This is a genomic window from Nonomuraea sp. NPDC050680 (assembly GCF_040654555.1).
Taxonomy (GTDB): domain Bacteria; phylum Actinomycetota; class Actinomycetes; order Streptosporangiales; family Streptosporangiaceae; genus Nonomuraea.
On sequence record NZ_JBFAIF010000004.1, the window covers coordinates 279870 to 336672 of the forward strand.

At 71.4% G+C, this 56803-nt stretch carries 54 protein-coding genes (2 of these 54 only partly in view); 28 read left to right on the plus strand and 26 right to left on the minus strand.

Features of this window, described 5'->3' with window-relative positions:
- A protein-coding gene (locus AB0H88_RS17035) for a phosphotransferase family protein (protein ID WP_357645306.1) crosses the window boundary here: on the plus strand, positions 1–742 show its 3' portion. The gene continues 221 nt to the left of window position 1, outside the view; the window shows 742 of its 963 coding nt (coding positions 222–963); the start codon falls outside the window, past its left edge; it ends in the stop codon at positions 740–742.
- A 100-nt stretch (positions 743–842) separates the two neighbouring features.
- On the opposite strand, the gene AB0H88_RS17040 is transcribed toward AB0H88_RS17035, so the two are convergent.
- Positions 843–1532: a TetR/AcrR family transcriptional regulator gene (locus AB0H88_RS17040; protein ID WP_357645307.1), complete on the minus strand. Its 690-nt coding sequence runs from the start codon at positions 1530–1532 to the stop codon at positions 843–845.
- Complete coding sequence (locus AB0H88_RS17045; protein ID WP_357645308.1) at positions 1529–1981, minus strand: hypothetical protein; 453 nt, start codon at positions 1979–1981, stop codon at positions 1529–1531. The genes AB0H88_RS17040 and AB0H88_RS17045 overlap by 4 nt, the downstream gene beginning before the upstream one ends.
- A gap of 297 nt (positions 1982–2278) precedes the next feature.
- On the opposite strand from AB0H88_RS17045, the gene AB0H88_RS17050 reads away from it, so the two are divergent.
- Genes AB0H88_RS17050 through aroQ form a run of 6 tightly spaced genes read left to right on the plus strand, consistent with a single transcriptional unit; the run spans position 2279 to position 7575 of the window.
- Positions 2279–3094: a hypothetical protein gene (locus AB0H88_RS17050; protein ID WP_357645309.1), complete on the plus strand. Its 816-nt coding sequence runs from the start codon at positions 2279–2281 to the stop codon at positions 3092–3094.
- Positions 3091–3219: a hypothetical protein gene (locus AB0H88_RS17055; RefSeq protein WP_357645310.1), complete on the plus strand. Its 129-nt coding sequence runs from the start codon at positions 3091–3093 to the stop codon at positions 3217–3219. The genes AB0H88_RS17050 and AB0H88_RS17055 overlap by 4 nt, the downstream gene beginning before the upstream one ends.
- Positions 3216–4316, plus strand: a complete 1101-nt coding sequence (locus AB0H88_RS17060) for a hypothetical protein (protein ID WP_357645312.1) — start codon at positions 3216–3218, stop codon at positions 4314–4316. The genes AB0H88_RS17055 and AB0H88_RS17060 overlap by 4 nt, the downstream gene beginning before the upstream one ends.
- Positions 4313–5740 carry a hypothetical protein gene (locus AB0H88_RS17065; protein WP_357645314.1) on the plus strand — a complete coding sequence of 476 codons (1428 nt, stop codon included), beginning with the start codon at positions 4313–4315 and terminating at the stop codon, positions 5738–5740. The genes AB0H88_RS17060 and AB0H88_RS17065 overlap by 4 nt, the downstream gene beginning before the upstream one ends.
- Positions 5737–7095, plus strand: coding sequence for an AAA family ATPase (locus AB0H88_RS17070; protein WP_357645316.1), 1359 nt, complete (start codon positions 5737–5739; stop codon positions 7093–7095). The genes AB0H88_RS17065 and AB0H88_RS17070 overlap by 4 nt, the downstream gene beginning before the upstream one ends.
- Before the next feature lie 27 nt (positions 7096–7122).
- A complete protein-coding gene (gene aroQ / locus AB0H88_RS17075) occupies positions 7123–7575 on the plus strand; it encodes a type II 3-dehydroquinate dehydratase (protein ID WP_357645318.1) in 453 nt (150 codons plus the stop codon).
- Positions 7576–7639: 64 nt separating this feature from the next.
- On the opposite strand, the gene AB0H88_RS17080 is transcribed toward aroQ, so the two are convergent.
- The gene (locus AB0H88_RS17080; protein WP_357645321.1) at positions 7640–8536 is read right to left on the minus strand and encodes a ThuA domain-containing protein; all 897 of its coding nucleotides are present in this window, start codon (positions 8534–8536) and stop codon (positions 7640–7642) included.
- Positions 8537–8690: 154 nt separating this feature from the next.
- On the opposite strand from AB0H88_RS17080, the gene AB0H88_RS17085 reads away from it, so the two are divergent.
- Entirely contained in the window at positions 8691–10838 is a 2148-nt protein-coding gene (locus AB0H88_RS17085; protein WP_357645322.1) for a PQQ-binding-like beta-propeller repeat protein, read from the plus strand.
- A 66-nt stretch (positions 10839–10904) separates the two neighbouring features.
- Here AB0H88_RS17085 and AB0H88_RS17090 read toward each other — a convergent pair whose 3' ends face one another.
- From AB0H88_RS17090 to AB0H88_RS17100, 3 genes are read right to left on the minus strand one after another with little or no spacing between them, the layout of a single operon-like run.
- Positions 10905–11678: a citryl-CoA lyase gene (locus AB0H88_RS17090; protein ID WP_357645324.1), complete on the minus strand. Its 774-nt coding sequence runs from the start codon at positions 11676–11678 to the stop codon at positions 10905–10907.
- Positions 11671–12825 carry a CoA transferase gene (locus tag AB0H88_RS17095; protein ID WP_357645327.1) on the minus strand — a complete coding sequence of 385 codons (1155 nt, stop codon included), beginning with the start codon at positions 12823–12825 and terminating at the stop codon, positions 11671–11673. Before AB0H88_RS17095 ends, AB0H88_RS17090 begins: the two co-directional genes overlap by 8 nt.
- Positions 12826–12858: 33 nt before the next feature.
- Positions 12859–13632, minus strand: coding sequence for an IclR family transcriptional regulator (locus tag AB0H88_RS17100; protein ID WP_357645329.1), 774 nt, complete (start codon positions 13630–13632; stop codon positions 12859–12861).
- Between the two features lie 185 nt (positions 13633–13817).
- Here AB0H88_RS17100 and AB0H88_RS17105 point away from each other — a divergent pair, with 185 nt between their 5' ends.
- From AB0H88_RS17105 to AB0H88_RS17130, 6 genes are all read left to right on the plus strand, one after another.
- The gene (locus tag AB0H88_RS17105) at positions 13818–15266 is read left to right on the plus strand and encodes an aldehyde dehydrogenase family protein (RefSeq protein ID WP_357645331.1); all 1449 of its coding nucleotides are present in this window, start codon (positions 13818–13820) and stop codon (positions 15264–15266) included.
- On the plus strand, positions 15263–16981 hold the full coding sequence (locus AB0H88_RS17110; RefSeq protein ID WP_357645333.1) for a thiamine pyrophosphate-binding protein: 1719 nt from the start codon (positions 15263–15265) through the stop codon (positions 16979–16981). The genes AB0H88_RS17105 and AB0H88_RS17110 overlap by 4 nt, the downstream gene beginning before the upstream one ends.
- Before the next feature lie 106 nt (positions 16982–17087).
- Positions 17088–18233, plus strand: coding sequence for an ABC transporter substrate-binding protein (locus AB0H88_RS17115; RefSeq protein ID WP_357645335.1), 1146 nt, complete (start codon positions 17088–17090; stop codon positions 18231–18233).
- A gap of 7 nt (positions 18234–18240) precedes the next feature.
- The gene (locus AB0H88_RS17120) at positions 18241–19110 is read left to right on the plus strand and encodes a branched-chain amino acid ABC transporter permease (RefSeq protein ID WP_225292901.1); all 870 of its coding nucleotides are present in this window, start codon (positions 18241–18243) and stop codon (positions 19108–19110) included.
- Positions 19107–20927 carry a branched-chain amino acid ABC transporter ATP-binding protein/permease gene (locus AB0H88_RS17125; protein WP_357645337.1) on the plus strand — a complete coding sequence of 607 codons (1821 nt, stop codon included), beginning with the start codon at positions 19107–19109 and terminating at the stop codon, positions 20925–20927. Before AB0H88_RS17120 ends, AB0H88_RS17125 begins: the two co-directional genes overlap by 4 nt.
- The gene (locus tag AB0H88_RS17130) at positions 20924–21625 is read left to right on the plus strand and encodes an ABC transporter ATP-binding protein (protein WP_357645339.1); all 702 of its coding nucleotides are present in this window, start codon (positions 20924–20926) and stop codon (positions 21623–21625) included. Before AB0H88_RS17125 ends, AB0H88_RS17130 begins: the two co-directional genes overlap by 4 nt.
- Before the next feature lie 70 nt (positions 21626–21695).
- Here AB0H88_RS17130 and AB0H88_RS17135 read toward each other — a convergent pair whose 3' ends face one another.
- The 6 genes from AB0H88_RS17135 to AB0H88_RS17160 all read right to left on the minus strand — a co-directional run bounded on the left by AB0H88_RS17135 (position 21696) and on the right by AB0H88_RS17160 (position 28710).
- Positions 21696–22544: an N-acyl homoserine lactonase family protein gene (locus AB0H88_RS17135; RefSeq protein WP_357645341.1), complete on the minus strand. Its 849-nt coding sequence runs from the start codon at positions 22542–22544 to the stop codon at positions 21696–21698.
- A 50-nt stretch (positions 22545–22594) separates the two neighbouring features.
- Positions 22595–23932 (minus strand): MFS transporter, encoded by a 1338-nt coding sequence (locus AB0H88_RS17140; protein ID WP_357645343.1) that lies wholly within the window; start codon positions 23930–23932, stop codon positions 22595–22597.
- 126 nt (positions 23933–24058) lie between these two features.
- Positions 24059–24724: a TetR/AcrR family transcriptional regulator gene (locus AB0H88_RS17145; protein WP_357645345.1), complete on the minus strand. Its 666-nt coding sequence runs from the start codon at positions 24722–24724 to the stop codon at positions 24059–24061.
- Complete coding sequence (locus AB0H88_RS17150) at positions 24690–26681, minus strand: TIM barrel protein (protein WP_357645347.1); 1992 nt, start codon at positions 26679–26681, stop codon at positions 24690–24692. Before AB0H88_RS17150 ends, AB0H88_RS17145 begins: the two co-directional genes overlap by 35 nt.
- A gap of 15 nt (positions 26682–26696) precedes the next feature.
- A complete protein-coding gene (locus AB0H88_RS17155) occupies positions 26697–27551 on the minus strand; it encodes a shikimate dehydrogenase (protein ID WP_357645349.1) in 855 nt (284 codons plus the stop codon).
- A gap of 196 nt (positions 27552–27747) precedes the next feature.
- Positions 27748–28710, minus strand: a complete 963-nt coding sequence (locus tag AB0H88_RS17160) for a GNAT family N-acetyltransferase (RefSeq protein ID WP_357645351.1) — start codon at positions 28708–28710, stop codon at positions 27748–27750.
- Between the two features lie 68 nt (positions 28711–28778).
- Between AB0H88_RS17160 and AB0H88_RS17165 the strand changes: the two genes are divergently transcribed.
- Complete coding sequence (locus tag AB0H88_RS17165) at positions 28779–29099, plus strand: STAS domain-containing protein (RefSeq protein WP_225292910.1); 321 nt, start codon at positions 28779–28781, stop codon at positions 29097–29099.
- Here AB0H88_RS17165 and AB0H88_RS17170 read toward each other — a convergent pair.
- Positions 29080–30651, minus strand: a complete 1572-nt coding sequence (locus AB0H88_RS17170; RefSeq protein ID WP_357645353.1) for an MDR family MFS transporter — start codon at positions 30649–30651, stop codon at positions 29080–29082. The two genes, AB0H88_RS17165 and AB0H88_RS17170, sit on opposite strands and share 20 nt — an antisense overlap.
- A gap of 110 nt (positions 30652–30761) precedes the next feature.
- Here AB0H88_RS17170 and AB0H88_RS17175 point away from each other — a divergent pair, with 110 nt between their 5' ends.
- Positions 30762–31307, plus strand: coding sequence for a helix-turn-helix domain-containing protein (locus AB0H88_RS17175; RefSeq protein WP_357645355.1), 546 nt, complete (start codon positions 30762–30764; stop codon positions 31305–31307).
- A 68-nt stretch (positions 31308–31375) separates the two neighbouring features.
- A complete protein-coding gene (locus tag AB0H88_RS17180; protein ID WP_357645356.1) occupies positions 31376–31810 on the plus strand; it encodes an ATP-binding protein in 435 nt (144 codons plus the stop codon).
- 29 nt (positions 31811–31839) lie between these two features.
- Here AB0H88_RS17180 and AB0H88_RS17185 read toward each other — a convergent pair whose 3' ends face one another.
- Both AB0H88_RS17185 and AB0H88_RS17190 read right to left on the minus strand, forming a co-directional pair.
- Entirely contained in the window at positions 31840–32073 is a 234-nt protein-coding gene (locus AB0H88_RS17185) for a hypothetical protein (RefSeq protein ID WP_357645360.1), read from the minus strand.
- A gap of 56 nt (positions 32074–32129) precedes the next feature.
- The gene (locus AB0H88_RS17190) at positions 32130–33080 is read right to left on the minus strand and encodes a Ppx/GppA phosphatase family protein (RefSeq protein ID WP_357645362.1); all 951 of its coding nucleotides are present in this window, start codon (positions 33078–33080) and stop codon (positions 32130–32132) included.
- Positions 33081–33178: 98 nt separating this feature from the next.
- Between AB0H88_RS17190 and AB0H88_RS17195 the strand changes: the two genes are divergently transcribed.
- A complete protein-coding gene (locus AB0H88_RS17195; protein ID WP_357645365.1) occupies positions 33179–34309 on the plus strand; it encodes a UDP-N-acetylglucosamine--N-acetylmuramyl-(pentapeptide) pyrophosphoryl-undecaprenol N-acetylglucosamine transferase in 1131 nt (376 codons plus the stop codon).
- An 88-nt stretch (positions 34310–34397) separates the two neighbouring features.
- Here AB0H88_RS17195 and AB0H88_RS17200 read toward each other — a convergent pair whose 3' ends face one another.
- The 4 genes from AB0H88_RS17200 to AB0H88_RS17215 form a co-directional block, all read right to left on the minus strand.
- Positions 34398–35285 carry a hypothetical protein gene (locus AB0H88_RS17200; RefSeq protein ID WP_357645367.1) on the minus strand — a complete coding sequence of 296 codons (888 nt, stop codon included), beginning with the start codon at positions 35283–35285 and terminating at the stop codon, positions 34398–34400.
- Positions 35286–35398: 113 nt separating this feature from the next.
- On the minus strand, positions 35399–36283 hold the full coding sequence (locus AB0H88_RS17205; RefSeq protein ID WP_357645369.1) for a hypothetical protein: 885 nt from the start codon (positions 36281–36283) through the stop codon (positions 35399–35401).
- Between the two features lie 206 nt (positions 36284–36489).
- A complete protein-coding gene (locus tag AB0H88_RS17210) occupies positions 36490–37323 on the minus strand; it encodes an NAD(P)H-binding protein (RefSeq protein ID WP_357645371.1) in 834 nt (277 codons plus the stop codon).
- A 29-nt stretch (positions 37324–37352) separates the two neighbouring features.
- Complete coding sequence (locus tag AB0H88_RS17215) at positions 37353–38768, minus strand: hypothetical protein (RefSeq protein ID WP_357645373.1); 1416 nt, start codon at positions 38766–38768, stop codon at positions 37353–37355.
- A gap of 155 nt (positions 38769–38923) precedes the next feature.
- Between AB0H88_RS17215 and AB0H88_RS17220 the strand changes: the two genes are divergently transcribed.
- Positions 38924–39580: a response regulator transcription factor gene (locus tag AB0H88_RS17220; RefSeq protein WP_357645375.1), complete on the plus strand. Its 657-nt coding sequence runs from the start codon at positions 38924–38926 to the stop codon at positions 39578–39580.
- Complete coding sequence (locus AB0H88_RS17225) at positions 39577–40734, plus strand: HAMP domain-containing sensor histidine kinase (protein WP_357645377.1); 1158 nt, start codon at positions 39577–39579, stop codon at positions 40732–40734. The genes AB0H88_RS17220 and AB0H88_RS17225 overlap by 4 nt, the downstream gene beginning before the upstream one ends.
- A gap of 69 nt (positions 40735–40803) precedes the next feature.
- Here AB0H88_RS17225 and AB0H88_RS17230 read toward each other — a convergent pair whose 3' ends face one another.
- The 3 genes from AB0H88_RS17230 to AB0H88_RS17240 all read right to left on the minus strand — a co-directional run bounded on the left by AB0H88_RS17230 (position 40804) and on the right by AB0H88_RS17240 (position 47910).
- Entirely contained in the window at positions 40804–43869 is a 3066-nt protein-coding gene (locus tag AB0H88_RS17230) for an AAA family ATPase (protein ID WP_357645379.1), read from the minus strand.
- Between the two features lie 123 nt (positions 43870–43992).
- On the minus strand, positions 43993–45849 hold the full coding sequence (locus tag AB0H88_RS17235; RefSeq protein ID WP_357645381.1) for a propionyl-CoA synthetase: 1857 nt from the start codon (positions 45847–45849) through the stop codon (positions 43993–43995).
- A 186-nt stretch (positions 45850–46035) separates the two neighbouring features.
- Positions 46036–47910, minus strand: coding sequence for an amino acid transporter (locus tag AB0H88_RS17240; RefSeq protein ID WP_357646390.1), 1875 nt, complete (start codon positions 47908–47910; stop codon positions 46036–46038).
- A 301-nt stretch (positions 47911–48211) separates the two neighbouring features.
- On the opposite strand from AB0H88_RS17240, the gene AB0H88_RS17245 reads away from it, so the two are divergent.
- Genes AB0H88_RS17245 through AB0H88_RS17255 form a run of 3 tightly spaced genes read left to right on the plus strand, consistent with a single transcriptional unit; the run spans position 48212 to position 49961 of the window.
- Positions 48212–48571, plus strand: coding sequence for a hypothetical protein (locus AB0H88_RS17245; protein WP_357645383.1), 360 nt, complete (start codon positions 48212–48214; stop codon positions 48569–48571).
- Positions 48568–49221: a nucleotidyltransferase domain-containing protein gene (locus tag AB0H88_RS17250; RefSeq protein WP_357645385.1), complete on the plus strand. Its 654-nt coding sequence runs from the start codon at positions 48568–48570 to the stop codon at positions 49219–49221. Before AB0H88_RS17245 ends, AB0H88_RS17250 begins: the two co-directional genes overlap by 4 nt.
- On the plus strand, positions 49218–49961 hold the full coding sequence (locus AB0H88_RS17255) for a nucleotidyltransferase domain-containing protein (RefSeq protein WP_357645388.1): 744 nt from the start codon (positions 49218–49220) through the stop codon (positions 49959–49961). The genes AB0H88_RS17250 and AB0H88_RS17255 overlap by 4 nt, the downstream gene beginning before the upstream one ends.
- Before the next feature lie 33 nt (positions 49962–49994).
- On the opposite strand, the gene AB0H88_RS17260 is transcribed toward AB0H88_RS17255, so the two are convergent.
- A complete protein-coding gene (locus AB0H88_RS17260) occupies positions 49995–50939 on the minus strand; it encodes a GNAT family N-acetyltransferase (protein ID WP_357645390.1) in 945 nt (314 codons plus the stop codon).
- Between the two features lie 142 nt (positions 50940–51081).
- Between AB0H88_RS17260 and AB0H88_RS17265 the strand changes: the two genes are divergently transcribed.
- Both AB0H88_RS17265 and AB0H88_RS17270 read left to right on the plus strand, forming a co-directional pair.
- Entirely contained in the window at positions 51082–52056 is a 975-nt protein-coding gene (locus AB0H88_RS17265; RefSeq protein ID WP_357645392.1) for a hypothetical protein, read from the plus strand.
- Between the two features lie 11 nt (positions 52057–52067).
- Positions 52068–52613, plus strand: a complete 546-nt coding sequence (locus tag AB0H88_RS17270) for a hypothetical protein (protein WP_357645394.1) — start codon at positions 52068–52070, stop codon at positions 52611–52613.
- A gap of 53 nt (positions 52614–52666) precedes the next feature.
- Here AB0H88_RS17270 and AB0H88_RS17275 read toward each other — a convergent pair whose 3' ends face one another.
- Positions 52667–53461, minus strand: a complete 795-nt coding sequence (locus AB0H88_RS17275; RefSeq protein ID WP_357645396.1) for a class I SAM-dependent methyltransferase — start codon at positions 53459–53461, stop codon at positions 52667–52669.
- A 153-nt stretch (positions 53462–53614) separates the two neighbouring features.
- Here AB0H88_RS17275 and def point away from each other — a divergent pair, with 153 nt between their 5' ends.
- Both def and AB0H88_RS17285 read left to right on the plus strand, forming a co-directional pair.
- The gene (gene def / locus AB0H88_RS17280; protein WP_357646392.1) at positions 53615–54136 is read left to right on the plus strand and encodes a peptide deformylase; all 522 of its coding nucleotides are present in this window, start codon (positions 53615–53617) and stop codon (positions 54134–54136) included.
- 136 nt (positions 54137–54272) lie between these two features.
- Complete coding sequence (locus tag AB0H88_RS17285) at positions 54273–54635, plus strand: MmcQ/YjbR family DNA-binding protein (RefSeq protein WP_357645398.1); 363 nt, start codon at positions 54273–54275, stop codon at positions 54633–54635.
- On the opposite strand, the gene AB0H88_RS17290 is transcribed toward AB0H88_RS17285, so the two are convergent.
- Together AB0H88_RS17290 and AB0H88_RS17295 are read right to left on the minus strand one after the other, a co-directional pair.
- Positions 54604–55470, minus strand: coding sequence for a hypothetical protein (locus AB0H88_RS17290; RefSeq protein WP_357645400.1), 867 nt, complete (start codon positions 55468–55470; stop codon positions 54604–54606). The genes AB0H88_RS17285 and AB0H88_RS17290 overlap by 32 nt on opposite strands.
- Before the next feature lie 71 nt (positions 55471–55541).
- Positions 55542–56342, minus strand: coding sequence for a hypothetical protein (locus AB0H88_RS17295; protein ID WP_357645402.1), 801 nt, complete (start codon positions 56340–56342; stop codon positions 55542–55544).
- A 196-nt stretch (positions 56343–56538) separates the two neighbouring features.
- On the opposite strand from AB0H88_RS17295, the gene AB0H88_RS17300 reads away from it, so the two are divergent.
- Positions 56539–56803 carry the 5' portion of a DeoR/GlpR family DNA-binding transcription regulator gene (locus tag AB0H88_RS17300; RefSeq protein ID WP_357645404.1) on the plus strand. 497 nt of this gene lie beyond the right edge of the window, so only the first 265 of its 762 coding nucleotides appear in the window; its start codon is at positions 56539–56541; the stop codon falls past the right edge of the window.

The following is a 56803-nucleotide window of genomic DNA, read 5'->3' on the forward strand; positions in this document are numbered from 1 at the left end:
GATGCGGGCCGCCGCCGAGGCGGGGGTGCCGGTGCCGCGGATCGTGGCGGCCGGTGAGGCCTACATCCTCATGACGCGTGTGGCGGGCGAGACGATCCCGCGCAGGATCCTGCGCGAGGAGGCCTACGCGGGGGCGCGGCCGCGACTGGCCGCCCAGTGCGGCGCGGCGCTCGCGGCGATCCACCGGATGCCGCTGTCCGCGCTCCCCCCTGTTCCCGTGCCTGTTGTCGTGGCCGAGGATCCGCTGCGGCAGTGGCGGGACGTGCTCGATCAGATCGGTGAGCCGCATCCGGTGTTCGAGCTGGCCTTCCGGCGGCTGGCGGCGACCCGGCCGGCGGCGGCGCGGCGGACCGTGGTGCACGGCGACTTCCGCAACGGCAACCTGATCGTCGGGCCCGAGGGGATCCGGGCGGTGCTCGACTGGGAGCTGGCCCACGCGGGTGACCCGGTCGAGGACCTCGGCTGGCTGTGCGTGAAGGCCTGGCGGTTCGGCTCGCCGCTGCCGGTCGGCGGCTTCGGCGACTACGACGACCTGGTGAGCGCGTACGAAAAGGCCGGCGGGCAGCCCGTCGACCGGGACGCGCTGCGCTGGTGGGAGACGTTCGGCGTGCTCAAGTGGGGCGTCATCTGCGTGATGCAGACGATGCGCCACCTGCGCGGCGGCGCGCGTTCGGTCGAGCTGGCCGCGATCGGGCGCCGGGTGTGCGAGAACGAGTGGGACCTGCTGCGGATGCTCGGCTGAGAACCCGTTCCGCGGTCGCCCGGCTGAGAACCCGTTGCCGTTGATCGTGTACGGACCGCGCTCTGGTCGGCCGGCGCGCTGGGGGTGCTCGGGTGGGCGCTCAACCACGCCCGGCGGTATGGGAGGCTCTGCCGCTTCGGTGAGCGACGGCCGCGACAATCACGTCCACCAGGCCCTCGACGACCTCCGCCCGATCCACCTCCGGATGCTCCAGCCACCAGTCGCCGGTGCTCTGCACCATGCCGACGAACGCGTGACCGAGCACCTGGGCGCGTACGGGCTCCGGCACCACCCGCTCGGCGGCCAGCACCCCGCCCAGCTCCTCGCCGAGGCTGCGGACGAGCGCGGTCATGTGGGAGCGCATCCGGGTGTCCTCGGCGCTGGCCCGGTGGAACAGGAACCGGTAGAGGTTGCGGTTGGCCGAGATCAGGTCCAGGTAGACGGTGATCGTCGTCCTGGCCCGGCCGCGCAGATCGGTCGCGGGCTCGGCCGACCCCGGCCGCAGATCGGAGGCGGCGAACCCCGGCCGCGGACCGGAGGCGGCGAACCCCGGCCGCGGACCGGAGGCGGCGAACCCTGGCCGCAGCTGGGCGATGACCGTGCGCACGTGGCGGTCGGCCAGCGCCTCGTAGAGGCCGCTCTTGTCGCCGAAGTGGCGGTAGAGGATCGGCTTGGTGATCCCGGCCTCGGCGGCGATCGCGGCCATGGACGCCTCGGGGCCCTCGCGCAGGATGACCCGGTCCGCCGCGTCCAGCAGCGCCCTGCGCCGATCCGGGTCCCGTCCGCTCATCCGCCCAGGATAGATCGCCGCCTGCGCCGCAGCAGCGCCGACAGGACCAGCAGGACGCCGATGACGGCGTACAGGCCCGTCACCCCGGCCAGGGCGCCCGGCGGCTCACCGGCCAGGGTGCCCACCGGCTGACCGGTGGGCACCGCGAAGCTCGGCAGCCGGCCCGCCAGGTCCAGCGCGACGTCGAGGTCCAACGCGAACAGCGCCGCGGCGGCGGTCAGCGGCAGCCCGCAGGCCAGCGCGGCCAGCGGCGACAGCCACGACCAGGCGGCGAGCAGCACCACGATGGCCGCCACCGCCGTCAGGTAGCCGAGCCCGGCGGGCGCGGGCCGGAAGGCGGCGTACGCCGCTCGCAGGGCCCTGGCGCCCGCCTCGGTCAGGTAGTAGACGAGAGGCAGCGCGGCCGACCCGGCCACAGCGCCGATCAGATGACGCACCTGAGGGGACACAGCAAGCTTCGTCCCCGCAGGAAGGGGATCCCATGTGCGCTCGCCCGGAGTTAGATTCGAAGGCATGGCGATCATCCCCCGCTCCGTGCCGGCCTCGAAGAGGATCTGGCCGAGATCGCCTGCGGGCGCCCTTCGTGCTGGGCCTGCGCCATCGCCGGTACGCCGTGAGGTGAGCCGGATGTCCCGCCGGGCCTCCCACCCGGCGGAGGACCGGGCCGCGCCCTTTACAACGTAGATCAAGAGCTGACATATCATGAAAATACTGGGAAATACTGGAACTCTTGCTACGCTCGCGCCATGAGTGACCGGCTGGACGATCTCGAGAGGCGGATCGACGAGCTCCGAGCCGGTGTGCGCAGGGCCATGCGGGTCAAGGACACGGCCACGGCCAGGACCCTGCGCGCCGAGCTGCGCGGCGCCGAGCGCACGTGGGACGCCCTGGTGAGCACGGCCCCGGCAGGCGATCCGAAGGACACCGACCCGAAAGACAGCGAACCCGAACCCGCGGCGCCGCGGCTGGTGACCGTGCGCGAGCAGGTACATCAGGGTCTCCTCCTGCTGGGCGCCTGCGCCCAGCCACGGCTGATCGTCGCCGTGGGCGCGGCGTTCCGTGGCGGCACGCTGCGGAGCAATCAGCTCACCAGCCTGCGCCGCGACGAGGAACGCTCGTTCAAGTCCTCCCCGTACGGCCGCCCGTACTACCTGTGCGCGGCCCTGACGGACCGCCTCTCCCCCGCCCGGGGCCTGCTGGCGGCCAGTACGTGGCCGCAGGCGCGCCGGATGGTGGGCCCGCTCAGCCCCCGCGTCGACTTCCTGACCTGCGCCATAGCGGTGGCCGAGCAGCTGGACGACGTCCTCGTCGAGCCCGCGGGGGCGCGGCTGCTGGCCAGGATGGCGCGTAACATCCCCGGCGCCACCGACGGCGATCTGGGGCCGTCGGACCCCGGCCGGGTCATCGAGGCGGCGCGGGCGGAGCTCGCGGTGCACGTGGAGCGCGACACGCAGGACCGCGCTGAGCTGGCCGAACGCGCGGCGACGCAGCTCGGTGACACGGCGCGGCTGTTCGGCGCCGCTACGCTGAGCACTGTCGCGAGGAAAAGGATCACTGGGTGAGAGCGATGGGGCACCAGGCCGGCACCGGCCTCACGTGCGACAGCGAGCGCATCGTCAGCGAGCGCACCGGCAACGGCGAGCGCGTCAGCGGCGAGCGCGACAGCGAGACGAGAGGTGGCCGATGAACCGGCTTGACGCGCTGCGAGGCACGACGCCACCGAAGCCGCACGACGCCCGCGCCATCGCCGCGCTCGCGGCGAACCCCGGCTGCTCGCGCCGGGCGCTCATGGACGGCGCCGGGATCGACAAGGACGCCGCCGCCCGGCATCTGGGCTTCCCCGCGCCGTTCGGCCAGTCGCCGTTCGCGATCACCCGCGGGAACGTGTTCGAGGCGCTGGTGAAGGCCGACGGCTGCGCGGAGCTGCTGCGCATGCTGCGGGAGCAGCTCGGCCTGCCGATCGCCGAGGTGGCCTACCACGACGTGGAGAACGTCGGCGCACACCTGCGCCACGCCCACACCCGGGCGCTGTTCGACCGGGCGGTGGCCGAAGGGCACGACGCCGGGACGGTCTACGACCATCCGCTGCTCGCCCTGGAGATCGCCGGGCACGCCGCCTACCTGGAGCCGGACGTGGTGGCCTTCCAGCTCGGCGGGCGCTTCCACATCGTGGAGATCAAGTCGTTCGCGGTGATCGACGGGCAGGCGGATCCCGCCGCGGTGGCCGCGGCGGCCCGGCAGGCGGCGGTGTACGTGCTGGCGCTGCGCAGGCTGCTCGGCGAGCTGGGACACGACCCGCTGCGGGTCTCGCACGAGGTCGTGCTGGTCTGCCCGGAGAACTTCGCCAACCGGCCGGTCGCGACGCTGGTGGACGTGCGCAAGCAGCTGGCCGTGCTGGAACGCCAGCTCGACCGGATGACGGGGCTCGACCGGCTGCTCGACGTACTGCCCGACGAGGTCACCTTCGATCTGCTGCCCGGCGAGGACGGGCTGCCGACCCGGTCCGCCGCCGAGCTGGCCGACGCGCTGCGCCGGGCCGACGCCCGCTACGCGCCCGACTGCCTGTCGACCTGCGACCTGTGCTTCTTCTGCCGTGACGAGGCCCGGCAGGAGGGCGCCTCCGACCTGCTCGGCCGTAACGTACGCGACGAGCTGGGCGGTGTGGCCTCCGTCGGCGAGGCGCTCGGGCTGGCCGACGGCACCCGCGACCCGGAACCGGGCCAGGAGGAGATCGCCCGGCTCCTGCGCAACGCCGAACGCCTGCGCAGAGAGTGCCTGACGTGAGCCTGCTCACCTCGCTCGCCCGGCTGCGGGCCCTCGACGAGGGCATCGCGCAGCCGATCGCGACCGTCCGGCACTGCCATCTGTCGGCGCGGCCGATGGTGTTCATCCCGCTCAAGCTCTCCGGCGAGGCCGCCGCGCCGCTGGCCGCCATGCTCGGCACCGACCGGGCCGAGCCCCGCCTGCTGGTGGTCACCCAGCCGCGTAACCGCGATCTGCGCTTCGCCTGGGCCGCCGAGCTGGCCGGGCTGCTCCTGCCGTACATCCAGGGCTTTCTGCGCGAGACGGAGACGGTGGAGCGCAAGAACGCCGACCCCTACGAGCGGGCGCTCGACGCGCCGCAGCTGATCGTGCCGAACCAGGCGGGGGTGGCGTTCACCCGGCTGCTCGGCCGGTCCACCCGCTTCCGCCGGGCCGACGGGCCCTACCCGGTGCCCACGGGGGTTCCGCTGCTCGGCAGGTGGCTGACCTGGTTCGCCGAGCGGGCCGGATATCCGGGGTCGTCGCTGACGATCGCCGCGACCGACGAGCTGGGCAGGCACTGGGCGAGCGGGCAGAGCGGCCTGGAGGACGCGAATCTGGCCGCGCTGCTCGCCTGGATCACCGACGGGCCGAGCGACGACGCGGAGGATCCGCTGATCTGGCCGCCCGCGGGCCCGGTCACCGATCCAGGGTTCGACGCCGAGGTGCTGGCGCCGGCGATCGAGAAGGGCTCGGCCGAACGCGTCACCGAGGCCCTGCGTTCCCAGCTCGAACCCACCTGGCGGCTCATGTGGCAGGCGATCGACCTGCTCTCCGGCCTGCCCGAGGGCAACAGTGTGGCGCAGCGGTGGGAGCAGGACCGCGCCTCCTTCAGCGGCCTGGCCGCGCAGATCGAGGACGGCGGGCCGCCGCAGGCCAGGCATGACGGCGCGATAGCCGCCGCCGCGCGCCTGGCGCGCATGGAGCGTGCCCAGGCCGCCTACGAGGTGCAGCGCGCCTACGACGACCCGCTCGTCATGGCCGAATACCGGCTGACCGGCGAGGCGTTCGCGGGCGAGGTCGTGGAGACCGAACCGGAGAACTTCGAGGGCGAGGGCCGCTCGCGCAAGCTGCGCCCGCTCGTGGTGGTCAAGACCGACGATCCCGTACGGATGGCACCCGGCGCCACGCTCGGCACCCCGCAGCGGCGCGGCCAGGGCGCCCAGCTGGTGGAGGCGAGCGACGGCCTGGTCACTCTGAAGATCACCAAGGGCATGGGCCGGGGCAAGACGCCCACGCCGGGCGCGGTGCCCGAGGTGGGCGAGCGGGTCTGCTACACCTCGCTCACCGACGACTTCCAGGGCGCGCCGAGCCTGCCCGACGCGGAGGCGACGCCGTGGACCCACGGCGGCCCGCCGCGCGAATACCGCCCCACCGACGAGGACGCCCGCGAGGAGTGGTCGTGACCGGCGAGGACGCCAGCCCGGCGCAGGCCGTTAGCCCGGCGCAGGCCATCAGCCCGGCGCAGGCCATCAGCCCCGAGCAGGACATCAGCCCGGAGCAGGTCATCAGGAACGTGCTCGCCGACCTGCCGAGGAACCGCGGCGTGGTGGTCGACTCACCGCCGGGCGCGGGCAAGTCCACGCTGGTCGTCCGGGCCGCCGCCCACCTGGCCGAGACCGGCGACCCGCTGATGATCGTCGCCCAGACCAACGAGCAGGTCGACGACCTGGTGACGCGGATCTCGGAGCGGCACCCGCGGCTGACGGTCGGGCGGCTGTCGGCGAGCGGCTACGTGCCGCCGCTGCGCCTGCTGGAGCTGCCCGGGGTCACGGTCGGCACGCGGATCCAGGATCTCGGTGACCCCGACATCACGATCGCCACCTCGGACAAGTGGGCGTGGATCTCCGGCCGCACCTGGCCGTGGGCGATCGTGGACGAGGCGTACCAGATGCGCTCGGACAAGCTGCTGCGCATCGCCGGGCTGTTCGAGCGGGCGCTGTTCGTGGGCGATCCCGGCCAGCTCGACCCGTTCTCGATCGTGGACGGCGACCGCTGGTCCGGCCTGTCGTGGGACCCGCTGCAGAGCGCCGTCTCGGTGCTGCTGCGGCACAACCCCGACCTGCCGGTGCACCGGCTGCCGGTGTCGTGGCGGCTGCCCGCCTCGGCCGCGCCGGTGGTGTCGCGGGCGTTCTACCCGTTCACCGGGTTCCGTTCGGGCACCGGGGCCGGCGAGCGGCGGCTGGAGCTGGCCACCGGCGGCATGGGCACCGTGCACGACCGGGCGCTGGAGGAGGCGGCCCGCTCCGGCTGGGCGCTGCTGGAGCTGCCCAACCGCCACACCGTGCGCACCGACGGCGAGGCCGTGCAGGCGGTGGCGCTGCTGGCGGAGCGGCTGCTGCAGCGCGGCGCGGTGGCGGGCTCCGAGCAGGGCGAACGGCCGGTGACCGCCGACCGGATCGCGGTCGGCGCGGCGCACCGCGACCAGGTGGCGGCGATCAGGGCCGCGGGGCTGCCGCCGGAGATCACGGTCGACACCGCCAACCGGCTGCAGGGCCGCGAGTACGACGTGACGATCGTGCTGCACCCGCTGTCGGGACGCCGGGACGCCACGGCGTTCCACCTGGAGTCGGGGCGGCTGTGCGTGCTGGCCTCGCGGCACCGGCACGCGTGCGTGGTGGTGGCCAGGGCGGGCATCGCCGAGCTGCTCGACGCCCATCCGTCGGCGGAGCCGGTACGGCTGGGCGTGCCGGTGAAGTTCCCCGACGGCTGGGAGGCCAACCAGTCGGTCCTGGAGCACCTGGCCCGCCACCGGGTGTAGCGACGACGACCACGAAGTGAGGCATGTGTGACATCCGTGTACGTTCTCAACGGCCCGAACCTCAACCTGCTCGGCACCCGCAAGCCGGAGGTGTACGGCACGACGACGCTGGCCGACGTCGAGGAGATGTGCCGCCAGGAGGCCGCCGGGCTCGGCCTCGACCTCCGCTTCCGGCAGTCGAACCACGAGGGGCAGCTGATCGACTGGATCCACGAGGCCGGGTCCGAGGTCAAGGCCGGGCGGTGCGTCGGCGCGGTGTTCAATCCCGGCGCCTACACGCACACCTCGGTGGCCTTGCACGACGCCATCGAGGGCGTGGAGCTGCCGGTGGTGGAGCTGCACATCTCCAACGTGCACGCGCGCGAGCCGTTCCGGCACCACTCCTACATCTCGCCGGTCGCGCGGAGCATCGTGGTCGGGTTCGGCGTGCACGGCTACGTGCTGGCGCTGCGCGGCCTGCACCACACTGCCCAGAAGTGATCAGCGTGAGAAGCGGTCAGCGGCAGAAGCGGTCAGCGGCAGAAGTGATCAGCGGGAGAAGTGATCAGCGGCAGAAGGGCGCCATGCCCATCGCCGAGCGGAGGCCGCCGGTCAGGTGGCCGAGGAAGCGCTGGTCGCCGGTCCACGCTTGCACCTCGTGGCCGAGCGTGGTGACCCACGACCTGCCGCCGTCGTAGTACTGGCACCAGGAGACCGGGTGGTCCCTGCCGTGCCCGGGATGGCCGAGGTTGCCGCGGGTGCCCTTCAGCATGGTGCTCTCGTCGACCTGGGCCAGGACGCGGACGCGGGTGGGGGCCGGGACCAGGTTGTACCACTCGTCGCTGAACGTCCAGGTCTGCGGCAGTCCCGCGGTGGAGGCGTCGCGCCGATCGAGTGTGCGTACGGTGGCGGGCTGGACGGGGCCGTGGTCGTAGAAGTTGGCCTCGCCGAGCAACCCTTCGTACCAGGGCCAGTTGTACTCGGTGCCGAAGGCGTTGTGCACGCCGACGAAGCCGCCGCCCGCCCTGACGTACTGGCGCAGCGCGGTCTGCGCCGCGTCGTCGAGCGCGTCCCTGGTCGTGCTCAGGAACATCACCGCGTTGTACTTCAGCAGGCTCTGCGCCGAGGCGAGCTGGGTGACGTCCTCGGTGTAGTCGACCGCGAAGCCGTTGTCCTGACCCAGCTTGAGCACGGCCTTCACGGCCACGTTGTCGTCGTTGAGCGGCGGGTTGAGCCCCGGCCCGAGCACGGTGCCCAGGTGGGCGTGGCGCGGGCCGGCCGTGCGCGTGTAGACGAGCAGGCGGTAGCCCTTGGCCGGGTCGAAGTTGCCCCAGTCGTGGTAGCAGCGGGCGTCGGTGCCCCGGCACACGCCGCCGGCCGGCGCGGGATCGTTGGAGGCGGCTGAGGCGGGCAGGGCGACCGCCAGCAGCAGGGCGGCGGTCACGAGCGTAGAGGGTCTCACGGGCACCTCCGGAGTCCACCAGGTGGATCGATCGTTCCACAGCGTAGCCAGCGCACGAGAGCCCGGCAAGGTCTTGTCTTCACCGCGGCACCGGCTTATTGTGCGTCCGTTAAGCGGATCTATAGGTCCATCTAGTGGACCAGAAGAAGGCGTGGTGCCAGTGGAACGACGCAACTTCCTCCTCGGCGCGGCCGCGACGCTGGCCGCCGTACCCGCCCGTCCGGACGCCTCCGTTCCCGAGCAGGACGTACCGGAGCAGGACGTACCGGAGCAGTCCGCCGCCTTGGGCGCGGCCGGCAAGGACTTCCCCAAGGTCTGCGGCAACCTCGGCAACCACAACCACTCGCCGCTCAAGAAGATCACCGCGCGTAACCTGGACCGCCTCGGCGGCGCCTGGCACCTGAACCTGGAAGGCGGCAGCACCACCGCGCCCCAGCAGAGCACCTGCGTCGCGGAGAACGGCATCCTGTACGTCCAGACGACCCAGCAGAACGTCTTCGCCGTGGACGGCAGGACCGGGGCGCTGAAGTGGAAGACGAACCTCGGCACCAAGCAGACGAACATGCGCGGAGTCGCGCTCGGCGAGGGCCTGGTCTTCTCCACCTCCGGCGCCAACATCGTGTACGCCCTGGCCAAGGAGACCGGCCAGGTGGTGTGGCAGCGCCGGCTCATCACCGAGGACGAGGGCGGCGGCGACACCGGCGGCTGCGATCCCCAGAACGGGCAGTGCGGCGGCCTGACCGGCACCCTGGCCGGCGCGGTCGTCTACTGGGACGGCCTGATCTACGTCGGCATGCAGGGCAGCACCGGCGGCGCCCGGGGCCGCGCCTACGCCCTGAAGGCGGCCACCGGTGAGGTGGCGTGGACGTTCTGGGCGTGCCCCGGCGAAGGCCAGTTCGGCAACGACACCTGGGAGGGCGAGTCCTGGAAGAGCGGCGGCGCGGTGCCGTGGATCCATCCCGCGATCGACCCGGACCTCGGGCTGGTCTACTGGACGTTCGGCGGCTCCTACCCCCGGCTGGACGGTTCGGGCAGGGGCGGCGACAACCTGTTCGCCAACTCGATCGTGGCCATCGACGCCAAGGCGGGCAAGCGGAAGTGGCACTTCCAGTCGGTGCACCACGACATCTGGGACCTGGACAACGTCATGGCTCCGGTGCTGGTGGACCTGCGGATCGGCCGCGGCGTGCGCAAGGTCGTCGTCTACGGCAGCAAGGCCGGCATGTTCTACTTCCTCGACCGGGCCACGGGTGAGCCGGTCCACGGGGTCACGGAGCGGCCCGTGCCTCAGGACGCACGCCAGAAGACCGCGCCGACGCAGCCGTTCCCCGGCGGCGCGCCGTTCATCACCCAGGCGCCGGAGTTCGGCAAGGCGACCAGGCCGGTGCCGTTCTACGCCTGGGGCGGGCTCTACACGCCGCACTGGGACCGGGCGACCATCATCTTCCCCGGCGCGGGTGGCGGGGCCGACTGGGCGCACCTGTCGTTCAACCCCCACACGGGCTGGATCTACGTCGGTTACGGGCTGATCAACTCCGGCTTCTCCAACAGCCGGGACGGCCGGGTCAACACCTCACGCCCGCTGGGCGAGTACTTCGCGGGGGGCATCGCGGCCGTCGATCCCCGTACCAACAAGCCGGTGTGGACGCTCGACCGGGAGTGGTCGCTCGCGCACGGCAACGGCATCCTCACCACGGCGGGGCGGGTCATGTTCCAGGGCGGCCCCGACGGGGTGCTGCACGCGATGGACGACACCGACGGGAAGATCCTGTGGAGCTTCCAGTGCGGCGCCGGGGTGCACACCAGCCCGATCAGCTACGAGATCGACGGCGAGCAGTACATCGCGGTCCTGGCGGGCGGGAACGGACTGCCGTACCCGGACATCCCGCGTGGTGACCACCTGTGGGCGTTCAAGCTCGGCGGCAAGGTGGCGCCCGCGGCGGCCCCGGTCCCGCCCAAGAAGCGCAACGACATCAGGGCCGCCGCCGTCGCCGGCACGACGGTCACGCTGGGCCGCGTCTGGGACGCGGCGAACCAGCGGCCGGGCCCGGCCGAGAACACCGTCGCCCAGAACGCCATGTCGCCGCAGCACCTGCGGGTGCCCAAGGGGACGGCCATCACGTTCGTCAATCCGGCGGACAACGCCTTCGCGCACGCGGCAGTGTCGTTCTTCGAGTGCGAGTTCGACAGCGGCGTGCTGATGCCGGGGCAGTCGTTCACTCACACCTTCGCCACGCCCGGCGAGCACTTCTACAACGACGCGATCTTCCCGCAGAACACCGGGAAGATCGTCGTCTACTGACCGGGAGTCTGCCGACCTGTCGTGTTGGCCCGGAGTCTGCGGACCGAGGGCCTGCGGGCCTGTCGGCTATCGGCCCGGAGTCTGCGGACCGAGGGCCTGCGGGCCGAGATACGTCGGCCGGATCGAGGGGGGCAGCGGGCCCTTGTTGCGCCGCCCCTGCCCCGACTCCTCCCAGGCGTGCGCCAGGATGCCGACGCTGCGGCCGAGCACGAACAGCCCTCTGGCCAGGGGCGCGGGGAAGCCGAGCTCGGCGTAGACGACGGCGGTCGCGCCGTCGATGTTCATCGGGACCGGGCTGATCAGCGCCTCGACCTCCTTGGCCACCCGCAGGTGCCCGCCCGGCACCACACCATCGGCCACGGCCTGCTCCACCAGGCCGAGCAGCGGGTCTCGGCGCGGGTCGCGGGAGTGGAAGCGGTGCCCGAACCCGGGCAGGTACTTGTCGCGGGCCCGCCACCGGGCCACCGTGGCCGCGGTGTCGCCGCAGGTGAGCGCCTCCTGCAGTAGTTCCACGCACTGCTCCCCCGCCCCGCCGTGGACGTCCCCCAGCAGGTTGACGCCGGTGGCGACGGCGTTGTTCAGCCCGACGCCACAGGTGATCGCCATCCGCGCGACCGCGATGGACGGCGCGTGCGGGCCGTGGTCGACCGAGGAGACCAGCGCGGCCTCCAGCAGCGCCGCCCGCCGCGGGTCGGGCAGGTCCCCGCGGAGCATGAGCCAGACCATTTCCGCGAACCCCACCCGGCCGATCAGCTCCTGGACCGGCCTGCCGCGCAGCTCGATGACGTCCGGCTCGATCCTGGAGACGGCGGTGCCCCACCAGTCGGCCGCCTCACTCATGGGCGTACTCCTCGTTGTGCGAGCCGAGCCGCGGCGGGGAAACCGGGGGACGCAGCGGTTCGTCGTCCACGAGCACGCCGTTACCGGTCACGGTCAGGCGGCGATCGGTCCCGTCAGGGAAGCTCAGCTCGGTGAGGAAGCCGCGATGCCGTAGCTGGTCGAGTGCCAGCGCCTGCGGAACGGTGAGGACGCGGGCGGCGGGCACGCCATGACCGGACAGCAGTTCTTCCCACTCCAGCGCGGTCCTGGCCCGCAGCGCGCCGTTGAGCTCGGCGTTCAGTGCCTTCCTCTGGGCCTTGCGCCCCTCGGGGAGGACGAAGCGCGGGTCGGCCGGCAACTCGGGGCGGCCGATCAGGCGGCAGAGCGTCTCGAACTGCGTCTGCTGGTTGGCGGCGATGTTGAGCGGCCCGTCGGCGGTCTCGAACGTGCCCGACGGCGCGGCGGTGGCGTTCTGGTCACCCATCGGCTCCGGCTCGACGCCGCTGACCAGGTAGTTCGACACGGTCCAGCCCATGGCCGAGATCGAGGCCTCCAGCATGGACAGGTCGAGGAAGCTGCCGCGGCCGGTGCGGTGCCGCCCGGCGAGCGCGGCGCAGATCGCCATGGCGGCCATCAGCCCGCCGATCGTGTCGCATACCGGGAAGCCGACGCGCATCGGCACCGTGTCGGGGGTGCCGGTGACGCTCATCATGCCCGACAGGCCCTGGATGATCTGGTCGTAGGCGGGGGCCCCGCTCATCGGGCCGCTCTGCCCGAAGCCGGAGATCGCGCAGTAGATCAGCCTCGGGTTGAGCTCGCGCAGCCGGTCGCGGTCGTAGCCGAGCCTGGCCAGCACTCCGGCCCGGAAGTTCTCCAGCAGGACGTCGGCGCCGGTGACCATCGCCTCGAAGGCAACCCGCCCCGCCGGGCTCTTCAGGTCGAGCTCCACCGACTTCTTGCCCGCGTTCTGAGCCAGGAAGGAGGCGCCGATCCGGTCCCGGTTGAGCTCGTCGTCAGGGCCGAGGCGCCTGGCCAGGTCCCCGCTGCCGGGCAGCTCGACCTTGACGACCTCGGCGCCGAACAGCATCAGCTGGTAGCTGCAGTAGGGTCCGGCGAGCACGCTGGTCAGATCGACGACCTTGACCCCGTCCAGTGGCAACTGCTGCATTCACGCTCTCCCATCGCTAAGGCTCCCCATCGGTCAAGTCAGTGGATGGTCGAACCCGCGCTCCGACATACGCCCCGCCACCTCGCCCAGGTCCGCGACGAACTCCGCCACGCGCTCGTCCGTGAAGCGCACGGTCGGTCCGCTGAGGGTGAGCGCCGCCACGATCGCCTTGGTGCCGCCGGTCACGGGCACGGCGACGGCGGACAGGCCGGGCTCGCGCTCGCCGTGGCTGACCGCGTGGCCGTCGTCCGCCGCCTGGGCGATCCACCGCCGCAGCGTCTCCAGGTGCGCCTCGCCGTACGGGGAGGAGCGGGCGATCCGCGACAGGAGCCGCGCCGGCGCGTCCCTGAGCAGGACCTTCGAGGAGGCGCCCGCCCACATGGGCAGTTCGTCGCCGACCCGCACCACGTGGCGCAGCGGCTGCGGGCTCTCCTGCTGGGCGATGCAGATCCGGTGGACGTCCCTGGCGACGTAGAGGTTGACGGTCTCCCGCTGCCGGGCCGCCAGGTCGCGCATGAGCTTGACGGTCTCCGGCGGCAGCTCCCACGCGCTACGGGCCAGGTGCGCCCACCGCCACAGGGCGGGCCCGGCGGTGTAGCCCTTGGGCGCGGCCCACAGCAGGCCCATGTGCTCCAGGGTCTGCAGCAGGCGCAGCGCCGTCGTCTTCGCCAGGCCGGTCTCGTCGACGACCTCGCGGATCGTCAGGATCCGCCGGTCCTCGCCGAGCAGGGACAGGATGTCGAACGCTCGCTGAACGCTGCGCACGCCACCGGCCTCGCCGGATTCTGCCGGGAAGTTCGCGGGCACGGGTCCTCACTTGTCGGTCGAAGGTGAACTCCTGCTCACCCTCTCATGCGGTCCGTACGCTAACACTCGGTCCATTATACGGTCCAGACGTTCCACCACGCGGTTCCTCTTGCGCGGACTGGGATGTGCTCATACTTTGAGCAAGTCCACAGTGCGGTTCTGATGCACCACCTAGTGGAGTCGAGATGGATGCGATCTACCAAGCGGGCTGCCTCGTCGCCGGAACGTGGCTGACAGACGGCCCGGCGGCCGAGCGGACCGGCCCCTACCTGCGCCGGACGGTCAGCCGGGCCCGTACGGCGACCCCGGACGACATCACCCGGGCCCTGGCCTACGCCGGGCCGGCCGCCGGGGCGGTGGCGCGGCTGGCCCCGGCGACCAGGGCCGCGATCCTCGAGCGCGGCGCGGCCGAGGTCACGGCCCGCGGTGAGGAGCTGGCCCGGCTGCTGGCCGTCGAACTCGGCAAGCCGGTCAAGGACGGGCGTGGGGAGGTGCTGCGGGTGGCCGACACGCTGTCGGTCTCGGCGGCCGAGGCCAGGGCGCTGGGCGGCGAGGTGCTGCCGGTGGCCGGCTGGGCGCGCGGCGTGGGCAACACAGCGCTGACCTGCCGCGCCCCCGCCGGTCCCGTGCTGGCGATCACTCCCTTCAACGCCCCGGCGAACCTGCTGGCGCACAAGCTCGGCGCCTCCTTCGCCGCGGGCAACACCACGATCGTCAAGCCGCCGCCGCAGGCGCCCGCGGCCTCGACGGAGCTGGTGCGGATCCTGCTCGACGCGGGGATGCCGGTCGAGGCCGTACAGGTGCTGCACGGCGGCGCCGACGTGGGCGCCCGGCTGTGCGCCGCGCCCGAGATCGCCGTGGTCAGCTTCACCGGCGGCGTGAGCGCCGGCGCCGCCGTCGCGCGCGCCGCCGGGCCCAAGCGGGTGCTGCTGGAGCTCGGCGGCAACGCCGCCACGATCGTGTGCGAGGACGCCGACGTGGCCGAGGCGGCGCGGATCTGCGCGCGCACCGGCTACAGCAACTCGGGCCAGAGCTGCATCTCGGTGCAGCGGGTCTACGTCCAGCGCGGCAGGTTCGAGGAGTTCGTGGCCGCGCTGACCGCCGAGGTGAAGTCCCTGGTCGTGGGCGACCCGCTGGACCCGGCCACCGACGTCGGCTCGATGGTGGACGACGACGCCGCCGAGCGGGTGGTCCGCTGGGCCGGCGAGGCGGCCGGCCAGGGCGCCGCGATCACGACCGGTGGCGCCCGGTCGGGGGCGGTCATGGAGCCGACTGTGGTTTCCGCGCCGCCCGCCGATGCCCGGCTGGTGCGCGAGGAGGTGTTCGGCGCGCTCGTCGCCGTGCTGCCCTACGACGGCTTCGATGAGGTCATCGAGGCGTGCAACAGCAGCCGGTACGGCCTGCAGGCCGGCCTATTTACGCATGATGTGCGGCGGATCGTCCAGGCCTGGCGGGAGCTGGAGGTCGGCGGGCTGGTGGTCAACGGGTCGTCGAACTTCCGCCTCGACCACGTCCCCTTCGGTGGCGTCAAAGACTCCGGCATCGGCCGCGAGTCGCCGCGCTGGATGATCGAGGACTTCACCGTGACCAAGACCCTCCTGCTGCGGGGCCTGAGCATCTGGGGAGAACAATGACCACCACTTCCGCGCACGCGCTTGTCAGACAGTTAGAGGACCTGGGCGTCACGCACGTCTTCGGCACCTGCGGCCACACCAACATCGCCGTGCTGGACGCGCTCGCCGACAGCCGGATCCGGTTCGTCATCGCCCGGCACGAGCAGGCCGCCGCGCACGCCGCCGACGGCTACGCCCGCGTGTCGGGCAAGCCCGGCGTGCTGCTCGTCCACGTCGGCCCCGGCCTGACCAACGCCACCACCGGAGTCCTGACCGCGGCGCTCGACTCGGTGCCGATGGTGGTGATCTCCGGCGACGTCCCCTCCTACTACCACGGGCGGCACCCGCACCAGGAGATCAACCTGCACGCCGACGCCGACCAGGCGGCCGTCTTCAGGCCGTTCGTCAAGCGGGCGTGGAACGTGCACCGCGCCCAGGATCTCGGCCGGGCCGTGGAGCGCGCCTTCTGGACGGCGACGACGGGCCGGCCGGGCGCTGTGCTGGTCAACGTACCCATGGACGTCTTCTCCAGGCCCGCCGAGCCGTACCCGCCCCTCAGCGGCGCCGAGCCGCCCGGCCTGCCGGCGGACGTCGCCGAGCGGATCGCGGCCGCGCTCGCCGGGGCCGAGCGACCGCTGATCTACGCGGGTGGCGGCCTGCGCGAGGCCGCCGAGGCGCTGCTCCGCCTGGCCGAGCGGTTCGACATCCCGATCGCCCACTCGCTGATGGCCAAGGGGGCCGTGCCCGACGCGCACCCCCTGGTGCTCGGCATGACCGGGTTCTGGGGGCTGGAGCTCACCAACGACTACGCCCGGGAGGCCGACGTGGTGCTGGCGCTGGGCACCCGCTTCGCCGAGACCGACTCGAGCTCCTGGGACCCCCGCTTCACCTGGACGCTCGGGGACAAGGGCCGGCTGCTCCAGATCGATCTCGACCCGGCCGAGATCGGCCGCAACTACCCGGCGGAGATCGGCGCGGTCGCCGACGCCGCTCTGGCGATCAGGGCGATCGCCGCGGCGGCCGCCTCGCACCCGGAGGTGAGCCGTCCCGCGCTGCGGGAACGGATCCGCGCGGCCAGGTCGGAGCTGTTCGGCGCGAGCAGGGAACGCGGAGCCAGCGACGACTTCCCCCTGCGGCCCGAGCGTATCCTGGCCGACCTGCGCGACTCGGTGCCACCGGACACGATCCTGGTCACCGACGTGGGCTGGAACAAGAACGGCGTGGCGCAGTGCTACGAGCTGCCGCCCGAGGGCCGCTTCATCACCCCCGGCGGCGCGTCCACCATGGGCTTCGGCCCCGCCGCGGCCGTCGGCGCGCAGCTCGCCGAGCCGGGCCGGACCGTGGTGGCGCTGATCGGCGACGGCGGCATGGGCGCCCAGCTCCCCGCCGTGCCACTGGCCGTGGAGCTGGGCGCTCCGGTGATCTTCGTGGTGATGAACAACCGGTCGCACGGCACGATCTCCGACCTGCAGTCCGCCCACTTCGGCCGCAGCCACGGCTGCGACTTCACCGATCCCGCCGGTCGGCCCTACAGCCCGGACTTCGCCGCCCTCGCGCGGGCCTGCGGTGCCGACGGGCACACGGTCGCCGCGCCCGGCGACCTCCGTACGGCACTGCGCACGGCGGTGGCCGACCGGCGACCTGCGGTGATCGACGTGCCCATGGTCAACGAGCCCGTCCCGACCCCCGGCCACTGGAACATCAAGGACATCTACCAGGGCCTCTTCCCCGCCTGAAACCGTTGCCCGTTCGATATTTCCTCTGGTCACACCCGGCCGTATAACTAACGTACTAGTTCGTGCATTACACGGCCATGTCGACTCCCCCCAAACGAGGTGAACCGTGTTTCCCGCGAGATTCCCCATCGCCGCCGTATCGCTCATCGTCACGCTGACCGCCTGCTCCGCGCCGGGACAGCAGTCCGGCAAGCAGGCCGACGCCACCGGACCCATCAAGGTCGCCAACATCAACGCGCAGAGCGGCCAGCTCAGTTCGCTCGGCAAATGGGAGAGCAAGGGCGTCAAACTGGCCGTCGACGAGGCCAACAAGGCCGGCGGCGTGGGCGGGCGGCAGATCCAGCTCGACCTGTTCGACGACCAGGGCGACCCCACGGTCGGCACGAACCTGGCCAGGAAGATCGCCGGTGCGGGCTACGTCGCCATGCTCGGCACCGCCGAGAGCGCCGTCACCCTGGCCATGGCGCCCATTCTCAAGGACGCCGGGATCCCGAACATCACCTCGGGACAGTCGCCCAAGCTCGCCGCGCTCAAGAGCCCGTTCCTGTTCCTCAACGCGCCGACCAGCGTGACCTACGACGAGACCCTGGCCAAGTACCTGGTCGATGACAAGGGGCACAAGAAGATCGCACTGATCAGCAACAACGGCACGTACGGCGCGGGCGAGCACGACGCGTTCCTGTCCGCGCTCAAGTCCAGGAACCTCACCCCCATCGCCGACGAGGCCGTCACCCCCGACCAGAAGGACTTCAGCGCCGCCCTCACCGCCATCCGGCAGAAAAATCCGGACGTACTGTTCGTCGGCGCCGAGGAGGTCGAGTCCGGGCTGATCGCCAAGCAGGCCCGCGAGCTGGGGCTGAAGGCGGTCCTGGCGGGTGGCGCCCCCATGGGCACCGACGTGTACGTGACCACCGCGGGCGCGGACAACGCCGAGGGCTCGATCATCAGCTCGCCCTACCTCAGCAACGACGCGAGCCAGGCGAGCAAGACCTTCTCGGCCGCCTATCAGGCCGCGTTCGGCGAGGCCGCCGAACTGCACGGCGCCAAGGCCTACGACGGGGCCAAGATCCTCATCGAGGCACTCAAGCAGACCAAGGGCGCCGGCGGCCGGCCGCTGGCCGACGCGATCCGCGCGGTCAAGTACGACGGCCTGCTCGGCGACTTCGCCTACGACGACTCCGGGGTGGGCATCCACGCGACCCAGATCGGCCTCATCAAGGCCGGGAAGATCGTCGCCGAGTCGGCCGGCTAGGAGCACCGTGCAGGTCTTTCTGCAGACCCTCATCGGCGGCGTCACGTTCGGCGCGGTGTACGCGCTGGTCGCCATGGGCTTCTCGATCGTCTACCGCACCATGGGCCTGGTGAACTTCGCCCACGGCAACGTGGTGATGATCGGCGCCTACGCCGCCTCCAACCTGTACATGTTCGCCAAGCTGCCCTTCCCCGTCGCGGTCGCGGTGGCGATCGCGGTGACCGCGCTGATCGGCCTGGTCATCGAGCGGGTGCTGCGCCCGCTGGAGAACAAGGACTTCGACCTGATGCTGATCGGCACGATCGGCTTCGGCACCGTGCTGGAGGCCGGGGCGATCCGCGTGTTCGGCGCCACCGGCCACGCCGTGCCGTCGCCGGTGGCGACCGCGCCGCTGGACGTCGCCGGGATCAAGATCCCGACCTACAGCCTGCTGGTCATCGCCGTGGCGGCCGCGGCCACGGTCCTGCTGGGGCTGTTCCTGCAGCGCACCAAGCGCGGCGCGGCCATGCAGGCGGTCGCGATGGACCACGAGGCGGCCACCGCCGTCGGCATCCACGTCGGCCGCAGCAACGCCATGGCCTTCGCCATCGGCGCGGGCCTGGCGGCGCTGGCCGGCGGGCTCATCGGGCCGATGCTCTACGTCAACCCCACGATGGGCGGCTCCCTGGGCATCAAGGGCTTCGCCGCCGCGATCTTCGGCGGCTTCGGCAGCATGCGGGGCGCGATCGCCGGCGGCATGGCGTTCGGGCTGCTCGACTCCTTCGCGGCCGGCCATTTCCAGGAGTACTCGGAGCTGGTGACGTTCCTGGTCTTCGCCGCCATCGTGATGGTCCGCCCCACCGGCATCTTCGGAGAGACGACGGTGAACCGAGCGTGAAACGGCTGATCCCTCTCATCGCCGCCGCCGTGGCGGCCTGGCTGCTGCCGTACGGGCTGGGCGGCTACGCCATCCACGTCGTCGACGTGGCGATCATCTTCGCGGTCCTCGGCATCGGCCTCGGGCTGGCCATGGGCGTGGCCGGGCAGATCAACCTGGCGCAGATCGCCTTCTTCGGCGTCGGCGCCTACGCCGTCGCCATCCTCACCACCCGGGCCGGGCTCGGCTTCTGGACCGCCGCCGCGCTGGCCCTGGTGGCCGCCGTCCTGGTCGGGCTGCTGGTGGGCCTGCCCGCGCTGCGGATGCAGTCGCACTATCTGGGCATCGTCACACTCGGGCTGGCGCTGGCCTTCGTCAACTGGATCACCAACGCGACCGTCGCCGGGCGGGCCGAGGGCATCAGCGACATCCCGGTGCCGCCGCTGTTCGGGGTGGACCTGGCCAGCGAGTACCTCTTCTACTACGTAGAGCTGGTGGTGTTCGCGCTCGCGCTGGCGTTCGCGCTGTTCGTGACCCACTCGCCGCTCGGCCGCCGACTGCGCGCCATGCGCGACGACGACCTGGCCGCCGGCGCGCTCGGCGCGGAGATCCCGCTGCTGCGCATGACCGCCTTCGTGCTGTCCGGCCTGTACGGCGGCATCGCCGGTGTCCTGTACGCCGGGCTCATCCGCTTCGTGGCGCCGGAGACGTTCAGCATCGCCAACATGTTCCTCCTGCTGGCCATGGTGATCATCGGCGGCAGGCGGAGCATCCTCGGTTGCGTCGTCGGGGCGGTGGCGCTGTCGCTGGTCAGGGAGGCGCTGCTGGACGTGTCGGCCTACGCCCAGCTCGGGTACGGCAGCGTGGTCGTCCTCGTGGTGGTCTTCGCCCCCACCGGGCTGGCCGGGCTGCCCGCCCGGCTCCGGCGCCGCCGGGCCGCCGGGGCGAGAGCCGCACTGGGCCCCTTCCAGCCGTACGACCGGGCCGACGAGCAGGTGGGCGCGGACCTGCTGGAGGTCGACGGGGTGAGCATGCGGTTCAAGGGTCTGACCGCGCTCGACCAGGTGTCGCTCACGATCTCGGCCGGCGAGATCCGCGGCGTCGTGGGGCCCAACGGGTCGGGCAAGACGACGCTGTTCAACGTCGTGAGCGGCTTCTACACGCCGACGTCCGGGCGGGTCCTGTTCCGGGGGCGGGAGGTCACCGGCGCGGCTCCGTACCGGCTGTCGCTGCTGGGGGTGGCCCGCACGTTCCAGAACCTGCGGCTGTTCGGCGACCTCACCGTCCGGGAGAACATCCTGGTCGGCCTGGATCGCACGCGGACGCGCCGGGTCTGGCGATACCTCGTGCTTCCCTGGAGCGTGCTCGGATTCGAACGGGCGCTTCGGGTGCGGGCCGATGCGCTGATCGACCGGTTCGGGCTGCGGGACTTCGCCGACGCCGCGCCGCGCGCCCTGCCGTACGGGATCCAGCGGCGGATCGAGATGGCCCGCGCGATGGCGATGGCGCCCGCGCTGCTGCTGCTCGACGAGCCGGCGGCCGGGCTCAACGGCGAGGAGGTGCGGCAGCTCGCCGAGATCGTCCGCTCGATCAGGGACTCCGGCGTGACGGTCGTGGTGATCGAGCACAACATGGGCCTGGTCATGTCGCTGTGCGACCGGGTCACCGTGCTGTCCGGCGGGAAGGTCATCGCCGACGGCGCGCCCGCGGACGTCGCCGTCCAGCCCGACGTGGTCGCGGCCTACCTGGGCGACTCGATGTCCGCACCGTCCCGGACCGCCGCCGAGACCGCCGCCGGGTCCGACCCGGAATCCGCCGCTGAGGAGGCCACCAGATGAGCACGCTGATCGTCGAAGGACTGTCGGTGAGCTACGGCGGGGTGCGGGCCGCCCGCGACGTGAGCTTCACGGTGGAGCCCGGACAGTCGCTGGGCATCATCGGCGCCAACGGGGCGGGCAAGACCTCCACGCTCAAGGCCGTCATGGGCCTGGCGCCCCGGCAGGCCAGGCGCATCGCCTTCGGCGCGCACGACCTGCTGCGCGCGCCCGCGCACACCCTGGTCCGCCACGGCATCGGTTACGTCCCCGAGGGACGGCACGTGTTCGCGGGGCTCTCCGTGGAGAAGAACCTGCTGCTGGGCGCCTACACCGGCGACTGGAAGCGGACGCCGATCGGCGAGGTCTACGACCTGTTCCCGGTCCTGGGCGAGATGCGGCAGCGCCTGGCCGGGGCGCTGTCCGGGGGTCAGCAGCAGATGCTGGCGATCGGCCGCGCGCTCATGTGCCGGCCCCGGGTGATGTTGCTCGACGAGCCGTCGATGGGACTGTCGCCGATCCTGGTCGAGGAGATCGTGACCGGGCTGAAAAGGCTGAACGCCGACGGGCTGAGCATCCTGCTGGTCGAGCAGAACGCCAAGCTCACCTTCGATGTCACCTCCGCCTGCCTGGTCATGGAGAACGGGGAGATCGCGGCCACCGGCACCTCGGCCGCCCTGCGGGTCGATCCCCAGGTCCGGCGCATCTACCTCGGCCTGTGAGCCCCGCAGGGGCTCCCGCCGATGCTCCCGCAGGCCCGCCGCCGATGCTCCCCTGGGGCTCTCTCGGGTGCTACGGGGCGATCACGGCGACCCGGCCGCTCAGGGCGCCGGTGAGTGGCGGGAAGCGGGTGAGCACCTCGGGGTCGTGACCGGCCACCACCAGGTGCGGGCCGTCGGCGAGCTCGTTGATCCGGTCGAAGGCCCCGTACATGCCGGTCATGCTGTGCAGGATCGGGAACGGCCGGTCGTCCTCGATGTTCTCGAAGAAGTGGCTCGCGTCCGATGCGATCACCACATGGCCGCGCGCGGTCCGGATCCGTACCACCTGCATGCCCGCCGTGTGCCCGCCGACCAGGTGGACACTCAGCCCGGGGACCACCTCGGCGTCGCCGTCGAGCAGATCCATCCGCCCCTCCTTCTCCGCCGCCCGCAGTCGCGCCACGTCGTCCTCGTCCATCAGCCAGCGCTCCCTGGCGACGCGCCGGGCCCAGGGGCCGGTCCAGTAGTCGAGCTCGGCCCGCTGCAGGACGTACCGGGCGGCGCCGAAGTCGCTGGCCGTGCCGGTGTGGTCGTAGTGCAGGTGGGTGAGCACCACGTGGCCGACCGCGTCGGCGCGTACGCCCAGCTCGGCCATCGTCTCGGCGGGCGCGGCCAGGTAGTCGAGGCCGTCGATCCGCGCGGCGCGGGCGCGGCTGATGCCGGTGTCGACGACGACGGTATGCCGGTCGGAGACGGCCAGCCAGGTGTAGTACGCCGTCGGGTGCGGTTCTTCCGCCCGCCCGTCGTGGCCGTGGAAGTGCTCACCGCGCAGGGCGTCGCGCCGCGCGTACTGGATGGCGTAGACGCGGAACTCGCCGCTACCCGCGCGGTGCTCGTCGCTCGCATCGTGCCCGCCACCCACGTCGCGCGCACCGCTCACGCCACGCCCACCGCTCACGCCACGCCCACCGCTCACGCCACGCTCGCCGCTCACGTCGCCCTGGCCGTCGCGGCCGGTGCGGGGGTGGCGGACTTGAGGCCGAGCTGGTCGGTGGGGATCCGGTAGGTCTCTCGCGCGGTGGCCACGGCCGCCACGTTGATCAGGCACAGCGCCGCGGTGAGCAGTGAGACGCCCAGCCAGCTGTCCCGGCCGGTACCGGCCACCGCCGTGGCGAGCGTGGGCGCGAACCCGGCGATGGCGAACCCGATCTGCGTGCCGATCGCCATCCCGGACAGCCGTACCCGGGTGCTGAACATCTCGCCGTAGAACGACGGCCAGACCCCGCTGGTCGCGCTGTGCACGACACCGAACATCAGGATCCCCACCACGAAGATCAGCGGATAGCCGCCGGCCGAGATCGCCCAGAGGTAGGCGAAGATCAGCGCCGCGCACCCCAGCGAGCCGCCGATGAACACCGGCTTGCGCCCCACCCGGTCCGACAGCTTCCCCCACAGCGGGATCGTGATCACCGCCGCGACATTGGCCAGCACGCCGACCCACAGTATCGGCGCGCGGTCCAGCCCCACCGTGTTGACCGCGTACGACAGCGCGTGCACGGTGAAGATCGTGCTCACCGACGCGATCACCGCGGCCACGATCACCCGCAGGACGTCGGCCCCGTGCTCGCGGAACAGCACGACCAGCGGCAGCTTGGCGACGCCGTTCTCGGCGACCTCCCGCTCGAAGGCGGGCGTCTCCTCCAGCGTGCGCCGGATCACGAACCCGACGGCCGCCACCACGATGCTCAGCCAGAACGGCACCCGCCAGCCCCAGCTCAGCAACTGCTCCTCGGGCAGCGCCGCGATCGGCAGGAAGATCGCGGTCGCGATGATCTGCCCGGCCTGGGTGCCGTTGAGGGTGAAGCTGGTGTAGTAGGCGCGGCGGCCCTCCGGGGCGTGTTCGAGCGTCATGGAGTTCGCGCCCGCCTGCTCACCCGAGACGGAGAACCCCTGCATCAGCCGCAGCACCACCAGCAGCACCGGGGCCAGCACCCCGACCTGGTCGTAGGTGGGCAGGCAGCCGACCAGGAACGTCGACAGCCCCATCAGCACCAGCGTGGAGACCAGCACCTTCTTGCGCCCGAACTTGTCCCCCACGTGCCCGAGCACGAACGCGCCGACGGGCCTGGCCAGGTAGCCGACGCCGAACGTGGCCAGGGCGAGCAGCGTCCCGGTGCCCGGGGCGGACGAAGGGAAGAAGACCTTGCCGAAGACCAGGGCGGCGGCGGTGCCGTAGATGAAGAAGTCGTAGTACTCCAGGGCGCTGCCGATCCAGGCGGCGATCGCGGCCTTGCGCGGCTTTCCCTGGGGAGTGGGGATGTCGGTCACGGGGCTCCTCCCGGGTGAGAATAGCCCCGAAACTAACTCACTGGTTCGTACATTACAAGGGTGTGAACAAACCCTCGCCCGAGCGGCCGAGATCGGGTGCGGCCGTCCGGCCGCAGGTGGGCGGCACTACGCGGGGGCGCCGGCGCCCCGCAGGTAGGCGACGGTCAGCTCACCCACCATCGTGCGCAGCCTGGCACGGTGCTCCGGCGCGGTCATGTCGCGGCCGAACAGCGCCCCGAACGTGTGCTGGTTGGCGACCCGGAAAAAACAGAACGCGCTGATCATCATGTGCACGTCGATGGCATCGGCCTCGGTGACGAAGTCGCCTGACTCCTGCCCCGCGTCGAGGATGCGGGAGATGATGTCGAGCACGGGCGCGCCCAGATTGGCCAGCAGCTCGGACTTGCGGATGTGCTCGGCCTCGTGGATGTTCTCGATGCCGACCAGTTTGATGAAGTCGCGGTGCGCGTCGTGGTGGTCGAACGTCAGCTCCGCCAGTGTACGGATGGCCTCCACCGGCGCCAGATGCGCCACGTCGACGGTCTGCTCGGCGGCCCGCACCTCGGTGTACGCCTTCTCCAGGACCGCGATGTAGAGCTGCTCCTTGCCGCCGAAATAGTAGTAGATCATGCGCTTGGTGGTGCGCGTCCGCTCGGCGATCTCGTCCACCCTGGCCCCGGCGTATCCGTGGCGCGCGAACTCCCGCTGCGCCACCTGGAGGATCTCCGCCCTGGTCCGGTCGGCGTCACGCTGACGTTCACCGGCGGCGCGAGCGAGTGGCTGCGAGGTCATGGGGCTCCACGGTCGGGCCGGCAGGGGTCGCGTTAATCCTAGATGACCGTTGTCCCCACCGCTGGGCCCCGGCGTGCTGGGCGGCCAGGCGGACGGGCGCGTTGGCGGCGCCGTACCCCTGGTAGCCGCCGACGCGCTGGACGAGCTCGAAGAACACCCGCCCGGCCGTGATCGTGTACAGGTGGAGGAACTCCCCGTGCTCGTCCCTGTCGTACAGCAGGCCGAGCTCCCGCAGCTCGGGTGGCACGTCGTGGCGGGCGGCCAGATCGTCGTAGTAGTTGGCGGGGACGGCGAGCAGCAGGCCGGGGTGTAGGGCGCGCAGCCTGCGGGCGGTGGCCACGATGTCGTCGCAGGCCAGGGCGATGTGCTGCCAGGGGATGTGCTGGGCGCCGACCTGGTTGATGTTGAGCACCATCCGTACGGCGCCGTCCCCGGTGGACATCGCCTTGCTGCGCAGCAGGCCGTAGGGGTCGGGGACCTCCAGACTCTCCTGGGGGCGCAGACCGAGGACGGTGCGGTAGAACAGCGCGGCCTCGTCGAAGTGGTGCCTGGGCTGGGTGAGCGCCACGTGGTCGATGTGGGTGATGCCCCCGGCCGCCGGTTCACCCTCCGCGCGGGGCTCGAAGTCGTCGGTCCAGCTGGAATGGTCAGGATGCCCGGTGCGGCAGAAGAAGAGCTCGGTCCCGTCCGGTGCGGCGATCGCGTCCAGCCTGGCGTCCCGAGGGGCGCGGTGGCGGGGCAGGACCGGCGCCAGCAGCGACTCGGCGCGCCGCACGGAACCAGCGGGGTCCGGGCTCTCCAGCCCGATCGCCGCGAGCGCGGGTCCCTCGCCGGTGGCGTTGAGCAGGATCCGGGCCTCTCCCTGCTCCCACAGTTCGACCGGCTTGTGGGCATGCGTCCCGGTGCGGACGAACCCGAGCGCCGCCAGCAGCCCGCTCAGCTCGTACGCGTGGCCGGACGGCCCACCCGACTCCCCCGGTCCGGGCAAGTCGGGTGGAGGGACGGACAGCTCGGCGAACGCGAAGCCGGACGGGATGACCGGAGGCGGGATGACCGGAGGCGGGATGACCGGAGCCAGGCTGACCGGAGCCAGGCTGACCGGAGCCAGGCTGACCGAGGGCGGGATCGGCGGGGTCGCGCCGCGCCGCAAAGCGGTGGCCTCCTCCAGGGCGATGAGCGACCGCATGGCGTCCAGGGCCGTCCGGCCGGCGTCGGCCTGCCGGAAGCCGTCGTTGAACACCTCCAGCGACAGCGGCCCGGCGTACCCGGCGTCCAGCACGTGATTCACCAGTCCCGCCAGGTCGAAGGTCCCCTGGCCGGGGAAGCACCGGTAGTGCCTGCTCCACTGCAGCACGTCCATCGCCAGCAGCGGCGCGTCGGCCAGCTGGAGGAAGAACACCCGCTCGCCCGGGATCGCCTCGATGCCGATCGGGTCGGAGCCGCGCGACAGGATGTGGAAGCTGTCGAGGCAGGTGCCGAGGTTCGGGTGGCCGGCCATGCGTACGATCCGCCAGGCGTGCAGGTATTCGTTGACGTGCCGGCCCCAGGCCAGCGCCTCGTAGGCGATCCTGATGCCGTGCCCGGCGGCGCGTTCGGCGAGCAGGCGCAGCTGCTCGGCGGCCAGCTCGTCGTCGTCGACCGCGTCGGGCGACACGCTGGAGCAGACCAGCAGCAGGGTGGCGCCGAGGCGTTCCATCAGCTCGAACTTGCGCTCGGCCCGGCGCAGGTTGCGGGCCAGTACGTCGCCGGGCACCGCCTCGAAGTCGCGGAACGGCTGGTACAGGTCGATGCCGAGGCCCAGATCCCCGGCCCGGCCCCGCACCTCCTCCGGGCTCAGCGGAGAGACGAGGAGGTCGTTCTCGAAGATCTCCACGCCGTCGAAGCCCGCGGCGGAGATGGCGGTCAGCTTCTCCGCCAGCGTCCCGCTGACCGAGACGGTGGCGATGGACTTACGCATGGGGAGACCTCCCGGTCAGGCGTCGATCAGGTCGGTGAGGTGCGTGAGCATCCGTTCGGCGTCGGGCTCGCGGCCCGTGAACAGGCGGAAGGCATGCGCGGCCTGGAAGACCACCATGCCGCCGCCGTGCATGGTCCGGCAGCCGAGCGCCCCGGCCCTGCGCAGCAGCTCGGTCTCCAGGGGCCGGTAGACGATGTCGGCCACCCACAGCTCCGGCCGCAGCAGCTCGGCGGGGAGCGGCAGCCCGGGGTGCTGCGCCATCCCGGTGGGGGTCGCGTGCACCAGCCCGTCCGCCGTCGCGAGCAGCCCGCCCAGCTCGGCCTGGGCCGCGGTGCGGATCCGGGCCGGCCCGAAGCGGCCGGCCAGGTCGGCGGCGAGCGCGGCCGCCCGGCTTTCGGCGGCGTCGACCAGCACGACCTGATCGGCGCCGAGGGTCAGCAGGGCGTGCGCCACCGCGGCGCCCGCCCCGCCCGCGCCCAGCTGCACCACCTGCCGGGTCGGCGCGTCGGGCAGCCCCCGGGCGAAGGACTCCGCGAATCCGGTCCAGTCGGTGTTGTGCCCCACGGCCCGCCGCCCCTCGAACACGACGGTGTTGACCGCGCCGAGCATCGCCGCGTCCGCCGACAGCTCGTCCAGGAAGGGGATCACGGTCTGCTTGCACGGGTGGGTGATGTTGAGGCCGTCGTACCCGAGCCGACGCGCCGTACGGACCAGCTCTCCCACGGCGTCGGCCCTCAGGCCCAGCTCGCCGAGGTCGAGCAGCCGGTAGACATAGCGCACGCCGTGCGCGTCGGCTTCGCGCTCGTGCAGCGCGGGGCTGAACGACGGGCCGATCCCCGCGCCGATCAGGCCGATCAGATAGGAGCTCATCCGCTCTCACTCTCCTCCAGTCCCATCAAATGTACGAACTAGTACGTTCGTACGCTAGACCGGAAGGAGCACCACCCGAGAGCCGACCGTCATACGGCCCCCACGGGCGGGCTCGCGCGTGGGCCGGATCAGCCGGCTGGGGCGGGCCGGATCAGGCTGTTTAAGTGGGCCGGACCAGGCGCTCGGGTGGACCGGATCACGAGGTGCGGGTGGGCCGGATCAGGCGGCGCCAGACGTCGATCACCAGGACCGGTCGCATGCCCGCCGACAGGTAGAGGTCGAGCGCGGGCGAGGTGTTGTTGGAGTCGACGTGCAGCAGCGTCCCCCGCCGCCCGCGCGCCGCGTCGGCGGCGAAGGCGTGCCGCAGCAGAAAGCGGCCCAGCCCCTTCCCCCGATGCTCGGGCAGGACGGCCAGCGTGGCGACATAGCCGCAGTCCTCGTCCGGCACGAACTGGTTGTTGCCGATCACCACCGCCGCCGGCCGCCCATCGATCCTGGCGACGGCGAGCTGGGTCCAGTCGGTGACGCTCTGCGCCTGCCTGCGCTCGAGCCAGTGCTCGTAGTCGACCTTGATGAAGCCGAAGTGGTCGGCGAAGGCCTCCTGGTAGATCTGGTGCGCCTGCCTGCGGACGGCGTCCGTCTCCCCGCTGTGGAGGGTCAGCCCGGGGATCGGGGCGGGCGGCTCGACCGGGCCCTCGTGGTCGACGCGCATCCGGTGGAAGCTGGTGCCGGGCTCGAAGCCGTGCTCCTTGGCCAGCGCCTGCCTGGCGGTGTCGGCCCGGTAGATGCCGATGTCGACCGTGGCGACGTCGTGGCCCCGCTCCAGCGCCAGCTCTGCGGCGCGGTCGAGGACGAGACGCCAGAGCTGGTCCGTGAGCCCCTCGACGCCGGGGCGTATGAGGACCTCCATGTCGATCATGTCACTGTCGCCCTTGGCGAATGCCCAGGCCCAGCCGACCAGCGTGCCGTCGGCGTCGTGGACGAGCCAGCCGTCGGTGTCGAGGTCGAAGTCCGGCTCCGCCAGCTCGTCGGCGATGTCGGCCGGTGTGGCGTCGGGAACGCCGATGACGGCGAGGTCGCAGGCCGCGACGAGCTCGTGGATGGCGGGGGCGTCCGCCGCCCGCGGGCGACTGAACTGATGGGCACCGGAGGGCTTCATAGCGGCGATTTTCCCGAACTCGGGCGCCCCACGCCTCTCATTATCCGCGCTGTGGATAAGCTGAGACGGTGCTCGACAAGACGCCGCTGCGCATCGATGTCGCCACGCTGGACGGAATGACGATCCGGCTGGCGCTGAGCGGCGACCTTGATTTCGACACCGCCGCCGATCTGACAGGACTGACGTTCGACGCCGGTTATCGCCGGCTTGACGTTGATCTGTCGGAGCTGGCCTTCATCGACTCCTCCGGCCTGGCCGCTCTCGTACGCCTCCAGCGGCAGGTCGAGGGCGCCGACGCCGAGTTGCGCGTGGTGGCGTTGACGCCCTATCTGCGGAACCTGATGCGGATGACCGGGCTCGACAAGCTGTTCAGCCTGCCGCCGGGCTGACCGCCTCCTGCTGGGCGGCATCGGCCGGCGGGCCCCCGCGCAGCGGGATCTCCTTGATGAAGACCGCCAGCACCGGCACGGCCACGGCGAACAGGATGGCCCACCAGAAGACGCCGGAGATCGACGCGGCGAGTGACTCCAGCAGGCCGGTGCGCAGCTGCGGCGGCATCTGGCCGAGCGCCGCCGGGTCCAGCCGGCCGCCGCCCTTGGCGATCTTGTCCGCCGCCTGCGGGCCGAACCGGCCGGTCAGCTCGGACAGGAGGTGGTTGTTGAAGATGGCGCCGAACATCGAGACGCCGAACGAGCCGCCGATCGAGCGGAAGAACGTGGCGGCGCTGCTGGAGACGCCGAGGTCCTTCTGCTCGACGCTGTTCTGCGCGATGAGCATCGTGGTCTGCATGAGGAAGCCCATGCCGAGGCCGAGTACGGCGATGTAGAGGCCCGTCCGCCAGCTGGGCGTGGCGACGTCCATGGTCGACAGCAGCCACATGGCCACGGCCATGCCGACGCCGCCGATCACCGGGTAGATCTTGTACCTGCCCGTGGCGGTGATGGCCCGGCCGACGAACAGCGAGACCACCATGGCCGAGCCCATCATCGGCAGCAACAGCAGGCCCGAGTTGGTGGCCGAGGCGCCCTGAACGGTCTGCTGGAACAGCGGCAGGAAGTTGATGGCACCGAACATGGCGAAGCCGAGCAGGAACCCGATGCCCGAGATCAGGGCGAAGTTGCGGTTGCGGAACAGCTGGAGCGGCATGATCGGCTCGGCCGCCCTGCCTTCGGCGAAGATGAACAGCGCCAGCGAGACCCCGGCGATCGCGACCAGGGTGAGGATCTGCCAGGAGCCCCAGCCGTACTGGTTGCCGCCCCAGGTGGTGATGAGGACCATCGCGGTGATGCTGACCGACAGCAGGATCGCGCCCAGCCAGTCGATCCGTACCCGGTTGTGCAGCTTGGGCAGCTTCAGCCGCAGCGCCAGCACGACCAGGGCGATGGCGCCGACCGGCAGGTTCACGTAGAAGGCCCAGCGCCAGTCGAGGTTGTCGGTGATGAAACCGCCCACCAGCGGGCCCGCGATCATGGCCAGCGACATGACGCCCGCCATGATGCCCTGGTACTGGCCGCGCTCGCGGGGCGGCACCAGGTCGCCGATGATGGCCATCACGTTGACCATGAGGCCGCCCGCGCCCAGACCCTGCAGCGCGCGGAAGCCGATCAGCTCGGCCATGCCGCCGTCGGGGCCGCCGAGCAGGGAGGAGCCCGCCATTCCGCAGAGCATGGAACCGACCATGAAGATCACGATCGAGATCATGAAGATGGACTTACGGCCGTACAGGTCGCCGATCTTCCCCCAGATGGGCGTGGAGACCGTCGTACCGAGAATGTAGGCTGTGACGACCCACGACAGATGGGTCAGTCCCCCGAGTTCGCCGACGATGCGCGGCATCGCCGTACCCACGATCATGTTGTCGAGCATGGCCAGGGCCATCGCGAGCATCAGCCCGGGCAGGACCACCATGACTTCACGCCGCCGTGCGACCGCTTCCGCCATACACACCCCCACTGGACGTCCTTGCTTACCGGCCGACCGGCAAGCATAGAATAAGCTAGAAACCTTACTTGCCGACGGTCAAGTCGAATCAAGTCGAAATAAGGTGCACATTGCGGGAAGACACGCGGAGCCGGATCCAGGAGATCGCGCTCAAGCTCTTCATCGAGCAGGGTTACGAGGCGACCTCGCTGCGAGAGATCGCGGAGGAGCTCGGCGTGACGAAGGCGGCGCTCTACTACCACTTCAAGACCAAGGAAGACATCGTCGCCAGCCTGGCCGACCTGCGGGTGGCGGACATGGAGGAGCTCCTGGCCTGGTTCAGGAGCCGGTCGAACACGCCGGAGACACGCCGCGAGCTGCTCCTGCGCTACGCCGACAAGCTGACGAACCGGCGCTACCTCGAGATCGCCCGCTTCATGGAGCGCAACCAGACGGCGCTGCGCGATCACCCGAAGATCCATCGGATGCGCGAGGTGATGCTGGAGCTGACCTCAGAGATCAACGATCCCGGCGACCCGCTGGCCGTGCGCATCAGCCGCTCGATGGCGCTGTTCACGCTGCACGCGGGCAAGTGGATGGCGCAGGACGAGAAGCTGACCGAAGAGGAGATCAGCGAGGCCGCGCTGGAGGTCGCGCTCCGGCTCATGGAACCGTAGGGACGATTGGGGCGGGGCTGAATGGGCAGAGGCCACTGACGCGTCCGATGGACTACGGAGGAGGTGCGGTGGAGGCCACGATAGCGCTCCGGCTGCCCAGAGATGCGGCCAGCGTCCCCCTGATCAGGCAGATGTTCGACGGCACACTGAGGTCATTGGGGGTGGAGCCGCAGATCCGCGACGACATCGAGCTCATGCTCACCGAGGCGTGCTCCAACGTCGTCAGGCACGCGGGCCCCAGCGACGAGTACGTGGTGAGCGCGGGGATCTACGACAAGCTCTGCGTCATCAGAGTGATCGACACGGGCGGGGGCTTCGAACCACCGCCCAACAACGGCGAGGCGGCGCCCAACGCCGAGTCCGGCCGGGGGATCCAGATCATGCGGGCGCTGGCCGACGACATCCGCTTCACCAACCGGCACGAGGACGGGTCGGTGGTGTGCCTGGAGAAGCGCCTGCGCTTCGCGCCGGGCGCGGCCGGGCCGCACTTCATCGCCAACTGAAGCGGGCTTCCGAAGCACGGCCCCCACGCTCAGGCGGACGGTCCTACCTGCTCACCCCTTGTCCCCAATCGTGTTCTCCCCAACGTCCCCCGGAACGGTGCCTGGAGCCCTCCCATGACCGGCCGTACCTCGGGCTTGCGGGCCGTCGATCGCGCCATCAGCGCGAGCGCGAGCAGGACGGCCACGGAGATGAGGAAGACGGCCAGGAACGCCAGAATGAGGACGATCACCAGCGAGGCGATCGTGCTGAGCACTGCCAACATCAGCCGGAGATGCCCCGAGAACCGGCACTTATGCGCGAGATTGGGGTAGATCGCGGTTACCTCGACGTCACATCCGGCCGACTGGGCAGCATGTCGAGGCGACGCAGGATGACCCCTTCGCGCAGCGCCCAGGGGCAGACATCCAGCCGGTCGACCTCGAAGAGGTCCATGGTCGCGTGGGCCACGATGGCCCCCGCGGCAAGCTGTGCGGCCCGTCCGTCGGACACGCCGGACAGCGCGGCCCGCTCGGCCGAGCTCATAGTGGTCAGCTTGACGGCCCACTCGGCCATGTCCTGCCGCGACAGCGAGCGGGAGACGTAGAGGCCGTCGTTGGTGGGCGCGGCCCCGGCGATCCTGGCCAGCTGCTTGAAGGTCTTGGAGGTGGCCACGGCCCGGGTGGGCTCGCCGTATCGGACGACGTCACCGACCGTGCGGGCGATCTGGGCGCGAACGTGCCGGCGCAGGTTGCGGACCTCCTCGGCCGACGGGGGGTCGGAGGCGAACCAGCCGCGGGTGAGCCGCCCCGCGCCGAGCGGCAGCGACACGGCGACGTCGGGCTCCTCGTCGACTCCGGCTGCGATCTCCAGCGAGCCGCCCCCGATGTCGAAGGCGAGCAGCCGCCCCGACGACCAGCCGAACCAGCGCCGCACGGCCAGGAACGTCAGCCTGGCCTCGTCGCTGCCGGACAGGACCTCGATGTGCACGCCGCAGCGGTCGTTGATCTGGGCGAGCACGTGCTCGCCGTTGGCGGCCTCGCGCACGGCCGAGGTGGCGAAGGCCAGGAAGTTTTCCACGCCTTTGTCCTCGGCGATGCTCAGCGCCTCCTCGACGAACTCGCCGAGCCGCTCGATGCCCTCGGCGGACAGCTCGTTGCGCTCGTCGAGGTGCTCGGTCAGCCGCAGCTCCTCCTTGTGCGAGTAGGCGGGCAGTGGCCGCGCGCCGCGGTGGGCATCCACGACGAGTAGGTGGACGGTGTTCGAGCCGATGTCCAGCACGCCGAGTCGCATGGGGAAACGCTACCGGTCAACAGCCTGTCCGGCGAAGCCGAGCCCCAAGTGACCGAGCGGCGCGACGACCTTTCCCGCCGGGGCCCTAGTCTGATCGCATGTCACGAACCCTGCGACTGTTGATCACCGGCGGCGGCACCGGCGGTCACACCTATCCGGCCCTGACGACCCTGTCGGCCGTCCAGCGACGTCAGGTGCCGCACGACGTGCTCTGGGTGGGCACCGCCAACGGCCTCGAGGCCAGGATCACCACCGAGCACGGCATCCCGTTCAAGGCCATCACCACCGGAAAGCTGCGGCGCCGGCCCAACCTCAAGGAGCTCGGCACCAACGTCGCCGACGTGTTCCGCATCCCGGTGGGCGTGGTCCAGGCGATCGGGCACGCCGCCCGCTACCTGCCCGACGTGGTGCTGTCGACCGGGGGTTACGTGGCGGTGCCGATCGGTGTGGCGGCCAAGCTGATCCGCCGCCCGCTGGTGATGCACGAGCAGACCACGGTGGTGGGGCTGGCCAACCGGATCCTGGCCAGGCTGGCCACGCGGATCGCCCTGTCCCACGAGTCGTCCCTCGAATACCTGCCGCCGTCGGCCCGCGCGAAGGCCGTGGTGACCGGCAATCCGATCAGGCCGGAGCTGCTGCAGGGCAACCGGGCCGCGGCCTACGACCTGTTCGGGCTGACGTTCGAGGTGCCGCTGATCTACGTGACGGGCGGCGCGCAGGGCAGCAAGCAGATCAACACGCTGATCGCGGAGATCCTGCCGCGGCTGCTGCCGCACGCCCAGATCGTGCACCAGTGCGGGCCCGCGTGGATCGACCAGATGCGCGCCATCGCGCTGCCGCCGGACCTGGCCGACCGCTACCACCCGGTGCCGTACGTGGGCTCGGAGTTGCCCGATCTGTTCGCCGCGGCCGACGTGGTGATCGCGCGCAGCGGCGCCGGCACGGTGTCGGAGCTGACCGCCATCGGCCGGCCGTCGGTGCTGATCCCGCTGATCCCGACCGGCGGCGACGAGCAGCGCAAGAACGCCGGCTACGTGGCCTCCGCGGGCGCGGGCCGCGCGCTGCTGGAGCCGCATCCGACGGGCGAGCAGCTGCTGGCCGAGCTGATGCCGCTGCTGGCCGATCCGGGCCTGCGCGCGACGATGGCCGAGGCGGCGCGCAAGCTGGGCCGCATCGACGCGGCCGAGGCTCTGTGCGACGTGCTGCTGGAGGCCGCGAACGTCCGGTAGTCCCGAACAGTTGCACGTCCGGTAGCCCCGGACAGCTGCACGTCCGGTAGCCCCGGACAGCTGCACGTCCGGTAGCCCCGGGCGGCTCTCAGGGATCCAGGTAGCGGAACGCCTCGTGGGCGGAGCGCACGCTCCGCCGCAGCGCCCGCTCCAGCTGGTCGGCGTCCTCCGCGAGCCGGGTGATCTCCGGTACGGCGAAGCCGTCCGCGCCCGACTCCGAGACCAGCTCCTCATACTGGTGGATCCTGCCCCGCAGCTCCTCGATCTGCTGGTGGGCCCGGTAGGCGCGCTCGGCGTCGGCCACGTTGGCGGCGTACCGTTCCAGCGCCTCCACCCGGGCCACGACGGCCTCCTCGCTGCTGTCGAGCGCCCGGGCGAGCGGCTCGGCCACGGCGGCGACCTCCGGCGAGTTCACCTCCGACATGGTCTCGCGGTGCTTGGTCCGCAGCGCCGACAACTTGGCCAGCAGCCGGGCGATCTCCCACTCCTGGGCGGGCAGCATCACGGCGTTGCGCACGTCGTCCAGCAGTCCTTCGACGTTGACCGCCGAGTGCGTCACCGTGGCGACGGCCCGCCTGGCACGGGCGAGCAGCCTGCGGGAGGACTCGTCGAGGTCGGTGGCGAGCACGTACCGGCCCTCGTACCAGCGCAGCTGCTCGTAGGTCTCCCGGTCGACAGCCATCTCCTCGTCCTCGTCGAGGTCCTTGCGGAGGAAGATCACCAGCAGGACCGGGATGGCGATGAGGGCGAGCAGCACCAGGCCGCCCGAGCGGTAGGTGTTCGTCCCGGACAGCAGCAGGGACATCACCATCAGCGTGATCGCCGCGAGGGCCACGCGCCCGGCCTTACCGGATGCCCTGGACGGCAGGGGGTCGGGCGCCCAGCCGCGCCGCATGCGGATCAGGAGATGCTCGCTCTCCGTGATCAGCTGGGCGTCATTCTCCGGGACATCTGGATCGACCACCACATCCGCCACAAAAACGGATTTTATGGGATTGTCACCCGGATAAGTGCTGGAACGTGTCATACGGCAAGGTGGGACTGCCGCGACGCGGGCCCGCGCACCTGCTCACGGGGGATGTCTCAGCGTCAGCCTTCCAGATGGCGGAACGCCTCGTGCGCCGAGCTCACGCTCCTGCGCAGCAGCCGCTCCAGGTCGTCGGCGTCCTCGGCGAGCTTCTCGATCTCGGGTACGGCCAGCGCGTCGGCGCCCGACTCGGCCAGGAGCTCCTCGTAGCGCGGCAGCCGGGCCCGCAGCTCCTCGATCTGGCCGCGGGCGTGGTAGGCGCGCTCGGCCTCGGCGACGTGCCCGGCGTAACGTTCCAGTGCCTCCACGCGCGCCACGACCGCGGCCTCGCTGGTGACCAGGGCGCGGTCCAGCGGCTCGATCACCGCCGCGACCTCCGGCGCGATGCCGCGGGCCAGCAGCTCCTTGTGCTCGCCGCGCAGGGCCGAGAGCTTGGCCAGCAGCCGGGCGATCTCCCACTCCTGCTCCGGCAGCATCACGGCGTTGCGCGCGTCGTCCAGCAGCCCTTCGGCGTTGACGTGGGAACGCAGCACGGCGCCGATCGCCCGTTGCGCCCTGGTCAGCACCACCTTGGCCTCCGCGTCGAAGTCGTCGGCCAGCAGGTAGCGACCGTCGTACCAGCGGGCCCTCTCGTAGACGCCGCGCTCGTAGGGGCGGTCGTGTAACGGCACCTCGTTGATGGAGGCGATCTTGACGAGCACGACGAAGACGAAACCGCCCAGCAGCACGAAGCCGATCGGCGCCACCGGGGAGGCCAGCAGCGCGGACATCAGCGCGACGACCAGGGGCGTGGCGGCCAGCAGCGCCAGGCTCGACGGCCAGCGCCGCTCGACCGGCTGCCCGGCAGGGGGCACCCAGCCTGCTCTGATCCTGGACAGGAGCGGGGCGTTCGCACGCAGCATTCCGGCGACCTCCGGGGGTACTCCCGGATCGACTACCACACCCACGCTCTGTCCTGGCACCCTGGCGCCCCCAACGCTCGTGATGCCCGGATACTACGTAACATTTCGCCAGAGCGGCAGCCTCGCCGAGGACAGTCGAGGAAACCGCCGGCCGCGCTCACCGATCGCTTCCATGATCGACGGCACCGGACGAGGCGGACCACTGTGGCGTCGACCAGCACCGCGACGACCGGCCCCCGGGGTGGGCGAGGTCAGTGGAAGGCGTCGGTGTGTGCCCGCGCCCACTGCTCGAAGGTGCGGGGCGGGTGTCCCGTCACCTCCTGAACGGTCGGCAGGACCTGGGACTCGTCGAGCGTGCCGTCGGCGTAGAAGCTGAAGAAGGCGTCGACGTACTCGACCGGCATGGTCGCCTCCATCTGCGCCCGCGCCTCCTCATCCGGCAGTCCCTCGCAGCGCAGGTCCCTGTCCAGCACCTTGGCCAGCACGGCGACCTGGTCGGCGGGCAGCAGCGAGTCCGGGCCGGTCAGCTCGTAGATGCGGCCCTCGTGCCCGTCGCTCGTCAGCGCCAGGGCCGCGACCGCCGCGATGTCGGCGGGGTCGATGGCGGCGGCCGCCACCCCGGCGAACGGTACGCGCACCAGGTCGCCGGCCTGAAGCTGCGGCAGCCAGCGCAGCGCGTTGGACATGAACGCCGTGGGCCGCAGGAAGGTCCAGGGCACATCCGCCTCCCGCGCGGCCTGCTCGGAAAGCGCCATGTAGCGGGAGACCGCGTTGCTCATGTCCGCCTGCGCGGCCGAACCGCCCGACAGCAGCACGACCCGTTCTACTTCCGACCGGCGTATTTGGGCCAGCAGTCCGGTCATGTCCGCATATCCCGGCAGCAGGAACACCCCGCGCACGCCGTTCAGGGCATCGGCCAGGCTGCCGGGCTCGTTCAGGTCGCCGGTGACCGGCTGGACACCGGGCGGCAGCGTGACGGCCCGCGGATCGCGTACGAGCGCACGCACCCCCTGCCCGGCCTGGGCCAGAGCGGCCACCAGTGCCGACCCGACATTGCCGGTGGCGCCGGTCACTAAGATCATCATGTCTCCCATCAGGTTGTGCGGCGGGCGGTTCACACCGGTACGGTAATCCGCTCGCTCCCCGCCGCGCGACGCCGCCGCGGTAGCCCGCGTGCGGCCAGCCCGGCGGCCACGCAGGCGACCGGAATGGCGGGCAGCACGTAGCGGTGGTCGAAGTCCAGCACCGCCACCGGCGCGACGAGCAGGAACATCGCGAACGCCCACGGCAGCAGGGCCGGACGGCGCCGGCCTATCGCCCCGGCCGTCCCCGCCAGGAGGATCACGCCGAACAACGTACCGTGCAGGAACCACGGGTAGGGGTAGGCGGCGAGGATCGACCCGAACGGCTCGACCGAGCTCATGCCGCGGATGGCCGGGTCATACTCCTTGCGTACCTGGCCGATGAGGGCCTGCTCCTCCGGCAGCCCCCACGAGCCGTGCGGGAAGGTCGACAGGGCGGTCACCCGCCGGGGGTGCCGCACCGGCTCCCAGGTGAAGGCCAGCGAGGTGTCCTTGACGATCTCGCGCAGATAGTCGAGCGGCTGCGCGGCGATGGCCTTCAGGGCGAACGACCTGGCCAGGTCGTTGTAGGCGAACCGGTCGCCGGGCAGCCGGTTGAGCGCGGCGCCGGGCGCCCAGACGTACTCGGAGGCGGCGTCGACGACGGTGCCGTTCGGGCAGAGCCTGGCCTCCGCCGCGGGCGGCTTGATGATCGAGCAGTCGGCGAACGTCATCGTGCGGGCCCAGAGGGCGACGCCGTCGGAGCCGCTCAGCGCGAACCTGCCGTGATACTGGGCGTACCAGCCCGCGTAGGCGAGCAGCGGCAGCGCCCCGGCGACCACCAGGACGACGACCTTCCGCCACGGCGTGCGGCGCAGCAGCAGGTAGAGCGCGGCCAGGGCGATCAGCGGCACCGCGGCGGTACGGGTCAGTCCGGCCAGCGCGAGCAGCGCCCCCGCCAGCGCGGCGGCCCGCCACGACACCTCCTGGCGCCACATCAGCACCGTGAGCGCGGACATCACGAGGAAGATCACCTGTAGGTCCGAGAGCACGGCGTGCTCCAGCCGCAGGAAGGCCGGATCGAACAGCACCGGCGCCGCGGCCAGCGCCGCCCCCCAGCCGGGCAGCGACCAGCGGCGCAGCAGCACGTAGATCAGCACGCCGACGCCCAGGCCCATCGCGTGCTGCACGCCGACGACCAGCTCGACACTGTGGAAGGGGCGCAGCAGCCACAGGAACCACGAGTAGCCCGCCGGATGGAAGGCGCCCTGCGGCTTCATGTGCACGGCCGTGTTCAGGTAGGTGAACGAGTCGTACCAGTAGACCTGCGCGGTGTCGTACCCGAGCATGACCAGCACGCGCAGCGCCGCGGCCAGCGCCAGGACGACCCCGAACAGGCGGTGGCCCGTCCTCCCCGAGGCGGGATCGGCCGGGCGGGGCCGCGCGGGCGCCACAAGAGCGGCAACCATGACATCTCTCCCCCGTAAGAGGCCGGGCGAGTCCCGGCCATAGGGAGGGCAGTCCACCGAGTCGGCGCTAACCTGAGCGTCACCAAAAGTGGTTATGTCCGCGTTATGCAGGCTGGAGCAGACTGTCGGGACTTTCGATCTTCATGGGGGCGACATTGCGTGTTCTGGTCGCGGAGGACGAGCGGATGCTCGCCGATTCGATCGCCGAGGGGCTGCGGGGGGAGGCGCTGGCCGTCGATGTGGCCTACGACGGTGACGGGGCGCTGGAGCGGCTCGGCGTGCACGACTACGACGTGCTGATCCTGGACCGCGACCTGCCGCTGGTGCACGGCGACGAGGTGTGCCGGGCGGTGGTCGAGCGGGGATGGCCGGTCAGGGTGCTGATGCTGACCGCCGCCGGGGACGTACGGGCGAGGGTGGCGGGGCTGTCGCTGGGGGCCGACGACTACCTGCCCAAGCCGTTCGCGTTCGAGGAGCTGGTGGCGCGGGTGCACGCGCTCGGCCGCCGGGCCAGGCGGGCCGACCCGCCGATGCTGGCCCGCGCCGGGGTGCGGCTGGACTGGGCGCACCGGCAGGTGTTCCGCGAGGGGCGCTATGTGCCGCTGGCGCGCAAGGAGTTCGGGGTGCTGGCCGAGTTGCTGCGGGCGCAGGGCGCGGTGGTCTCGGCCGAGGAACTGCTGGAGAAGGTGTGGGATGAGCACATCGACCCGTTCACGAACACGGTGCGGACCACGATGATGAAGTTACGCAAGAAGCTGGGCGAGCCGCAGGTCATCGAGACCGTGCCGGGATCGGGGTATCGCATTCCATGAGCGTCCGTCTGCGTTTCGCCCTGGCCTGCGCGGTGGTGTTCCTCGTCGGCGGCGGCCTGCTGCTGACGGCCGTCTACTTCCTAGTACGGTCGAACCTCACATACCGCGCCGATCTCATCACCCCCAAATCCATCACCCTGCCCAATGGCAGGGGCTTCTACAGATACGACGACTACTACGAGGTGGCACGAGCCCGGGTCCTCCAGGTCCAGGCGGCCTACCAGCTCGACACATTGACCAGCGTGCGCAACATCGGCGCGCTGGCGGTGCTGGCCGTCACGGGCGGCGCGTTCGGTCTGGGCTGGCGGGCGGCCGGGTGGGTGCTGCGGCCGGTCACGTCGGTCACCGAGACCGCGCGCCGGGTCGCCCAGAGCCACGACTTTGCCGAGCGGATCGGGTACGAGGGGCCGAACGACGAGCTGAAGGAGCTGACCGGCATCTTCGACACCATGCTCAGCCGCCTCGCCCGCTCCTTCGATGGTCAGCGGCGCTTCGTCGCCAACGCCTCCCACGAGCTGCGCACCCCGTTGACGATCAACAGGACGCTGGTCGACGTGGCGGTGCGGCGGCCCGACGCCACCGATGATGTCAAGCGGCTCGGCGAGTCGCTGCTGCTGGTCAACGCCCGGCACGAGCGGCTCATCGACGGGCTGCTGGCGCTGACCGAGGGCGAGCAGGCGGTGCTGGACCGGCGCCCGTTCGACCTGACGGACGTGGCCGAGCACGTGCTGGACCAGGCGGCGGAGGAGGCGGCCGAACGCGAGGTGACGATCCACCGGCTGCTGGACGTCGCGCCGACGACCGGCGAGGCGGTGCTGGTGGAGCGGCTGGTCCAGAACCTGGTGGAGAACGCGATCCGGCACAACCAGCCCAAGGGCGAGGTGTGGGTGACGACCCGGCGGCGCACCGAGCAGGTGGAGCTGGTCGTGGCCAACACCGGCCTGCACGTGCCGGCGTACGAGATCGAGACGATCTTCGAGCCGTTCCGGCGGCTGCACGGCGACCGGCTGCGCTCCGACCGGGGCAGCGGCCTCGGCCTGTCGATCGTGCGCGTCATCACCGAGGCCCACGGCGGCACGGTCGTCGCCCGGCCGCGCGAGGAGGGCGGCCTGACGATCACGGTCGAGCTGCCCCTGGACCGGTCGGCCGCCTAGGCCACCTGCCCGCTTGGACCGATTGGACCGGCTCGGACCGGCTTGGACCGCTTTGGGCGCTTAGGGCGCTTAGGGCGAGCGCACCTCGCGCATGGCCGCTTCCGGGACGCCCGCCCGCAGGAGGAGCTCCCAGCTGTCGGACCGCTCGAAGAACATCGACTCCAGCAGCGGCCGCCACAGTGCCGGGTCGACGCCGTCGCCGGCCAGCCCGCTGAGCAGGTCGGCCCGGTCCTGGAAGGGCATGGCCGATCCCTCCAGCGCGAGCGCCCGCAGCACCAGGTCGAGCAGCCGCCGGTGCTCGACCGTCTGGAACGCGGTGACCGCCGCGATCGCGTCGGCGTAGAGCGCGACGCGGGCCTCGACGCTCGACGGCGGGTTCATCAGCACCTCCTCGACCAGGCGGGTGCAGGTCACCACCTGACCGGACCTCCGCTGCACGACGATCAGGCTCGGGTGCCTCTCGTCGTCGGCGCCCAGCGAGCCGGTCAGCAGGTCGGCGTCGACGTTGAGCAGGTAGGGCCGCTCCAGCAGGGCATAGGACTTGTAGCGGCCCAGCGCCCTGGTGCGCGCCGCGGGCTCCGGACGGCCGAACCACCAGCCCGCGCCTTCGAACTCCCAAGACTCGCCGCTCCCGCCGAGCCGGATGTCGCGCTTGCCGCCGTCCACGACCCGGCGCGCCGGCATGGCGCCGATGAGGCCGGTCCAGCCCTCTCCGCCGAGCTGGCTCTTCCAAAGATGCGCGTACGAACTCCACCGGGCGAAGTCCCCCGAGTCGCCGAGCAGCTCCGCGACGCTGACCGGTTTGTCCGACGCGGCCACCACCAGGAGGGTGAGGTTGGCCGAATAGGCGGCCAGGCGGCGCGGCACGGGATGGCGTACCGGGCGGAAGGCGAGAAAGGAGCGGCGCGGGCGCTCGTGGAGCGACTCGCGCAGCAGCGCGCTGAGCAGCGTCACGCTCCTGGCCCGGACCTCGGCCGGCAGCGCCCCCATGAGCTCCATGGCGAAGCCGACCGTCGGCCCCCGTTCGGCCAGGCAGGAGAACGACGTGATCGCGTAGAGCAGGTCGTCGTCGACCAGCTGGCCCGCCAGCTCCTCGTCGTGGCCGTGCCGCCTGATCAGGTCACGCAGCGCGTACACGGCCAGCCAGGCCACCAGGAACTCACCGAACGTGGCGTGCAGGAACTCATAACCCTGAGTGCCGCCTGGGCTGTGCGCCGGGCCCAGGTCGTTCGCGTGCACGAAGAAGAACCGCTCGGTCGCCCGCCGCGCCCAGCCGCCCTCGTCGTCCCGCTCCTCCCCCGGCGCCGCGCACAGGGCGGGCAGGTCCCGGTCGAGGGCGGTCTCCGAGACGACCGCCCGGCCACGGACGAACATCGACAGCGCCACGGTCCCGAGCCGCACCAGCTCCCGGTCCACCAGCCCGCCGCGCCGGGCGGCCGGCAGCGCCCGCACCTCGGGGTCCTTGAGGAGCTCGCGGTAGGCGAAGTCCCTGATCAGCGACTCGTAGAGGCGGCCGCGGCCAAGGACCGCCTCGTCACGCTGCAACGCGTTCTCGGCGGCGTCGTGGATGGCCAGCAGCAGCAGGAGCAGCGGCTGCCTGGCCAGCTCGCCCTGGGCCAGCGCGACGTCGGCCGGCAGTGGCGTTCGGCCGCGCCTGGACAGGACCGCGCGGTTGGTCTCCGCCCAGATCTCCAGCCACTGGCGGACCTGGTCCTTCTCGAACGGCTGGAGCTCGATGGTGAGCACGCCCTCGGGGAAACGGACCCGGTCGGCCACGACGGTCCGGCTGGTCACGATCACCGCGACGGGCCGGCCGTGCCTGGACTGCTCGTCCTGGAACTGCTGGACCTGCTCCAGGTAGTCGTAGCGGTTGGTACCGGCGGCCTGGAGCAACTCGTCGAACCCGTCGAGCATGACGACGGGCAGCATCCCCTCCGCCGCCTCCACCAAGTCCCGATATTTCACCTTCTCGCGGAGTAAGGGGGAGACGCTCTGCTCGATCTGCGAGATCACGGACGACTCGGCGGCGACGTCGCGCAGCTCCACCTTGATCGGCAGGAACTCCGAGGCGGCCAGCCGGGCCGCGAGCACCTCGGTCAGCTTGGTCTTGCCCGACCCCGGCTCGCCCAGCACCACCAGGGGCGCCTGGGTGGCGTGCGGTGAGGTGAGATGGCCCACCAGGAACGCCTCCGCGTCGGGCAGCTCCAACCGGTCCTTCCACCAGCTCTTCGCCGCCGGCGCGGACTCGCGCGTCATCTCCGCGACCTTGCACCGGGGGCTGATGTACCCCTCTCCGAGCAGCGGCAGCGTAACGTCGTCCGGCGCCCTGCCGACGGCCATGAGCGACTGGTCGAGCGCGGCGGCGGCCATCCTGACCAGGTGGATCATTGGCCGGTCGCCCACGCGCGGCGGCGCCAGCTCGGCCAGCAGCCGCGCCACGCGCGACAGTCCGGGGGCGAACGCCTGCGTCTCGGTGACCAGGCTCCACATCCGGAACTCAGGGCTGTCGAGCGTGAGCGAGTGATAGTCCTCGTCGTAGATCCGCAGGGCGTGCGCCGAGGGTCCCTCCACGAGCATGAGGGGGACGCGGGCGCGCTCGTCGGCCGAGAGCTCGTCCCAGGCCGCGACCTCGCGCACGTACCCGGCCACGGCCTCCGACATGCGCCGGTAGTGGCGTTCGACGGCCTCACGGGTCTCCGCGTAGGGGCGGTACGGCTCCGGCATGGGCAGCGGCCGCGTGAGCAGCCGCTCCACCAGCTCGGCGAACGCCGCCGCGCGGGTGCCGCCGGCCGCCCGGTCCCGGTCGAGCCGGTCCAGCCCGAACGGCGGGCCGGCCCGGCCGAGCGCCTCGAAGTACGCCGAGACGATCACCACGGCGTGGACGGCGGCCAGCCGCTGGGTACGGGCGAACCGACCGGCGCCACCGCGCCACTCGGGCACCCGCCGCACCACGTCGTTGCCGTAACGGACGGCGTCCTCCTGCAGATCGCGCAGGCCCAACGCCAGGTCGGCGCCACCGGCGAGCGCCCATCCGGTCAGCGCGGCCGTCGCGGCGAAGTCGATCACCTTGACGAGCCTGCTGTCCTTGCAGCCAAGGATCTTCAGAGCGTCGGCGTAGCTCAAGGTCTCCGTCATCACGGTCTCCGTCATCAGGTCTCTGAAGAGCAGAGGAATTCCCATGATGGCGCGTTCCATCGCCTTGAGGGAGGGTTTAGGCGGATAAGGGTTAGGGCGGATGTGGGAGTTAGGCGGAATGGGTCAGAGGGCGTCGGCGATCTCCGACAGGGCCGCCGGGTCCTCGATCGTCGAGGGGGCGCGGTAGTCGCGGCCGGCCGCGATGTCGCGCATGGTGGCGCGCAGGATCTTCCCGGACCGGGTCTTGGGCAGGCGGGCCACGACGACGGCGCGGCGGAAGGCGGCGACCGGGCCGATGCGCTCGCGGACCAGGGCCACCAGCTCGCGCTCGACCTCGGCCGGGTCACGGTCGGCGCCCGCCTTGAGCACCACGAAGCCGAGCGGGAGCTGACCCTTCAGCGCGTCGTCCACGCCGATCACCGCGCACTCGGCCACGTCGGGGTGGGCCGCGATGACCTCCTCCATCGCGCCCGTGGACAGCCGGTGGCCGGCGATGTTGATGACGTCGTCGATGCGTCCCATGACGTACAGGTAGCCGTCGTCGTCGAGGAAGCCACCGTCGCCGGTCAGGTAGTGGCCGGGGTAGCGGGACAGGTAGGACTCGGTGAAGCGGGCGTCGTCGCGGTAGAGCGTCGGCAGTGCGCCCGGCGGCAGGGGCAGCTTGATCGCGACCGCGCCCTCCACTCCGGGCGGGCACTCCTTCCCCTCCGGGTCCAGGACGCGCACGTCCCAGCCGGGGACGGCCTTGGTCGGCGAGCCCGGCTTGATCGGCAGCGGCTCGACGCCGACGCAGTTGGCCGCGATCGGCCAGCCGGTCTCGGTCTGCCACCAGTGGTCGATGACCGGGATTGCGAGGAGGTCGGACGCCCAGTGGTAGGTGTCGGGGTCGAGCCGTTCACCGGCCATGAACAGATACCGCAGGCCCGACAAATCCCACTTTTGCGCGAAATTTCCGGAGGGGTCGTCTTTTTTGATGGCTCGGAGCGCGGTCGGCGCGGTGAACAGCGTCCGTACCCGGTGCGTGGCCACGACCCGCCAGAACGCGCCCGGATCAGGCGTCCCGACCGGCTTGCCCTCGTACAGCACGGTCGTGCACCCGGCCAGCAGCGGCGCGTAGACGATGTAGGAATGGCCGACGACCCAGCCCACGTCGGAGGCCGCCCAGTAGACCTCGCCCGGCGTGGCGCCATAGACGTTGGACATGCTCCAGTGCAGCGCGACGGCGTGCCCGCCGTTGTCGCGAACGACGCCCTTGGGCACGCCGGTGGTGCCGGAGGTGTAGAGGATGTAGAGCGGATCGGTGGCCGCCACGCTCACGCAGCCGGCGGGCGCCGCGTCCCGTACGGCCTCGGCCCAGTCCAGGTCCCGCCCTTCGGCGAGGCCGGCGGGCGACTCGGGCCGCTGGAGGATCACGCAGCGCGCCGGCCGATGCTCGGCCTGCTCAAGGGCGGCGTCGAGCAGCGGCTTGTACGGCACGATCCGGGTCGGCTCGATCCCGCACGAGGCCGAGAGCACGACCTTGGGCTTGGCGTGGTCGATGCGCACGGCCAGTTCATTGGCGGCGAAGCCGCCGAACACCACGGAGTGCACGGCGCCGATCCGGGCGCAGGCCAGCATCCCGATCACCGCCTCGGGCACCATCGGCATGTAGATCACCACGGTGTCCCCGGCGACGACGCCCAGGTCACGCAGCATCCCGGCGGTCCGGGACACCGCGTCGAGCAGCTCGGCGTAGCTGAAGTTCCGCACGACCCCGGTCACGGGACTGTCGTAGATCAACGCGGCCTGCTCACCCCGCCCACCGGCCACGTGCCGGTCGACGGCGTTGTGGCAGGTGTTCAGGCGCCCGTCGACGAACCAGCGGCCGTCGGCGAACACGGTCGCGGGCGGCACATCCCACTCGATGCCACGGGCGGCTTCTCCCCAGAACGCCTCAGGCTCCTCGATGCTCCGCTGGTAGACCGCATCATAAGCACTCATAATCCGATCAGATCAGCGTCTCGCCCCCCATGGCAAGCACCAGCGGAAGCCATGGCCAACAAGACGCGCGTAACGGCGCCCGGCCCCGTGCGGGTTCAGCGGCCGTATTCCTGGAGGCCGCCCGCCCCGTACGGCGGGTGGCGGTGGGTGCGGCCGTGCCGTAACAAGTGATCTGGTGGTAAAAGATCAGCCGACATGCACCTGAGGGCGGCGGCCGGGCTCCTCCACGGCCTGGCGCAGGACCTCACGCGTGAGCGGCGGCACGTCACCCCCGCCGAACAGCAGATATCTCAGCAGCGCCAGCACCGGATTGCCCTCCGCCCAGTGGAAGTACACGTGGGGACGGCGGCTGGAGGTGTCGCGCAGGTGCAGCAGGATCGCGGCGATCGTGTTGGGCACCGCCGCGCTCGTCGCGGTCAGCACCCCGTAGCCGTGCCGCTCCTCGCCGCGCACGAGCACCTCGGACTCGAACTCCGACGTGTCGCCGAGGGTGACCTCCAGGAACAGCATCGGCTCGTCGTCGGGCAGGTGATGGTACTCGCGCGTCTCGCGGTCCTTCTCGGCGTACTCGGCCTCGTCGCGGGCGTCGGGCTCGTTGGCGATGATGCGCAACTCCCCCGGCGGCAGCTCGTCGATGAGCCGCTTGGCCTCCTTGTCCAGCGTCACCCCCGTCACCCGCAGCTCGGTGGAGCGCGTGGCGCGGGAGATGATCGAGGTGACGATGATCGCCACGACGAAGAACACCGCGATCGACAGGCCGTCGGGGCGTTCGATCACGTTGGCGGCGAAGGTGTAGGTGAGGATCAGCGAGATGAGGCCGAACGCCGCCGCCGCGCCCCGCCGCCCGGCGCGCGCGACCGAGATGGTGACGGCGACCGCGGCCGACAGGATCAGCGCGAGCACCCCGGTGGCGTAGGCGCCGCCCTGCGACTCGACGTTCGCGCCGAACAGGATCGTGATGACGAACGAGATCGCGGTGAACACCAGCACCAGCGGTCGTACGGCCCGCGCCCAGTCGGGCGCCATGCCGTAGCGGGGTAGGTAGCGCGGCACGATGTTGAGCAGTCCCGTCAGCGCCGAGGCGCCCGCGAACCAGAGGATGGCGATGGTGCTGATGTCGTAGAGGGTGCCGAACCAGTCGCCCAGGTATTCGTGCGCCAGGTACGCCAGGGCGCGCCCGGCCGCGTGGCCGCCCTCCTCGAACTCCTTGTGCGGGATGAGCACGGCCGTCGCGAACCCGCTGAACACCAGGAACACACTCATGATCAACGCGGCCGTGGTGAGCAGCCGCTTGGCGCCCTTGACGCGCTGTTCGAGATCACCCTTGATCTGCGGCATCACGGCGACGCCCGTCTCGAACCCGGACAGGCCGAGCGCCAGCTTGGGCAGCGCGAAGGCGGACAGCGCGATCATCGCGAGCGGGCTGGAGTGCCCCGCGGTGAGCGCGTCCTGCCAGTCGCCCACCAGCTCGGGGCGGGACAGCACCTGGGCGATGGCGGTGCCGACGACGACCAGGTTGAGGATCAGATAGACGGCCACGAGCGCGATGGCCAGGCCGATGGCCTCGCTGAACCCGCGCAGGAAGATCGCGCCCAGCGCGGCGATGAGCAGCAGCGTGATGGGCACCTGCTGACCGGCGAGCGCGTCCGGGAAGAACGGGTTCTGCAGGATGTGGGCGGTCGCGTCGGAGGCCGACAGCGTGATCGTGAAGATGAACGCCGTCGCCACGAACCCGAGCAGCACCAGCACCAGCAGCTTGCCCCACCAGCTCGGCAGCAGCCGTTCGAGCATGGCGATGGAGCCCATGCCGTTGGGGCTCTCGGCCGCCACCACGCGGTAGGTGGGCAGCGCGCCGAACAGCGTCAGCGCCACCAGCATGAGCGTGGCGATCGGTGACAGGGCGCCCGCGGCCAGCGCGGCGATGCCCGGCTGGTAGCCGAGGGTGGAGAAGTAGTCGACGCCGGTGAGGCACATGACCTGCCACCAGGAGTGACGCTTGCCGGGATGTTCGTCGTGCATCCCGGACGTCGGCTGCAGCCCGTGTAGCAGCCAGCTCCGCATGGTCACCGGTCGGCCCTTCTCTCCTGGTCCCTGCTCCTGGTCGAATTCGGAGACCCTATCCACCGGAGCGGCCCTGGCGCATGCCGGGCCGCGCCGGACTGGAAATTCGGGGGACATTTGGTGATTTGTGCCGCTACGGTGGATCACCGGGGTGGCTCTTTGGGTGTGCTTCCTTCTTCATTTTTCACATGACTTCAGCGCACCCGCTCTCCACCTCTTCAGAGGTCGCGCGGTGCTCCCACGCGGCCTCTCTCAATGCGAAGGGTCGCTCCACGGTCTCTAGGGCATCGGAGGTGCCTTGATGAACGGTCCGGCCGAGATCCTGCTGCGCCGTACGCGGGTGGTCGCGCCCGCGCTGCTGGCCGCCGATCCGCGCATGCCCGAAGCCGTCGGCACGCCCGAAGCCGTCGGCACGCCGCCCGGTCGCCTGAAGATGACAGGGGCCGATGTGCGGTCCGGGGTGGCGGCGCTGGAGTTCGAGCTGCTGCAGCTGGGCTTCCTGGGGTCGGCGGAGCTGTATCGGGCGCCGGCGGCGCTGTCGTCGAAGGACCTGACGCGCGGCGAGCGGCGGCTGCCGCACGGCCTGCGGGGCGAGCTGGGCGCGGCGGACTCGCACGTACTGAGCGGCCTGTCCCCCGACCCCGTGAAAGTGTCCACGTGAGCGAAGACCTGATCCTCTCGGTCGTGGTGGGGTCGCGGGCCTATGGTCTGGACACCGCCGAGTCCGACACCGACCGGCGTGGCGTGTTCGTGGCGCCGACGGAGGCGTTCTGGCGGCTGGACAAGCCGGTGACGCACCGCGACGGGCCACTGCCTGAGCAGTTCTCGTGGGAGGTCGAGCGCTTCTGCGGGCTCGCCCTCGACGCGAATCCCACGGTCCTGGAGTGTCTGTGGTCTCCCCTCACGGAGGTGCTCACGCCGGAGGGCGAGCGGCTGCGCGATCTGCGCGGGGCGTTCCTGTCGCGGCGGGCGCACGAGACGTTCACCCGGTACGCCGACGCCCAGTTCCGCCGCCTCGACCCGGCCGCGCCGAAGTGGAAGCAGGCGATGCACCTGATCAGGCTGCTGCTGAGCGGCCGCCACCTGGTACGCCACGGCGAGCCCCTGATCCAGGTCGGCGGCTACCGTGACCGGCTGCTGGCGATCAGGCGGGGCGAGGTGGCGTGGGCGGAGATCGCCGCCTGGCGGGCCGAGCTGACCGGCGACCTGGCCGACGCGACCGGCGTCCTGCCGGCGGCGCCGGACCGGGAATCCGTCGAGACCTACCTCGTGGCCGTACGCAGGGCACACCTGTCCCAGGAGCGCGGGTGAACCTGCCTGCCTGGCTGCCGGAGATCCCCGAAGAGCAGCCGTACCCGCTGGTGTTCGCCACGATAAGCGGCGCGCATCTGTACGGTTTCCCCTCCGCCGACTCGGACGTGGACCTGCGGGGCGTGCACCTGCTGCCGCTGCCGGAGGTCGTCGGCCTGCGTACCGGACCGGCGACCCTCGACCGGACCTGGACGCGCGACGGCGTCGAGGTGGACCTGGTCACGCACGACCTGGCCAAGTTCTGCGGGCTGCTGCTGAACCGCAACGGCTACGTCCTGGAACAGCTCCTCTCCCCCTTGGTCGTGTCCTCCTCTCCGCTGCACGAGGAGCTGACGGCCCTGGCGCCCGGCTGCCTGACGCGGCATCACGCCCACCACTATCTGGGGTTCGCGCGTACGCAGTGGCGGCTGTTCGAGAAGAACGGGGAGCTCAAGCCGCTGCTCTACACCTTCCGCGTGCTGGCCACCGGCATCCACCTGATGCGCACCGGCGAGCTGGACGCCGACCTGACCCACCTGTTCGCGTACGTCCCGGCGTACCTGCCCGACCTGGTGGCCGCCAAGCGGGACGCCGAGCACGGCCGCGCGCCGGAGGTGAGCACGGCGGGCGACGACATGGCGCGCCTGACCGCCGAACTGGAGGCGGCCAGGGACTCTTCACCGCTGCCGGAGGCCGCCACCGTCCGGGACGCCATGCACGACCTCGTGGTCCGGGCGCGCCTCGCCACTGTGTTCACGTGATCAGGCGGCGGCGCCTGATCACGTGAACAGGGGTCAGGCGGGCCCCGCCGACAGGATGAGTCTGACGGCGAAGTTGCGGTAGCCGGACCGTTCGAAGGCCCTGGCCATCGGGACGTTCCCCGCGTCGGTGTCGGCGACGATCCGCTCGGCGCCGCGGCCGGCGTGCAGCCGGGTGATCTCGCCGAGCAGGTCGTCGGCGTAGCCGTGGCCGCGGTGCTCGGGCACCACGCCGAGGTAGCCGACCACGGGCCCGCCCGCGTTGGCCGACGGCAGCGCCACACCGGCGAGGTCCCCGTCCGGCGTGTACGCCAGGCGCCACCAGCCCCTGTCGCCCGGCATGCTCCGGTAACCCTCGACATCCTCACGGGCCTGCGCCTCGGGGGCGGTCGTGGCCAGGGCCTGCCGGGTGTGGTGGTCGAGCGTGCCGACGGCCACGCGCCTGAACGCCTCGACGAACACCTCGTCGTCGGCCTCCGCCCGGAACACCAGCCGGTCCGACACCTCCGGCACGGGCGTGCCGTGCGTCCAGGCGTACCTGAGCCGTTCGAGCTCGTCGGTCAGCCCGGCCAGGGCCCCGGCCCGCCACCGCCAGTCGATGGCGGCCGTGACCGCCGGGTCGTCCCGCCAGCCGCTCGCGACGAACACGTGGTAGGCGGGCGCGTCGCCGTACTTCTCGTGGGCGTGTCGCAGCAGTTCGGCGGCCAGTTCCACGCGGTCGGGCACCGACGGGTGGACCCAGAGGCAGTCGAGCGCGAGCGGGCGGTCGCCGTCGGGCAGGCCCCACCAGACGGCGCGGGCGAGGATGCGGCCGTCCTGTTCGGCGACCCAGATGCGGTCGTGGCGGTAATGGCCGGTCTCGAGGAAGGGGAGCAGCCGGTCGGGGTCGGCCCAGCTGATGGGCTCGTCGACGGCGCAGTCGAGCAGTCGGTCGAGGTCAGCCTCGACCGTGGAGCGGAAAAGCGTTGAGCGAGAAAGCACGATTCCTCCGGAAAGTTACAACAGCGGACGCGCGGAGCGCCCGGAAACCACGGACCATCTCAACGCCTCCCTTCTTCCGGACTTTTCGCGGTCAACGGGGACTTTATCGCAAATGTAAGGCGAGTTCCGACAGGATAAGGACGTGGGCTCCTACGACGACGACACGCTTCCGCTCCAGCCTCCCGTCCGGCTGCCGGCCGACGATGAGCTGGTGGCGGCCGTACGCGAGACTCCTCTGGCGACCGGCGACGCCGGCGCTTCCGCTGATCCGGCGCTCGCGCCGGATGCGGTCGAGGCCCTGCGTGACGGCTCCGACGACAAGGTGCTCCAGGTGTGGGCGGACGTCTGCCGCCGCACGCTGAGCACCGACGAGAGGCTGTTCATGGAGGTGGTACGCCTCTACCTGGGCCGTGGTCCGCTGACCGACGAGGTGCCCGCCGTCCTGACGGACCTGGGCCTGGTACGCCAGGCGCCGCCGCGCACCCTGACCCCGCTCGGCATCTGGGCGGCCGGGCTGGTGATCGGCGAGGCGACCGGGCAGGACATCCCGGTCATGGGCTCGCTGGCCGGCCGGGACGCCGGCGCGCTGCTGCACGGCCTGCGCTCCTACCCGGAGCCGGAGCGCGACGAGGAGCTCGCCGGCTGGCTGGCCGGCCGGGATCAGGGCGAGGCGGCGGCCGAGATCGCGGCCGTGCTCGGCGAGGTGAGCCCGCTGAGCCGGGCGGTCGGCGTGGAACTGCTCGCCACGGGGCTGGGCGAGGCGGGCATGGAGGCGCTCGACGGGCTGCTCGGCGCGCCGAGGCTGGGCGCCGTCGTGGCCGCCCGGCTGGGCCGCGAGGAACGGCCGCCGACGCCTGAGGAGATCGCGTGGGCGTTCGTGGACATGGCGGCGGCGCTGCTGGAGTTCGGCGGGGAGGCGGCCGAGGTCATCAAGTCGGTCTCCCATGGCATGGAGAAGGACGAGCAGGCGGGCACGATCGCCCTCCTGGCCCTCGGTGACCATCCCTGGACCGAACGGGTGCTGCAGGTGTTCATCGACCACCATCCGGACGAGCGGGTGGTGGCGGCGGCCCGCAAGGCGCTGCGCCGGCACGGCCTGATGGACGTCCGAGGGTAGAGTCACCCGAGATGACGAACCACACGATCAGCCCGCGGACCGGCGTTCTCGGCGCGTACTCCTGCGACTGCGAGGCGGACCTGCCCGACCTCATGTCCGCCGAGCTGCACGCCTCCGAGACCAACCAGTGCACCGCCTGTCTCGGCTCGGCGGAGCAGCCGGTGCTGCCCGGCCTGGCGCCCGGCATCCTGCCCGGCCTCTCGCGTGGCCTGATGCGCCCCTGTACGGCCTGCGCGGCCACGGGGCGCCGCAAGGAGCAGATCGTCTGGGAGCTGGCCCACGCCGAGGCCGAACAGGTGATCACCATGAGCCTGGTGCGGGGTGTGGTGGCGGAGTTCGGCGGGCCGTTCCACCTGTCGGAGGTCGCGGACGCGGTCAGATCGGGCCTCGGTCTCCCGACGGGCCGCCTGCCGGTGGGGCCACGGGTCCGCGACCTGCTGCTGCGGCTGCAGGCGGCGGGCGAGATCACCATGCTGTCGGCTCCCGACGAGCTGCTGGACGGCGCCGACGTAGTCCTCTATCGCGACCCGCAGTGGGCCCGCACCTCCGGCCTTTAGCGCCTGACTCGGCCGTCAGCGCTTGACGCGGCCGTCAGCGCTTGACGCGGCCGTCAGCGCTTGATGCGGCAGAGGATCTCGCCGTGTGTGATCGAGATCCAGCCGTCGTCGGCCGCGGCCCACTTCAGCCAGCCCTCGGAGATGCGCCGTAGGTCCTCCTGTGTGGCGGCGCCCGTGGCGAGTGCCTGTGTGGCCATGGCGGACCGCTTGATCCGGTCGGCCCACATCCCGCCCCACCAGGCCCGGTCCTCCGGCGTGGCGAAGCACCAGGTGGACGAGGTGGCGGTGACGTCGTCGAAGCCCGCGGTCCTGGCCCACGACAGCAGGCGCCGCCCGGCGTCCGGCTCGCCGCCGTTGCTCCGCGCGATGCGCTGATAGAGCGCCAGCCACTCGTCGAGCTCCGGCAGCAGCGGGTACCAGGCGAAGGCGGCGTAGTCGCTGTCACGCGCCGCCACCAGCCCGCCGGGCTTCGTCACCCGCCGCATCTCCCGCAGCGCCCGTACGGGATCGCCGACGTGCTGCAGCACCTGGTGGGCGTGGACGACGCAGAACGTGGCGTCGGGATAGTCCAGCGCGTGCACGTCGGCGACGGCGAAGTCGACGTTGTCCGCGCCTCCCACTCCGGCCCTGGTCAGCTCCAGCGTCTCCGCGCTCACCTCGGACGCCGTCACGTGCGCCACCCGGCCGGCCAGGTCGGCCGTGATGGTGCCGGGCCCGGCGCCCACGTCCAGCAGCTTCATCTGGGGCTTGAGGTGGGGCAGCAGGTACGCGGCCGAGTTCTCGGCGGTGCGCCAGCGGTGGGAGCGCAGCACGGACTCGTGGTGGCCATGGGTGTAGACGGCGTCCATCGAAACTCCTTCGTCTCGCCTCTATTGGAGGACATTAGCCCCTATCTCATCATTCAAGAAGATACGTCTCACTATATGGTCCTGTCGTGATCATTACTCCGACGCTCGTAGACTTTGTCGCGACATGTTGGCATCCGGGAAAGGGCACTGGTCGTGGGAGAGGTCCGGCCGATCGTTCAGGTGGGAGACCCGGTGCTGCACGCGCCCTGTGAGCCGGTGACCCGGTTCGACGGGGCGCTGGCGGCGCTGGTGGAGGACATGTTCGCGAGCATGTACGCGGCCGAGGGCGTGGGCCTGGCCGCCAACCAGATCGGCGTGGCGTCGCGGGTGTTCGTGTACGACTGCCCCGACGAGAACGGCGACCGGCACAAGGGCGTCGTGGTCAATCCGACGCTGGAGCTGCCCGGCCTCGGCGAGCGGCACCTCGACGCGGGCGAGGAGGGCTGCCTGTCGGTCCTGGGCCAGTACGCCCCGCTCCCCCGCCCCGACCACGCCACCGTGCACGGCTTCGACGCCGAGGGCGCGCCGGTCACCGTCGAGGGCACCGGCATGCTGTCGCGCTGCCTGCAGCACGAGACGGACCACCTCGACGGCTATCTCTACATCGACCGCCTGCCGGCCAAGCGCCGTAAGCAGGTACTGGCGGCGTACGAGGAGTCCCGCGCCGTGGGGTAGCCACGGAAGGCGGACTGCCCACGGAAAGTGGACTGCCGCGGCTCAAGACGCTCACGGCGAAATGGGCAGAGGCGCACGGCCGGCCGGCGGACCCGGCGGAAAGTGGACTGGCGCGGAAATGGACTACGGTGGCGATGTGATCACGGTGGAGGACGTGCGGCGGCTGGCGAGCACGCTCCCACGCTCGTCGGAGCATCTCATCAGGGACCGGATCAAGTTCCGCGTCGGCTCGATCGTCTACGTGGCCTTCTCCCGCGACGAGACCCTCATGGGCTTCGGCTTCCCCAAGGAGGAGCGGGCCGCCCTGGTGGCGGCCGAGCCGGACAAGTTCCAGCTCCCGCGCGAATCCGACATGCGCTTCAACTGGGTCGTCGCGCGCATGGCCGCCATCGACGCCGACGAGATGCGGGAGCTGGTCGTCGAGGCGTGGCGGCTGACGGTCCCGAAGAAGGTCTACGCCGCCTACATCAGCTCAGCCGGTCAACACCCAGTGCGCTGATCAGCAGGCGCTCCTTACGGTTGCCGAGCAGGCGGGCCGTCCAGTCGACGAAGCCCCCGTCGCCCAGCTCCACACCGTCCGCGTAGATCTTGAAGCACAACCCCGTGTAGTAGCCCCGCCCGGACTGCCGGTCCGAGTCGTCCGTCGCGCCGACTCCGTCCGCCACCCGCTCGAAGCGCGGGTCGAGGACGGTGACGCGGACCTCCGGATCGGGGATGCCGCACGCCCGGACGGCGTCCGTCAGCAGACTCAGGTGCTCCGCCAGGTGACGGCGTTCGAACGCCAGGTTCCCCGTGTCCCGGTCGCCCGACACCAGCGCGAACAGGCCGAAGTGCGCGGACATCCCCGCGCCCGCGAAGTGCTGCGCCCGCGCCACGCGCTGGAAGGCGGCCAGCCGCACCGGATCGGTGGAGCGGCGCCGCCGGACGGCCGCCTCCAGCGCGAGGGCGTTCGTCGGGTCGGCCGCGACCTCGGTGTTCCTGATCGTGGTGATCACCTTGTTCTGGTCCACAGTGGCCGGCGCCGAGTGCGCCCCGAGCGGCGCGACCGGCGCCAGAGTGAGCAGCTCGAAATCGGCCGGTACGACCGACAGCACCGCGTCCTCGGCCCGGCGGATGCGCTCGAACGGCACCGTGGCCGGCCCCACGAACCGGTCGGTCGTGTAGCGGCGAAGCACGTCGGCCGGGGTCAGGCCGCGCGCCCGCACCCGCATGACTTCGAGCAGCAGCGTGGTGAGGTCGGCGCCGGACAGCCGCTCGGCCAGCACGTCGAGGATCTCGGGACCGCCCGCTTTCCTGAGCACCCGCTGCAGAGCCGTTGATTCGTCACCCATCATCCAATCATGATCGTAATCATGAGCTGGCGCGACTGGATTTCCCGGCACGGCCACTCAGTGACGCCTTCTCTTCAGGACAGGCTTCGGTAGAGGCTCCAGGTCAGCCCGGTGATGCGCCTGACCGAGGAGCTCCAGGTGCCGCCCGCGGGGTGGGCCGTGAGCACCGCCATGATGAACCGGTCGTCCTTGCCCAGCAGGCCGGTGGTGTGCAGCACCGGACGGCCGTAGTCGGGCACGCCGGACCCGGTGGCCCGTGACGCGACGCCGCTGATCGACAGGTCGGCCCCCGGCGCCCGCAGCGCGACCGGGTTCACCGAGGCGCCGGTCCCGCACTTGGTGGGCGCCACGTCGCCGAACCCCGACCAGCCCTGCTTGACCGCCCACGGCTTGGGCACCGCGCGCGGGATGCCGAAGTACTGGTCGAAGCCGTCGGTGCCGCACGGCGTGGAGTTGCGCAGGTGCCCCAGGATCGTGTCGCGCACCCCGGGCGCCGCCGTGTCGAGCAGGTAGCGGTACGTCCGCACGATGTCGTACGCGCTCAGCGACGTGTAGCCCCAGAACCCGGGCTTGGACGCGGGCGGCGGCGTGGTGTCGGACAGCCCGAGCCTGCGCGCCATCCGCTGGACGATCGCGCCCTTGCCGTCGCGGTTCCAGAACGTGGTGGCCGCGTGGTCGTCGCTGGAGCGCAGCATGACCTTGAGCAGCCGGGCGTCGGCGGCGGGGACGGTCTTGCGCTTCTCCAGGTAGTCGATCGCGATCAGGATCTTGACGACCGAGGCCGAGCGGAACTTGCGGTGCGCGTTGCGGGTGGCGACGAACTTGCCCGCCTTCCTGTCGAAGACCAGCCACGACGCCGTCGTACCGGCCGGCACCGTCGGAGGCTTGACGCCACCGGTGGACGCGGTTGCCGGGGGTCCGGCGACGCATGCCACCGCGAGAGGTAAGGCTGCCGCGACGGCGGCCCAGGGCTTGGTTCGCATCCGACATACCTACCAGAGTCTTGACCTTCCAACAGAGTCGGGTATAAACACAGATGAAACCACACTGAAACGGCGGTGAATCAACATCATGTACGCCGAGGAGCGGCAGCAGGAGATCCTTCGCAGGGCCCGTGCCGCGGGCCGTGTCGACGTGGTGTCGCTGGCCGGCGAGCTCGACGTGACCACCGAGACGATCCGCCGCGACCTGACCGCGCTGGAGCGGGCGGGCGTGCTGCGCAGGGTGCACGGCGGCGCGATTCCCGTGGAGCGGATGGGGTTCGAGCCCGCGCTCGCCACCCGCGACGAGGTGATGACCGCGGAGAAGGAGCGCATCGCCAAGGCCGCCCTGGCCG

Excerpts from the sequence above, each read along its gene's own strand:
- AB0H88_RS17290 (WP_357645400.1), bottom strand. The coding sequence starts at position 55,470 with ATGATGGGTGACGAATCAACGGCTCTGCAGCGGGTGCTCAGGAAAGCG.
- AB0H88_RS17090 (WP_357645324.1), bottom strand. The coding sequence starts at position 11,678 with ATGAGTGAGGCGGCCGACTGGTGGGGCACCGCCGTCTCCAGGATCGAG.
- AB0H88_RS17270 (WP_357645394.1), top strand. The coding sequence starts at position 52,068 with ATGACGAACCACACGATCAGCCCGCGGACCGGCGTTCTCGGCGCGTAC.
- AB0H88_RS17160 (WP_357645351.1), bottom strand. The coding sequence starts at position 28,710 with ATGAAGCCCTCCGGTGCCCATCAGTTCAGTCGCCCGCGGGCGGCGGAC.
- AB0H88_RS17150 (WP_357645347.1), bottom strand. The coding sequence starts at position 26,681 with ATGCGTAAGTCCATCGCCACCGTCTCGGTCAGCGGGACGCTGGCGGAG.
- AB0H88_RS17230 (WP_357645379.1), bottom strand. The coding sequence starts at position 43,869 with ATGACGGAGACCTTGAGCTACGCCGACGCTCTGAAGATCCTTGGCTGC.
- AB0H88_RS17190 (WP_357645362.1), bottom strand. The coding sequence starts at position 33,080 with ATGCGACTCGGCGTGCTGGACATCGGCTCGAACACCGTCCACCTACTC.
- AB0H88_RS17185 (WP_357645360.1), bottom strand. The coding sequence starts at position 32,073 with ATGTTGGCAGTGCTCAGCACGATCGCCTCGCTGGTGATCGTCCTCATT.
- AB0H88_RS17040 (WP_357645307.1), bottom strand. The coding sequence starts at position 1,532 with ATGAGCGGACGGGACCCGGATCGGCGCAGGGCGCTGCTGGACGCGGCG.
- AB0H88_RS17130 (WP_357645339.1), top strand. The coding sequence starts at position 20,924 with ATGAGCACGCTGATCGTCGAAGGACTGTCGGTGAGCTACGGCGGGGTG.
- AB0H88_RS17145 (WP_357645345.1), bottom strand. The coding sequence starts at position 24,724 with ATGACCTCGCAGCCACTCGCTCGCGCCGCCGGTGAACGTCAGCGTGAC.
- AB0H88_RS17095 (WP_357645327.1), bottom strand. The coding sequence starts at position 12,825 with ATGCAGCAGTTGCCACTGGACGGGGTCAAGGTCGTCGATCTGACCAGC.
- AB0H88_RS17105 (WP_357645331.1), top strand. The coding sequence starts at position 13,818 with ATGGATGCGATCTACCAAGCGGGCTGCCTCGTCGCCGGAACGTGGCTG.
- AB0H88_RS17110 (WP_357645333.1), top strand. The coding sequence starts at position 15,263 with ATGACCACCACTTCCGCGCACGCGCTTGTCAGACAGTTAGAGGACCTG.
- AB0H88_RS17225 (WP_357645377.1), top strand. The coding sequence starts at position 39,577 with ATGAGCGTCCGTCTGCGTTTCGCCCTGGCCTGCGCGGTGGTGTTCCTC.
- AB0H88_RS17060 (WP_357645312.1), top strand. The coding sequence starts at position 3,216 with ATGAACCGGCTTGACGCGCTGCGAGGCACGACGCCACCGAAGCCGCAC.
- AB0H88_RS17195 (WP_357645365.1), top strand. The coding sequence starts at position 33,179 with ATGTCACGAACCCTGCGACTGTTGATCACCGGCGGCGGCACCGGCGGT.
- AB0H88_RS17240 (WP_357646390.1), bottom strand. The coding sequence starts at position 47,910 with ATGCGGAGCTGGCTGCTACACGGGCTGCAGCCGACGTCCGGGATGCAC.
- AB0H88_RS17245 (WP_357645383.1), top strand. The coding sequence starts at position 48,212 with ATGAACGGTCCGGCCGAGATCCTGCTGCGCCGTACGCGGGTGGTCGCG.
- AB0H88_RS17155 (WP_357645349.1), bottom strand. The coding sequence starts at position 27,551 with ATGAGCTCCTATCTGATCGGCCTGATCGGCGCGGGGATCGGCCCGTCG.
- AB0H88_RS17275 (WP_357645396.1), bottom strand. The coding sequence starts at position 53,461 with ATGGACGCCGTCTACACCCATGGCCACCACGAGTCCGTGCTGCGCTCC.
- AB0H88_RS17170 (WP_357645353.1), bottom strand. The coding sequence starts at position 30,651 with ATGGCGGAAGCGGTCGCACGGCGGCGTGAAGTCATGGTGGTCCTGCCC.
- AB0H88_RS17235 (WP_357645381.1), bottom strand. The coding sequence starts at position 45,849 with ATGAGTGCTTATGATGCGGTCTACCAGCGGAGCATCGAGGAGCCTGAG.
- AB0H88_RS17210 (WP_357645371.1), bottom strand. The coding sequence starts at position 37,323 with ATGATGATCTTAGTGACCGGCGCCACCGGCAATGTCGGGTCGGCACTG.
- AB0H88_RS17215 (WP_357645373.1), bottom strand. The coding sequence starts at position 38,768 with ATGGTTGCCGCTCTTGTGGCGCCCGCGCGGCCCCGCCCGGCCGATCCC.
- AB0H88_RS17050 (WP_357645309.1), top strand. The coding sequence starts at position 2,279 with ATGAGTGACCGGCTGGACGATCTCGAGAGGCGGATCGACGAGCTCCGA.